General features: G+C 66.8%; 53 protein-coding genes, 1 tRNA gene and 1 pseudogene (1 of these 55 running past the window's edge). 8 read left to right on the plus strand and 47 right to left on the minus strand.

Annotated features, from left to right (window positions below; genetic code table 11):
• Positions 1–504 (plus strand): transposase (locus ACWAUG_RS07955; protein WP_460802100.1); only part of this gene is annotated, 504 nt, incomplete at its 5' end.
• Positions 505–540: 36 nt separating this feature from the next.
• Here the strand turns inward: ACWAUG_RS07955 and ACWAUG_RS07960 are convergent.
• The 4 genes from ACWAUG_RS07960 to ACWAUG_RS07975 all read right to left on the minus strand — a co-directional run bounded on the left by ACWAUG_RS07960 (position 541) and on the right by ACWAUG_RS07975 (position 3455).
• Positions 541–996, minus strand: a complete 456-nt coding sequence (locus ACWAUG_RS07960; protein ID WP_460802101.1) for an NUDIX hydrolase — start codon at positions 994–996, stop codon at positions 541–543.
• A gap of 96 nt (positions 997–1092) precedes the next feature.
• Positions 1093–1542: an NUDIX domain-containing protein gene (locus tag ACWAUG_RS07965; RefSeq protein ID WP_460802102.1), complete on the minus strand. Its 450-nt coding sequence runs from the start codon at positions 1540–1542 to the stop codon at positions 1093–1095.
• 231 nt (positions 1543–1773) lie between these two features.
• Entirely contained in the window at positions 1774–3111 is a 1338-nt protein-coding gene (locus tag ACWAUG_RS07970) for a hypothetical protein (protein ID WP_460802103.1), read from the minus strand.
• Positions 3108–3455 (minus strand): PadR family transcriptional regulator, encoded by a 348-nt coding sequence (locus ACWAUG_RS07975; protein WP_460802104.1) that lies wholly within the window; start codon positions 3453–3455, stop codon positions 3108–3110. Before ACWAUG_RS07975 ends, ACWAUG_RS07970 begins: the two co-directional genes overlap by 4 nt.
• A gap of 260 nt (positions 3456–3715) precedes the next feature.
• On the opposite strand from ACWAUG_RS07975, the gene ACWAUG_RS07980 reads away from it, so the two are divergent.
• A complete protein-coding gene (locus ACWAUG_RS07980; protein ID WP_460802105.1) occupies positions 3716–4306 on the plus strand; it encodes an HAD-IA family hydrolase in 591 nt (196 codons plus the stop codon).
• Positions 4307–4369: 63 nt separating this feature from the next.
• On the opposite strand, the gene ACWAUG_RS07985 is transcribed toward ACWAUG_RS07980, so the two are convergent.
• Positions 4370–4966, minus strand: a complete 597-nt coding sequence (locus tag ACWAUG_RS07985; protein WP_460802106.1) for a TetR family transcriptional regulator — start codon at positions 4964–4966, stop codon at positions 4370–4372.
• Between the two features lie 79 nt (positions 4967–5045).
• On the opposite strand from ACWAUG_RS07985, the gene ACWAUG_RS07990 reads away from it, so the two are divergent.
• Both ACWAUG_RS07990 and ACWAUG_RS07995 read left to right on the plus strand, forming a co-directional pair.
• Positions 5046–5984 carry an aldo/keto reductase gene (locus ACWAUG_RS07990; protein ID WP_460802107.1) on the plus strand — a complete coding sequence of 313 codons (939 nt, stop codon included), beginning with the start codon at positions 5046–5048 and terminating at the stop codon, positions 5982–5984.
• A complete protein-coding gene (locus tag ACWAUG_RS07995; protein ID WP_460802108.1) occupies positions 5981–6274 on the plus strand; it encodes a putative quinol monooxygenase in 294 nt (97 codons plus the stop codon). Before ACWAUG_RS07990 ends, ACWAUG_RS07995 begins: the two co-directional genes overlap by 4 nt.
• A 334-nt stretch (positions 6275–6608) precedes the next feature.
• On the opposite strand, the gene ACWAUG_RS08000 is transcribed toward ACWAUG_RS07995, so the two are convergent.
• The gene (locus tag ACWAUG_RS08000) at positions 6609–7685 is read right to left on the minus strand and encodes a hypothetical protein (protein WP_460802109.1); all 1077 of its coding nucleotides are present in this window, start codon (positions 7683–7685) and stop codon (positions 6609–6611) included.
• 250 nt (positions 7686–7935) lie between these two features.
• Here ACWAUG_RS08000 and ACWAUG_RS08005 point away from each other — a divergent pair, with 250 nt between their 5' ends.
• Both ACWAUG_RS08005 and ACWAUG_RS08010 read left to right on the plus strand, forming a co-directional pair.
• Positions 7936–8451, plus strand: a complete 516-nt coding sequence (locus ACWAUG_RS08005; protein ID WP_298036163.1) for a DUF2127 domain-containing protein — start codon at positions 7936–7938, stop codon at positions 8449–8451.
• A 91-nt stretch (positions 8452–8542) separates the two neighbouring features.
• On the plus strand, positions 8543–9769 hold the full coding sequence (locus ACWAUG_RS08010; RefSeq protein ID WP_298036704.1) for an MFS transporter: 1227 nt from the start codon (positions 8543–8545) through the stop codon (positions 9767–9769).
• Positions 9770–9776: 7 nt separating this feature from the next.
• Here the strand turns inward: ACWAUG_RS08010 and ACWAUG_RS08015 are convergent, their stop codons facing one another.
• From ACWAUG_RS08015 to polA, 7 genes are all read right to left on the minus strand, one after another.
• Positions 9777–10523 (minus strand): formylglycine-generating enzyme family protein, encoded by a 747-nt coding sequence (locus ACWAUG_RS08015; protein WP_298036166.1) that lies wholly within the window; start codon positions 10521–10523, stop codon positions 9777–9779.
• A complete protein-coding gene (yczE, locus tag ACWAUG_RS08020; protein WP_298036169.1) occupies positions 10520–11146 on the minus strand; it encodes a membrane protein YczE in 627 nt (208 codons plus the stop codon). The genes ACWAUG_RS08015 and yczE overlap by 4 nt, the downstream gene beginning before the upstream one ends.
• Positions 11143–11898 (minus strand): SGNH/GDSL hydrolase family protein, encoded by a 756-nt coding sequence (locus tag ACWAUG_RS08025; RefSeq protein ID WP_460802110.1) that lies wholly within the window; start codon positions 11896–11898, stop codon positions 11143–11145. Before ACWAUG_RS08025 ends, yczE begins: the two co-directional genes overlap by 4 nt.
• 34 nt (positions 11899–11932) lie before the next feature.
• A complete protein-coding gene (locus ACWAUG_RS08030) occupies positions 11933–13279 on the minus strand; it encodes an MFS transporter (protein ID WP_298036174.1) in 1347 nt (448 codons plus the stop codon).
• A 40-nt stretch (positions 13280–13319) separates the two neighbouring features.
• On the minus strand, positions 13320–14354 hold the full coding sequence (locus ACWAUG_RS08035; protein WP_298036176.1) for an LLM class flavin-dependent oxidoreductase: 1035 nt from the start codon (positions 14352–14354) through the stop codon (positions 13320–13322).
• A 75-nt stretch (positions 14355–14429) separates the two neighbouring features.
• Positions 14430–16103 carry a DUF885 domain-containing protein gene (locus ACWAUG_RS08040; RefSeq protein ID WP_460802111.1) on the minus strand — a complete coding sequence of 558 codons (1674 nt, stop codon included), beginning with the start codon at positions 16101–16103 and terminating at the stop codon, positions 14430–14432.
• Between the two features lie 42 nt (positions 16104–16145).
• Positions 16146–18752 (minus strand): DNA polymerase I, encoded by a 2607-nt coding sequence (gene polA, locus ACWAUG_RS08045; RefSeq protein WP_460802138.1) that lies wholly within the window; start codon positions 18750–18752, stop codon positions 16146–16148.
• A 90-nt stretch (positions 18753–18842) separates the two neighbouring features.
• On the opposite strand from polA, the gene ACWAUG_RS08050 reads away from it, so the two are divergent.
• Positions 18843–19247: a hotdog fold thioesterase gene (locus tag ACWAUG_RS08050; protein ID WP_298036707.1), complete on the plus strand. Its 405-nt coding sequence runs from the start codon at positions 18843–18845 to the stop codon at positions 19245–19247.
• Positions 19248–19288: 41 nt separating this feature from the next.
• Here ACWAUG_RS08050 and ACWAUG_RS08055 read toward each other — a convergent pair whose 3' ends face one another.
• Positions 19289–19909: an ANTAR domain-containing response regulator gene (locus ACWAUG_RS08055; RefSeq protein WP_298036184.1), complete on the minus strand. Its 621-nt coding sequence runs from the start codon at positions 19907–19909 to the stop codon at positions 19289–19291.
• Between the two features lie 102 nt (positions 19910–20011).
• Between ACWAUG_RS08055 and ACWAUG_RS08060 the strand changes: the two genes are divergently transcribed.
• A tRNA-Leu gene (locus ACWAUG_RS08060) sits at positions 20012–20094 on the plus strand.
• Between the two features lie 154 nt (positions 20095–20248).
• On the opposite strand, the gene pyk is transcribed toward ACWAUG_RS08060, so the two are convergent.
• The 33 genes and pseudogenes from pyk to aroB form a co-directional block, all read right to left on the minus strand.
• Positions 20249–21697, minus strand: a complete 1449-nt coding sequence (pyk, locus tag ACWAUG_RS08065) for a pyruvate kinase (protein ID WP_298036187.1) — start codon at positions 21695–21697, stop codon at positions 20249–20251.
• 54 nt (positions 21698–21751) lie between these two features.
• Positions 21752–23218, minus strand: coding sequence for a glutamate synthase subunit beta (locus ACWAUG_RS08070; protein WP_298036189.1), 1467 nt, complete (start codon positions 23216–23218; stop codon positions 21752–21754).
• Positions 23211–27782 carry a glutamate synthase large subunit gene (gene gltB, locus ACWAUG_RS08075; RefSeq protein WP_460802112.1) on the minus strand — a complete coding sequence of 1524 codons (4572 nt, stop codon included), beginning with the start codon at positions 27780–27782 and terminating at the stop codon, positions 23211–23213. Before gltB ends, ACWAUG_RS08070 begins: the two co-directional genes overlap by 8 nt.
• 142 nt (positions 27783–27924) lie before the next feature.
• On the minus strand, positions 27925–28899 hold the full coding sequence (gene lgt / locus ACWAUG_RS08080; RefSeq protein WP_460802113.1) for a prolipoprotein diacylglyceryl transferase: 975 nt from the start codon (positions 28897–28899) through the stop codon (positions 27925–27927).
• 10 nt (positions 28900–28909) lie between these two features.
• The gene (trpA, locus tag ACWAUG_RS08085) at positions 28910–29713 is read right to left on the minus strand and encodes a tryptophan synthase subunit alpha (RefSeq protein WP_298036196.1); all 804 of its coding nucleotides are present in this window, start codon (positions 29711–29713) and stop codon (positions 28910–28912) included.
• On the minus strand, positions 29710–30930 hold the full coding sequence (trpB, locus tag ACWAUG_RS08090) for a tryptophan synthase subunit beta (RefSeq protein ID WP_298036198.1): 1221 nt from the start codon (positions 30928–30930) through the stop codon (positions 29710–29712). Before trpB ends, trpA begins: the two co-directional genes overlap by 4 nt.
• On the minus strand, positions 30930–31733 hold the full coding sequence (gene trpC, locus ACWAUG_RS08095; protein ID WP_298036201.1) for an indole-3-glycerol phosphate synthase TrpC: 804 nt from the start codon (positions 31731–31733) through the stop codon (positions 30930–30932). Before trpC ends, trpB begins: the two co-directional genes overlap by 1 nt.
• A complete protein-coding gene (locus ACWAUG_RS08100; RefSeq protein ID WP_298036204.1) occupies positions 31733–31963 on the minus strand; it encodes an HGxxPAAW family protein in 231 nt (76 codons plus the stop codon). The genes trpC and ACWAUG_RS08100 overlap by 1 nt, the downstream gene beginning before the upstream one ends.
• A 47-nt stretch (positions 31964–32010) precedes the next feature.
• Positions 32011–32601 carry a Trp biosynthesis-associated membrane protein gene (locus tag ACWAUG_RS08105; RefSeq protein ID WP_298036207.1) on the minus strand — a complete coding sequence of 197 codons (591 nt, stop codon included), beginning with the start codon at positions 32599–32601 and terminating at the stop codon, positions 32011–32013.
• Positions 32598–32984, minus strand: coding sequence for a phosphoribosyl-AMP cyclohydrolase (hisI, locus tag ACWAUG_RS08110; protein WP_460802114.1), 387 nt, complete (start codon positions 32982–32984; stop codon positions 32598–32600). The genes ACWAUG_RS08105 and hisI overlap by 4 nt, the downstream gene beginning before the upstream one ends.
• The gene (gene hisF, locus ACWAUG_RS08115) at positions 32981–33742 is read right to left on the minus strand and encodes an imidazole glycerol phosphate synthase subunit HisF (protein ID WP_460802115.1); all 762 of its coding nucleotides are present in this window, start codon (positions 33740–33742) and stop codon (positions 32981–32983) included. Before hisF ends, hisI begins: the two co-directional genes overlap by 4 nt.
• Positions 33742–34581, minus strand: coding sequence for an ATP phosphoribosyltransferase (gene hisG / locus ACWAUG_RS08120; RefSeq protein WP_298036214.1), 840 nt, complete (start codon positions 34579–34581; stop codon positions 33742–33744). The genes hisF and hisG overlap by 1 nt, the downstream gene beginning before the upstream one ends.
• Positions 34582–34618: 37 nt before the next feature.
• The gene (locus tag ACWAUG_RS08125; protein ID WP_298036216.1) at positions 34619–34882 is read right to left on the minus strand and encodes a phosphoribosyl-ATP diphosphatase; all 264 of its coding nucleotides are present in this window, start codon (positions 34880–34882) and stop codon (positions 34619–34621) included.
• Positions 34879–35559: a ribulose-phosphate 3-epimerase gene (gene rpe, locus ACWAUG_RS08130; RefSeq protein WP_298036218.1), complete on the minus strand. Its 681-nt coding sequence runs from the start codon at positions 35557–35559 to the stop codon at positions 34879–34881. Before rpe ends, ACWAUG_RS08125 begins: the two co-directional genes overlap by 4 nt.
• Positions 35560–35563: 4 nt before the next feature.
• A complete protein-coding gene (locus tag ACWAUG_RS08135; protein WP_298036220.1) occupies positions 35564–37036 on the minus strand; it encodes an RsmB/NOP family class I SAM-dependent RNA methyltransferase in 1473 nt (490 codons plus the stop codon).
• The gene (locus ACWAUG_RS08140; protein ID WP_298036222.1) at positions 37033–37953 is read right to left on the minus strand and encodes a methionyl-tRNA formyltransferase; all 921 of its coding nucleotides are present in this window, start codon (positions 37951–37953) and stop codon (positions 37033–37035) included. Before ACWAUG_RS08140 ends, ACWAUG_RS08135 begins: the two co-directional genes overlap by 4 nt.
• Before the next feature lie 22 nt (positions 37954–37975).
• Entirely contained in the window at positions 37976–39913 is a 1938-nt protein-coding gene (locus ACWAUG_RS08145) for a primosomal protein N' family DNA-binding protein (RefSeq protein ID WP_460802116.1), read from the minus strand.
• Between the two features lie 22 nt (positions 39914–39935).
• Positions 39936–41132: a methionine adenosyltransferase gene (metK, locus tag ACWAUG_RS08150; RefSeq protein ID WP_298036225.1), complete on the minus strand. Its 1197-nt coding sequence runs from the start codon at positions 41130–41132 to the stop codon at positions 39936–39938.
• A 14-nt stretch (positions 41133–41146) separates the two neighbouring features.
• Positions 41147–41404 carry a DNA-directed RNA polymerase subunit omega gene (rpoZ, locus tag ACWAUG_RS08155; RefSeq protein ID WP_298036227.1) on the minus strand — a complete coding sequence of 86 codons (258 nt, stop codon included), beginning with the start codon at positions 41402–41404 and terminating at the stop codon, positions 41147–41149.
• Between the two features lie 65 nt (positions 41405–41469).
• Entirely contained in the window at positions 41470–42375 is a 906-nt protein-coding gene (gmk, locus tag ACWAUG_RS08160; protein WP_460802117.1) for a guanylate kinase, read from the minus strand.
• Positions 42368–43213, minus strand: a complete 846-nt coding sequence (gene pyrF / locus ACWAUG_RS08165) for an orotidine-5'-phosphate decarboxylase (protein WP_460802118.1) — start codon at positions 43211–43213, stop codon at positions 42368–42370. Before pyrF ends, gmk begins: the two co-directional genes overlap by 8 nt.
• On the minus strand, positions 43210–46497 hold the full coding sequence (gene carB, locus ACWAUG_RS08170; RefSeq protein ID WP_460802119.1) for a carbamoyl-phosphate synthase large subunit: 3288 nt from the start codon (positions 46495–46497) through the stop codon (positions 43210–43212). Before carB ends, pyrF begins: the two co-directional genes overlap by 4 nt.
• Positions 46497–47654 carry a glutamine-hydrolyzing carbamoyl-phosphate synthase small subunit gene (gene carA, locus ACWAUG_RS08175; protein WP_460802120.1) on the minus strand — a complete coding sequence of 386 codons (1158 nt, stop codon included), beginning with the start codon at positions 47652–47654 and terminating at the stop codon, positions 46497–46499. The genes carB and carA overlap by 1 nt, the downstream gene beginning before the upstream one ends.
• The gene (locus ACWAUG_RS08180) at positions 47651–48160 is read right to left on the minus strand and encodes a PH-like domain-containing protein (protein WP_460802121.1); all 510 of its coding nucleotides are present in this window, start codon (positions 48158–48160) and stop codon (positions 47651–47653) included. Before ACWAUG_RS08180 ends, carA begins: the two co-directional genes overlap by 4 nt.
• A complete protein-coding gene (locus ACWAUG_RS08185; RefSeq protein WP_460802122.1) occupies positions 48157–49461 on the minus strand; it encodes a dihydroorotase in 1305 nt (434 codons plus the stop codon). Before ACWAUG_RS08185 ends, ACWAUG_RS08180 begins: the two co-directional genes overlap by 4 nt.
• Positions 49458–50423 carry an aspartate carbamoyltransferase catalytic subunit gene (locus tag ACWAUG_RS08190; protein ID WP_460802123.1) on the minus strand — a complete coding sequence of 322 codons (966 nt, stop codon included), beginning with the start codon at positions 50421–50423 and terminating at the stop codon, positions 49458–49460. Before ACWAUG_RS08190 ends, ACWAUG_RS08185 begins: the two co-directional genes overlap by 4 nt.
• Positions 50420–50956 (minus strand): annotated as a pseudogene (gene pyrR, locus ACWAUG_RS08195) (bifunctional pyr operon transcriptional regulator/uracil phosphoribosyltransferase PyrR); the annotation flags it as partial. The pseudogene pyrR and the gene ACWAUG_RS08190, both read right to left, overlap by 4 nt.
• A gap of 92 nt (positions 50957–51048) precedes the next feature.
• Complete coding sequence (locus tag ACWAUG_RS08200; RefSeq protein ID WP_460802124.1) at positions 51049–52623, minus strand: Rieske 2Fe-2S domain-containing protein; 1575 nt, start codon at positions 52621–52623, stop codon at positions 51049–51051.
• An 83-nt stretch (positions 52624–52706) separates the two neighbouring features.
• Positions 52707–55970: a DEAD/DEAH box helicase gene (locus ACWAUG_RS08205; protein ID WP_460802125.1), complete on the minus strand. Its 3264-nt coding sequence runs from the start codon at positions 55968–55970 to the stop codon at positions 52707–52709.
• A 37-nt stretch (positions 55971–56007) separates the two neighbouring features.
• Entirely contained in the window at positions 56008–56418 is a 411-nt protein-coding gene (gene nusB / locus ACWAUG_RS08210; protein ID WP_298036252.1) for a transcription antitermination factor NusB, read from the minus strand.
• Positions 56419–56421: 3 nt separating this feature from the next.
• Complete coding sequence (gene efp, locus ACWAUG_RS08215) at positions 56422–56982, minus strand: elongation factor P (protein ID WP_298036254.1); 561 nt, start codon at positions 56980–56982, stop codon at positions 56422–56424.
• A gap of 74 nt (positions 56983–57056) precedes the next feature.
• Complete coding sequence (locus tag ACWAUG_RS08220; RefSeq protein ID WP_460802126.1) at positions 57057–57500, minus strand: type II 3-dehydroquinate dehydratase; 444 nt, start codon at positions 57498–57500, stop codon at positions 57057–57059.
• A protein-coding gene (aroB, locus tag ACWAUG_RS08225; RefSeq protein WP_460802127.1) for a 3-dehydroquinate synthase crosses the window boundary here: on the minus strand, positions 57497–57671 show its end. 914 nt of this gene lie beyond the right edge of the window; only the last 175 of its 1089 coding nucleotides appear in the window; its start codon lies off the right edge, out of view; the stop codon is at positions 57497–57499. The genes ACWAUG_RS08220 and aroB overlap by 4 nt, the downstream gene beginning before the upstream one ends.

Raw genomic sequence — 57671 nt, forward strand, 5'->3', positions numbered from 1 at the left:
TTCACGTATGTGTGGACGTGGTCCGGGTGGGTCTACGTCGCGTTCGTGTTCGACGCGCACTCCCGCCGCATCATCGGATGGCGCGCCGCGACGAGCATGACCACCCCGCTCGTGCTCGACTGCCTCGATATGGCTCTTTTCACCCGCCGCCGCGAAGGCGTCACAGGGTTCGCCGGGCTCACGCATCACACCGACGCGGGCAGCGTCTACACGTCAATCGCCTTCACCGACCGGCTCGCAGGCGAAGGCATCGACCCCTCGGTCGGATCCGTCGGTGACGCCTACGACAACTCGCTCGCGGAGTCGCAGATCGGGCTCTACAAGTCCGAACTCATCCACCACGAGGGTCCCTGGCGGGACGTCGATCAGGTCGAGGCGGCGACCGCGTCCTGGGTGCTCTGGTTCAACACCGAACGCACCCACGGCTCCATCGACGACCTCACACCCCTCGAGCTCGAGCAACTCGACTACGCTCGCAACGAACCGGTCACGAGAGCCGGCTGACACCAGCAAACAGCTCTCCGGACATGCCGGGGCGAGTCATATCCTCGCCAGCTTCACCTGTTCGGCAGGGTCCGACGTGTCAGCGCATCCGGGCTTGAAATCCCCGGTTGTGATGAAAAGGTGCGTCGGCCACGAGGCGCGGCCGGGGTTCATGAAGAACGTGTGCAGATGTCGCAGATCGTTCGGAACAAGACCCAGCTCCTCTTCAAGCTCGCGTCGTGCCGCTGCGATAGGTTCCTCGTCCTGGCGGCCACCGCCCCCAGGTAGGTCGTAGATCCAACGATCGAGTGGGTACCAATACTGACGCGAGAGAAGAACATCAGATCCATCGACGACGAGCGTCGCGACCGAGAACGGCACACTCTCGTCGACCTCGAATTGCGATCGGGAACCGTCTGGGAGAAGTACCTCGTGATCGACTAACTTCACGCGACCCTGATGCACTACCGCGCGCCCGACTGTTCTCCACCGTGTTTCGAGCTGACCTTCCATCACTCCACCTTAGGCAGAAGGCGTCGAGCTGAACGCTCCTGTCGAGGAAGATCGCCTAAGGCAACTTGGGCACCCGAATGCGCGCTTGCGCACCTGCTACTCGAGCGACGAGCGAATCCAATCATCGACTCCCGCGGGATAGAGCGGCATCGCGAGGCCTGTGTCATCGAACGGGCGCCACACCACAGGCACTATCGAACCGTCCGACTCAGTGAGCGTCCCTCCCTCTTCGGCAGGCACGGGATCGAGCGTGCCGGAGTACAAAGCGACGATCTCGTGGCCGACCTCGCCGTTGAAGCGAAAGATGTTCTCGATCATGCCGAGATGCTTGAGGCCAACAATGCGCGCTCCAAGCTCCTCATCCACCTCGCGGACTATCGCCTCCCTATGCGGCTCACCTAGTTCGACACTCCCTCCAATCAGCCGATGAAATCCAGACGGATTCTCAATGGTCGGCGCGTTGACGCTGACGAGATGGCAAGAGCCGTCGGCGCTGGGAATGACCAGCATGGCCTTCACGCGAATGTAGGAACGATCAACAGACATGTCCTCATCATCTAGGCAAGTCCCCACCTCGCCGGAAACGATCGTTTACGGCTGCGGTCCAGAGGCAGGGATGGAATGCCTGCCGCAAACGGTCGCCATATCCACCGAGCGGCAAGGGTTCTCGGCTGGCCTGCCAACCATCATGCGCGCACGGAACGGCTCAGAAGAACCCGGAGGTCTTCACGCTTGGCGTCATTGGCAGACCCTTCTTACGAACGCAGGGCGTCTCGGTTACGCGACTGCGGGCGTAGGCGCGCCGGCGCGCCGTCTAGGGGTGGCGACAAGCACGAGCCCGAGAAGTGGCGTAACAAAGGTCAGCATGGGTGTGAGTGTGATGCCGATCAGCACGGTGTAGGTTGCCGCCGTCGCCGCCCCGATAGCTACGCGCAGCATGAGGGCAACCGGCGTTGGCGCGGCCACTGCCCATCCCAGGGCGATTCCGATGCAGGCGACAGCTACCACCCAGATGGGGCCGAGATCGCCTGCCCCAGCGGAGATGGCGTAGTCGAGGGCGAGGAGGCAGAATCCGACGCTGGCAGCGCAGACCGGGATCCAAATATCGCGTTGTCTGGATCGGGAGCGCGAGCTTGCAACCAGTCCCACGCCAATGAGGGCAGGGATCGTGCTGATGCTCAAGATGATGATGCCGTGGCGCATCGCGGCTGTTGAGTCCCCACCCAGAGGTGACCAAGCCTCCCCGGTGAAGGCCCACGCCACCCCCAACGACCCGGCCAGCAACGCTGCAAGGCCGGCGACACGGCGGGCAAGCGGACGCGGGCGGCCGGGCTGCCACCGAGATGCAGGCGGAGCAGCAGGTGTAGATGGCGCGCGGCGGGAAAGCGCTGCGATGATCAGTCCGACCAGAGCGATGAGGCCGCTCACGAGTGGGGACATGAACGTCATTAGCCCAAGAATGGGCGCTGCGACAACACCACATGCGGCACTGATGATGATCCGTGCCGCAATCGGCAAGCGCGATCGGGAGAGGATCGCGAACAGCACCAGACCCAACCCGATTGCGGATAGCAGGAGGCCGGAAGCAGCCAGAGGCAGGAATGCAGCTGCGAGCCCTGTCTGGGGCAAGCCCGCGTCGGCGTTATCGAAGCCGCGACTCCACGACACCGCCGCAAGACCCCCGCAGGCACCCGCCAGCACCGCAACGAGCACCGTGAGCAAAGAGCGCATGTCCCCCAAAACACCGGCGGAGCGCAAGAGTGCAACAAGAGCGACCGCTGTGGCGGCAGGTGCAACGCCCGCAGAAAGCGTCAATGCCACCTCGTGCTGCAGCTCTGCACCCGGTTTTACCAGCCAGATCAGACCGATCGACGCGGCGACTGCCGCGAGCATCCCAGCCGTCGCCCAGATCAGCGCAGTGCGGGGGTTCAAGCGCGCCGCGAGCCCGTGGATCATGGCAGCACGGGTGTCAACAGCTGTGGGGCGTTGCCGCCCATGATGGTCGGCGTCTTCCAACAGCATCCCCATCAGCGCCTGCCCGTGCTCGTTCCGCCACGCACGCGGATACCATCGCAGCAACCTGAGAAACGCGCGCTCGCTTTCCGGCGCGTTCATGCCATCGCCGTTCGCGCGGTCACCGGCCGGAACGAACCGAGACGTTCGCGGGCAACTCGCGCTCTTCGCTCCAGCACATCGACCTCGACCTTCAACGCCTCAGCGCCCGAGTCATCCAGAACGAAGTATCGACGAACGCGCCCGCTTACCACTTCTTCACCGTCCGAGCGGATCAACCCGTCCCGCTCAAGTCGCTCGAGCGTGGCGTAGAAGGTTGTCACCTTCAGCGCCTCCCGGCCCTCCGACGCACTCTCCACCTCACGCAAGATGTCGTACCCATGACGACGGGCGGAGGCTAGTGCCGTCAGTATCCAGAAGCTCGCCGAGCTCAATTGAGTAGCCATGATGCGATACTACCGCTACGGGAGTATTCCCACCTGCGAAACTGCTGCAGGCATTGATCGGCGCTGGGACGCTGAGCTTTCGCGAGTGACATACTCGACCCACCGAAAACGATCGTTTCCGGGGGAACCAAGTGCACGACCCGACAGGGGTGCCGTTAACGCTCGTCGCAACCACGAATCGGCAGGCGTTTCTGGCGGAGGTTGGATTGATCGACAGCCGGTCGACGTTCTGGTCTTGCAACCAGTGGGATAATCGCCGCATGATCCGCGTCGTGCTGTTCGACCTCGACGGCGTCATTCGTCACTTCGATCGGGATTACACGACCGGCATAGAGCTCAGACACGGGCTGGCTCCCGGGACGCTCGAAGGCATCGCTTTCGCGAAACCATTGATTGAAGCGGTGACGACTGGTCGGATCTCCAGAGCCGAGTGGATCCGACAGGTCGGTGACCGTGCCGGGAGCGTCCAGGCTGCTGACGAGTGGGGAGTCCAACCTGCAGTCCTAGACGTCGCCGTCTTAGAGTTGGCCGACAATGTGCGCAGCCTTGGCCTTCGAACGGCAGTGCTCACGAACGGTACGGACACCATCCCCGCGGAGGTCGCTGCGATGGGCATTGCGAAGAGGTTTGATGCGATCTTCAACTCGGCGGACATCGGCTTCACGAAGCCAGATGTGCGTGCCTTCCGACACGTCTTGGATGCACTTGACGTGGGACCAGGCGAGATCTTCTTCACAGATGACTCTGCATCGAAACTTTCCGGTGCTGCCAGTCTCTCGATGCGCACCCATTTGTTCGAGGGCGTCGAAGGCCTTCGAGCTCGGCTCATCGCCGAGGGTGTCGCGCTTTGAGCAACACGGCTCACAGCCGTTCGGCGTAGAAGGTGCTGTTTGAGCACCCGCCGGAAACGATCGTTAGTGGCTGGGCTCGAAGGTGTGGAAAGTGGTTTCGAGGAGGGCTAGTGGCGTGCGTTTTTCGTTCTCTTTGGCCCAGGTGGTGAGCGCGATGTCGAAGCAGGTGAGGCTTGCGTGAACGAGGACTTCGGCGTGGATCGCCGTGTCTGGACCGGTGAGTTTCTTCTCAATGAGCGGTGTCAGCATGGTTGCCCAGAGGATGTGCTTTTCAAGATTGCGGGCTCGGAGCGAGGGCGTGCTGCCGAGTACGCGCATCACTCGCTTGCGCCGGTCGTCGTGCGTGTTGGGGCCGAGTAGGAGCGAGGCGTAGGCGGCGCGCAGCGACTCCCAGGCTGGTTCCTCGACTGGTCGAGCAGCCAGCTCGTCGCGGACGATCTCACCCCATCGTGCTCCGTCGCCTAGGACGGCATCTTCCTTGCTGGGGAAGTACCGGTTGAAGCTGCGTGCAGAGATTCCCACGGCGGCCGCGACTTGCTCGACGGTCACGTGATCGAATCCGTGCTCGGCAAACAGATCGACCGCTTGGTCGGCGATTTGTGAGCGCACGGACTCGCGCGTCAGCTCCCGAAGAGTTGGGCGGGTCGTAGTCGTGGGCATGCATGTAGCTTACTACGACGAAACTGTCTGAGTCAGACAGAATAGGCGTATAGTGACGTTTGACACGAAGGGAATCACCATGATGGAACAACGGACTCTCGGTACGCAGGGGCTCTCGGTGGGAGCGCTCGGCTACGGATCGATGGGCACCGCGGTGGGGTACGGCCCCGCTGACGACACCGAATCCATCGCGGCAATCCGCCGCGCTCACGAGCTGGGCGTCACGCACTTCGATACCGCAGAGATGTATGGCTGGGGCGAGGGGGAGAAGCTGCTCGGGCAGGCACTTGCCCCGATCCGCGACGAGGTCACTATCGCTACCAAGTTCGGATTCACACCGAGCTACGCGCCGAACTCGCAGCTCGACCATGTGCGCGAGGTCGTCGACACCAGCCTGCGCAACCTTCAGGTCGACTCGATCGACCTGCTCTATCAGCACGTCAATGACCCGGCCGTGCCGGTCGAAGACGTGGTGGGCGTGATGAAAGAGTTCGTCGACGCGGGCAAGGTCAAGTACATCGGCCTGTCCAACACCACCCCTGAAAACGTGCGGAAGGGGCATGCCGTGCACCCGGTGTCCGCGGTGCAGACCGAGTACTCGATCTTCGCGCGCGAGTCCGAGGCGTTCTTCCCGGTGCTCGAAGAACTCGGCATCGGGCTCGTGGCCTACTCGCCCCTAGCACGCGGGTTCCTTTCCGGGGCCGTCAAGCCTCGCGACGCGTATGGACCCCGTGACTTCCGTCAGAACATCCCCTGGTGGGCACCCGAGAACTACGAAGCGAACGTTCAGATCGTCAATCAGCTCACCGAGCTCGCTGAGAGCAAGGGCGTCACGCTCTCGCAGCTCTCGCTCGCATGGCTGCTCGCCCGGAAGGACTACATCGTCCCGATCCCCGGCTCACGTAACCCCGCGCGCGTCGGAGAGAACATCGCCGCCGCCGATATCCAGCTCACGGCCGACGACCTCTCCCGTATCGACACCATTGCACCCCACGGCGGCATCGGCGGTCGCCAGTGACCAACGAACCCGTCGTTATCTCGATCGAGTTTCACATCAAACCTGGCCACGAGAACACGGTTCGCGACGGGCTGACCCGCGCATTGCAGGCCTCTACCGATCCGGCCCTCCTCACCGGCCAGGTTCTCGTAGACACGGCCGACGAGTCCCATGTGTACGCGATACAGACGTGGGCAAGCGCTGATCTGTTCCACGCTCACATGCACGCTGCCGGAGGCTTCGACAGCCTCAGCTCCGTCCTGAAAACGGAACCACACGTCGTGCTGACGACCGTACACAGCCGACGCTGAGCGATCAGAAGAACGCCGGGGTGGCCGATCCCCCTATCGGCCACCCCGCGGATGGGAATCTCAGGCAGGACGGGACCTAGGCAAAGCTGGGACCCTCTGCGCTCTCGTGCCGTAAACGATCGTTTCTGGCGACCAGGCCGACGAGGACCATCAAGCGCGCGACACGCCGAAGCGTGACCCGCCGAAACCCTCCGCCGAAACCTAACCGCACCGAAACGCGTGTGGTACGTATTCGGCGGAGTGTCGGACGGGCGTTCTCGACAGCGAATACGCCGGTCACGATTACGCCGGGTCACCAGTAGGGTTTCGAAAGCCGTGCGTTCACACTGCCCCGTCAGTCGCTGAGCGTGGAGAACTCCGCAGGAATCGCGTGCAGATCGACGAACTGAACGCCGGGCAGTTCCATGGGTGTGCTCCGCGTCGTCTTCAACGTGGCGGCATCCAGACGGTGCACATCGCCGACGTAGGTTCGACCGCCGCTTCGATCTGCGAATGAGAAGTCCCGGACGTACAGGTCGAGCTGCCCGTCGGGTGACGCCACCAGTCGTTCGGCCTTCGCATCCTCCCCGTCCCCGAACTCGCGTTCGAGGACGACGGAAGCGCCATCGGGCGAGAGCAACGCGACGCCATGCTCCAGCAGCACGTAGATCCGCTCCCCCAGGTTCTCGATTCGGACTCCCGTGTCCGAGAACTCGGTGATGAGCGTTTTATCCCAGGTCACCGTGTCTATCCGAACCAATTTGTTCCAGGCGAAATCCGGGTAGTCATCAATATCGTGGAATGAATCGGACTCGAGGCAATAGAGCGTCTCACCAGTCATCGCACATGACTGGATTCCGCCTGTGCCGGGCCGGTCGTGCTGGGCCAGCACCGTCATCTCGTTGGGATCGACCACGATGATCCGTGATCCATCGCCTTCCGGTTCAGATGCCTCGATCTGGCCGGCCAAGTACAGCTCATCGCCGTGGAGGATCGCACTCTCCAGGTACCCGTGCAGTTCGAGGCTGCGCAGCGTCTTGCCGGTGCGGTCATGGACGACGAGAGGGTTCGAGTAGCCCTGCCCATCCTGGCCGACATTGACGAGCGAAGCGATCTCGTCATCTCCCAACCAGGCTGCGGCCGTGACGCCGGTCCCCTCGGGGTAGTCGAGGTGTCCGGTGTCCACCGATCCGTCGTCGTTCACGAAGGCAAGATCTGCGGAGCGTGCACCGAGCAACCCCACGGTCGTCGGCGCGTCGATGCGGGTGGACAGATTGACCGCGGTGAGTTCTGCGGTCGCGATGACGGCTCCGTCATCGTCGACGGTAGTCGCGTTACCGCGACGCGTATCCATATCGGTGTAATAGACGGAGTACGCGCCCGCTCCCGGCTCGATATCACCGTGGAGCCCCGGTCCCCCGAACCCGAGCATCGAACATCCGGATCCGATGAGGAGGATGCCCGCACAAGAGACGACGGCGAGGGTAGCTCTGAGCGAGCTCTGAGCGAGCTCTGAGCGAGCTCTGACCCGATACATGTCGTCCGCGGTATCGATTCTCTGCTCTAGCCACGCCTTCAGACTATCCGTGTGTGACGCACCGGACTTTCTCTCTCTCCTTACTCGGTACGGGGTGTTGCGCTCGATGCACGACCAGCGATCCCTCAGCCGATAGGCTCGCCGCATGACGGCACCCGGGGGACGAAGCCTGCTCGATCGTGTTTTCGACGCGATGATCGGCCTTAAAGGCCTGAATGGCGTTCTGGAGCTGCTCGGCGGGCTCGCTCTCCTGATCATCGATATCGAACATCTGCGCGGCATGCTGCGCTGGGTCAGCGTCCACGCTTTCGTCTCGCATCCGGATTCGGCGATCGCCCAGTGGATGAACGCCTTCGCCGATAGGCTCGGGGCGGACTCGGCGGATTTCGCGGGCTGGTACCTCATGCTGCACGGGGCGATCAAGATCGCGATGGTGTGGGCACTGCTCAAGCAGAAGCTGTGGGCGTACCCGTGGACGCTCGTCGTGATCGCGGGATTCATCGTCTACCAGTCGTATGAGATCATTTTCCACTTCACCTGGATGATGGTGCTCCTCACTGTTTTCGACCTCGTCGTGATCTGGCTCACCTGGCGAGAGTGGCAGGAGCAGAAGACGCGTCTCGGGGCCCCGTCGCCGGAGTCCTCTCCCGTCGAGGGGTAGCGTAGAGAGCGTGCCGATCGCCTCCCCCGCTCCCCGTCAGACACCCGGGTGGAGAGGCTGGCTGATCTGGGCCGTCGGCGTCGCCGCGTACATGCTCGCGATAGCGAACCGCACATCTCTCGGAGCCGTCGGCGTCGACGCCGCCGAGCGCTTCCACGCGGATGCTGCGACCCTCTCGCTCTTCGCGGTCGTGCAACTCGCGGTCTACGGCGGTATGCAGATCCCGATCGGCGTGCTGCTGGACCGATACGGCGCGCGTCCCATCATCACGGCGGGCATGTTCCTCATGGCGCTGGGGCAGCTGACGATGGCCCTCTCCCCCAGCATCGGCATCGCGATCCTCGCGCGCGTGCTGCTGGGCGCCGGTGATGCCGCGGTGTTCCCGGCGGTCCTGCGGCTGGTCGCCACCTGGTTCCCCTCGCAGCGTGGACCGGTGATGGTGCAGCTCACGGGCGTGATCGGTCAGGCCGGTCAGCTCATCGCCCTCGTCCCGCTCGCAGCGCTGCTTCACTCGACGTCGTGGTCGATCGCCTTCGGCAGCTTCGCCGGACTCGGGGTGCTCTTCGGCATCCTGGTCTTCGCGCTCATCCGCAACCATCCGCCGGAGTCCCCCGCCGACGTCACCGTCGACACCGAGACGGGTGTGGTGCGCATCGTGACCTCATCGGTCGATACGGAGGTCGGTATTCGTGCGGCCTGGCGTCACCCCGGCACGCGCCTCGCGTTCTGGTCGCACTTCACGACGCCCTTCGCGGGTACGGCGTTCGTGCTCCTGTGGGGCATGCCCTTCCTGACCGCCGGCGAGGGTCTCTCCGCTGCACGCGCGGCGGGGCTCATATCGGTATATGTCGTGGCGGGAATGATCCTCGGGCCGGTCATCGGGGATCTCTCCCGTCGGATGCCGAATCAGCGCTCGCTGGCACTCGTACTGCCGGCGACGGCCATTCAGTGCATCGCCTGGCTCGCCGTGATCTTCTACCCCGGTTCGGCTCCCGATTGGCTGCTGTATGTGCTCGCCGTAGCTCTGGCCTTCGGCGGACCCGCATCGATGATCGCATTCGATCATGCCCGCACGCACAACCCCGCTCATCGGTTGAGCACGGCGACCGGACTCACGAATGCGGGCGGCTTCGTGGCTGCTCTCCTCGCAGTGTTCCTCATCGGCGTGACGCTCGACCTGCAGGGCGCCGGTACTCCGGACACCTATTCACTGGATGCTTTCCGCCTGGCGTTCTTCATGCAGGTGCCCCTCTGGGCGCTGGGGGTGACGTTCATCCTCATCGAACGCCGCAAGACCCGCATTCGCATGGGCTTCTGAAAACGGCTCAGCGCCGGCGCGGAGTCCAGCCCGACGGGAGAGCGCCATCGTCGATCGCTCGCTCCCGGTCGGCCTTCGCCGACCATCCCTGAGCCGCGTCGAGCGCGTCGAACCCTCCCCGCGCGATGCGCATGCCGACATCCTCATGGTGCATACGGGGCGCTCCCCCGCGACGCACCGATGCGCGTACATTCCACGCATCGTCGGCATAGCCGCCGCCGCGGAAGACCCGGTATTCGTCGTAGCGGGCCGGATCCAGCAGATCCCAGCACCACTCCCAGACGTTGCCGAGCGTGTCGAACAGGCCGTTCAGGTTAGGCATCCGTCCGCCGACGTCCTGCGGTGCGCGGACGCCGTCCGCGGCGGTCCACGCGATGTCCCCGAGCAGTCCGTACGTCGGCGTCGTCGACCCGGCGCGGCAGGCGTACTCCCACTCCGCCTCCGTCGGCAGGCGGTAGCCGTCGCTGTCGACATGCCAGGTGACGTCCTCGCCGTCGAAGGAGTAGGCAGGGTCGAGGCCCTCCCACTCGGAGGCCGCGTTGCAGAAGCGGACGGCGCGCAACCAGCTGAGATCAGCGGCAGGACGTCGCGGATGCCGAGCCTCGATGCCGAGGACCTCGGCGAACTGCTCCTCGGTCACGGCATACACGCCGATCTCGAAAGCTTCGAGGTGCACCGTGCGATGGATCTTCCTCCGGGCATCGTGCAGGGTCACGGAACCCGCGGGGATGCGAGCCATCTCGATGTCGCTCATACCGGCGCCGCTTTCTCTCCCCCATCCAGCCGCACCGCGAAGATGCGCATGAAATATTGGCACAGCGGACCGACGAGCAGGGCGAAGGCGAGGGTTCCGATGCCGACGTTGCCGCCGAGCGACCAGCCGACCGCGACGACCGTGACCTCGAGGCCGGTGCGCACCACCCAGATGGGCCAACCGGTGCGCGCATGCAATCCCGTCATCAGTCCGTCGCGCGGGCCGGGGCCGAAGTGCGCGCCGATGTAGAGGCCGGTGGCAGCCGAGAGCACGAGCAGTCCGAAGATGAAGAAACCGATGCGCAGCCACAGCGACTGGTTCACGGGTATGAGGAGAAGGCCCACATCGGCCGACGGTCCCACGAGCAGTGCGTTGAGCACCGTGCCGATGCCGAAACGCTGCCGCAGAGGCAGCCACAGCAGCAGCACGACTATGCTGATGAGGATCGTGATCGTGCCGAACGTCAACGGCACATGGCGTGCGACGCCCTGCGAGAGGACATCCCAGGGAGCGGCGCCGATCGCGCCGCGGATCATGAACGCGATGCCGATCCCGTAGAGGAACAGCCCGACGAGGAGTTGTGTGATGCGGCGCGGAAGCCGACGCCCCCGCGACGACGTCACCGGGGAACCCGTTCCACCCAGGAGGGGTACTTCGCGGTACGTCCGTCGCCGGACGAAGTGCGTGTGATGCGGCGCTTCATCCACGGGCCGACATGCTCGCGGTAATAGGCGAATCCGCTGGGACCCGCGGAAGCGGTAGCCGACGGCGCCCACCATTCGGCGGGCGGTTCGTAGCCCAGTGCATGCAGCACGCGCGCTGCCACCCGATGGTGGCCGGCGGCGTTCATGTGCAGACGGTCTTCCGACCAGTAGGCGCCGCGGGCGAGCTCCTGGTCGGGCCAGTTCAGTGCGCGGATGACGTCGTCACGGCCGGCGACGCGGCGCAGCACCGCGGCCGAGAGTTCATCACCCCGACGTTGGATGAGGGAGCCCATGGGCAGCTGCCCTGCGGGGTTCGCCCCGGAGAGGAGAATGAGGGTGACACCCTGCTCATCGCAGCGGCGCAGCACGCGGGAGAACGTGTCGGCGATGTGCTCGAGATCGGCGCGCGGGCGCAGCATGTCGTTTCCGCCGCCGTTGAACGACAGGTGCGTGGGCTTCAGGGCGAGAGCGGGCTCGAGCTGCTGCTCGATGATCGGCCAGGCGAGCTTGCCACGGATGGCGAGATTGGCGTACTGGATGCTGTGCCCCGCAGCATCCGCCCATCCCTGCGCCGCGATGTCCGCCCAGCCGCGCACGCGGCCGTCGGGCAATTCATCACCGACGCCCTCGCTGAATGAATCTCCGATGGCGACGAATCTGACAGCACTCACGCATCCAGCCTATTCCCGCCGAGCCGACCGCGCGTCATCGGTCGTCGAGAGCGAGGCCCCGACGGTCGACGAGACCCCAGGCTGCGATGGCCGCGATGACGAAGAACGCGCTGAACACGACGAACAGCAAGGATGCTCCGCCCTTGACGAGCAGAACGGGAACGGCGAGCGGCGCGATGATCGACGCGATGCGCCCGACTCCCGCGGCCCATCCCGAACCGGTGGCGCGCATCGAAGTGGGATAGATCTCGGGCGTGACGGCGTAGAGCGCACCCCAGGCTCCGAGGTTGAAGAACGACAGTGCCATCCCGGAGGCGATCACGGCCGTATCGCCGCTCGCTGTGCCGAAGGCGATCGCCGATGCGGCGGAGCCGATGAGGAAGACCGACAGCGTCAGTCGGCGTCCCCACACCTCGATCAGCCAGGCGGCGACGGCGTAACCGGGAAGCTGCGCGAGGGTGATGATGAGGGTGAACCCGAAGGAGCGGACCAGGTCGTAACCGGCGTCGACGAGGATGCTGGGGATCCAGATGAAGGCGCCGTAGTAGGAGAAGTTCACGCAGAACCACACGAGCCAGATGCACAGCGTGCGCGTGCGGAACTCCCGGCCCCACAGGCGAGACAGGCGCGATCCGGTGGGCGCGGCGATCGGTTCATCAGCGACAGCGATCGCTTCTGCTGCGGGGGCGATGGTTCCGGCCGAGGCCTCGAACTGCTCGACGATGCGCTCCGCCTCCGCGGTGCGTCCGCGCGAGGCGAGCCAGCGCGGCGACTCCGGCAGGCCCCAGCGCACGATCAACGCGTAGACGGCGGGTATCGCACCGATCGCGAAGGCCCAGCGCCAGCCTGAATCGGATGCCGGCACGATGAAGTATCCGATCAGGGCCGCGGCCGTCCAGCCCACGGCCCAGAACGCCTCGAGGAAGACGATCAACCGGCCGCGGATGCGCGCCGGGGCGAATTCGCTCACATAGGTCGAGGCGACCGGAAGCTCGGCGCCGAGGCCGAGACCCACGAGGAAGCGGAGCACCAGCAGCATGGCGAGCCCGCCGACGAGAGCGCTCGCTCCGGTGGCGATGCCGTAGACGAGCAGGGTGAGGGCGAAGATCTGCCGCCGCCCGAAGCGGTCGGCGAGAAGCCCACCCAGGCTCGCGCCCAGCGCCATGCCGATGAAACCGACCGACGCGATCCAACCGCTCTCCGTCTTCGTCAGGTCCCATTGGACCGTGAGCGCGGCGAGGATGAACGAGATGAGGCCGACATCCATCGCATCCAGCGCCCAGCCCAGGCCGGAACCGGCGAGGAGCCGTCCGTGACGACGGGTGAACGGCAGGCCGTCCAGCCGTGTGGAGAGCGAGGCGCCCGGAGTCTTATCGGTCATACGTTCATCGTAGAGCCGTCCCTCCGGGCGCCGAACGCTCTCAATCGTCGGCGGCGAGGATCTCGCGCACCCGCGGGATGACCTCGGTGCCGTACAGCTCGATGCTCTGCATCATCTGCTCGTGGCCGAGAGTTCCTGTGGAGTACTTCAGATCGAAGCGACCGAGTCCGAGAGTGCGGATCGTTGCGGCGATCTTCTGCGCCACCCGCTCGGGCGACCCGGAATAGATCGCGCCGGCCGGCCCCACATCGTTCTGGAAGCGGGCACGGCTGTAGGCGGGCCAGCCGCGCTCCGCGCCGATCGTGTTGTTCATGGCCTCGAACCCGGCGTATGCCGCGTCCCAGGCTTCTTCGTCCGTGCGCGCGATGTGACCCGGAGAATGAACGGCGATCGGAAGCACCGGTGTGCCCATGGCCGCCGTCGAGCGGTGGTAGAGATCGACGAACTGACGGAAACGCTCCGCCGGGCCGCCGATGATCGCGAGCATGAGGCCCAGCCCGTGCCGCGCGACGCGCAGAACCGATTCGGGGCTTCCGCCGACACCGACCCAGGTGCGCAGGCCGTTCTCCGTCTTCGGGAACACATCCGCGTTCTCGAGGGGCGGACGCATGGTGCCCGACCACGTGACCGGCTTCTCCTCGAGCAGCTGGACGAACAGCTCGAGCTTCTGTTCGAACAGCGCCTCGTAGTCGCGCAGGTCGTATCCGAACAGCGGGAACGACTCGATGAACGATCCACGGCCGAGCACGACCTCCGCGCGGCCGTGGGAGAGAGCATCCAGCGTCGCGAAGCGTTCGAAGACCCGCACGGGATCGTCGGAGGAGAGCACCGTGACGGCGGTGCCCAGGCGGATACGCTCGGTGCGAGAGGCGATCGCGGCCAGCACCATCTCGGGCGCGGAGACGGCGAAGTCGGGGCGGTGGTGTTCCCCCACCCCGAAGAAGTCGATGCCGAAGCGATCGGCGAGCGCCGCCTGATCGACCACGTTCCGAATCGTCTGCGCGGCGGTCAGCAGCTCGCCGTCCGCGCCCCGCGTGATGTCGCCGAAGGTGTCCAGCCCGAACTCGATGGTCATGTCAGCCCTTTCGTATGTGACTGAATGAACCGCAGCGGGGTGCGCGGCATTCCCGCGCACCCCGCCGGGCGATTCTCAGCGCAGCAGCGCGGTGCGCAGAGTGTCGAGCCCGACACCACCCATGTCGAGGGCGCGCTTGTGGAACTGCTTCACGTCGTAGGCATCGCCCTGCTGGGCGCGGTAGTCATCGCGAACCTGTTCCCAGATCCGCTGGCCGACCTTGTATGACGGCGCCTGGCCGGGCCAACCGAGGTACCGGTTGACCTCGAACTGCACGAACTCATCCGACATGTTCACGTTCTGACGCATGAAGTCGAGCGCGTAGTCGGCGTCCCAGATGCCCTGGCCGTCGAGGCGCTCCTTGCCGAGGTGCACGCCGATGTCGAGCACGACGCGTGCTGCGCGCATGCGCTGTCCGTCGAGCATGCCCAGGCGATCGGCCGGGTCATCGAGGTATCCCAGCTGCTGCATGAGGCGCTCGGCATACAGCGCCCAGCCCTCGGCGTGCCCCGAGGTGCCGGCGAGCAGACGACGCCAGGAGTTCAGCTCCGCCCGGTTGTACACCGCTTGCGCGATCTGCAGGTGGTGCCCTGGAACGCCCTCGTGGTACACCGTGGTGAGCTCACGCCACGTGTCGAACTCGGTGACGCCCTCGGGAACCGACCACCACATGCGGCCGGGACGGGAGAAGTCATCCGTCGGGCCCGTGTAGTAGATGCCGCCCTCCTGCGTGGGGGCGATCATGCACTCGAGGCTGCGGATCTCCTCCGGGATTTCGAAGTGCGTGGCGCCGAGCTCGGCGATCGCACGGTCGCTCGTCTCCTGCATCCACCGCTGCAACTCATCGGTGCCGTAGAGCTTGTGAGCGGGGTCGGCCTCCAGATGCGCCACGGCCTCTTCGACGGTCGCCCCGGGCAGGATCTCATTCGCGATTGCGGTCTGCTCGGCGACCATGCGTGCGAGCTCTTCGCGACCCCACTCGTACGTCTCATCGAGGTCGATGACGGCGCCGAGGAAACGGCGCGAGTGCAGGGCGTAGAGGTCGCGTCCGACGGCGTCGATATCGGATGCCGCGGGGGCGAGATCCTCGCTGAGGAAGGTGCGCAGCTCCTCGTAGGCCGCGCGGGCCGCATCGGAACCCTGCGTCAGATCCTTCGCGAGCGACGCCGGCATCTCGCCGTCGGCGAGAGCGGCCGAGCCCGTGAACTCGGCGAAGAAACCATCGGCGGCCGTGTAGCGCGCGATCTGCGCAGCGACCTCGGTCACCTGGCGCCGCGCGGGGACGACGCCCCGGGCGATGCCCTCCTGAAGGGTCTGCGTGTAGCCGCGCAGCGTCTCCGGCACAGCCGACAGCCGCTTCGCAATCGTCTCCCAATCGCCCGCGGTCGCCGTCGGCATGAGGTCGTAGACCTGACGGATGTCCTGCGCCGCGGATGCGATGACGTTGATGTCTCGCAGATGCCACTGCGCGTCATGGAACTCGAGTTCGAGATCCAGCTCGCTCAGCAGATCGGTCTTCGTGACCTCATCGATGGCATCAGTCGGCGTCAACGCGGCAAGGGCCACGCGGGTCTTGCGCACCTCGGCCGCATAATCGTCGTGGCCGGCCGGGCTGAGATCGCCATAGCGGTCATCGGCCTCGTCGCGGCCGATATAGGTGCCCAACGTCGGGTTGAGGATGGAGAGGGTGTCGACCCACTCCTCGGCGACGGCATCGATGGGGGTAGGGGTGCGCGGGGTCAGCGTCATGCTTCTCAGCGTAGCGCCGCCCCGCGCGCGGAGTCGGGCAGGTCAGTGCGCGGCTTCGTCCCAGTTCGCTCCCCAGCCGACGCTGACGTCCAGCGGAACCGTCAGGGATGCGGCATCCGCCATTCGGGTGCGCACGATCTCCTCGACGACATCGCGTTCGCCCGGGGCGACCTCGACCACGAGTTCGTCATGGATCTGCAGCAGCACGCGCGAGCGCAGCTCCTTCTCGCGCAGTTCGGAGTGCACGTGGAACAGGGCGAGCTTCATGATGTCGGCCGCACTCCCCTGGATCGGAGCATTCAGCGCCGCGCGCTCGGCGTTCTCGCGCAGCACCCGGTTCGGGCTCGTGAGGTCGGGGAACGGGCGGCGTCGACCGAAGATCGTTTCGGTATATCCGTCTTCCTTCGCCTGCATGACCGAGGCGCGCAGGTAATCGCGCACCGCGCCGAAGCGGTTGAAGTACTCGAGCATGAGCTTCTTCGCCTCGGACTGCTCGATGCGCAGCTGCTTCGCGAGGCCGAAGGCGCTGAGACCGTAGACCAGGCCATACGACATCGCCTTGACCTTCGTGCGCATCGCGGGCGTCACTTCGGCCGGTTCGACGCCGAAGACCCGGGCGCCGACGAAGCGGTGGAGGTCTTCACCGGTGTTGAACGCCTCGATGAGGCCTTCATCGCCCGACAGGTGCGCCATGATGCGCATCTCGATCTGCGAGTAGTCCGCGGTCAGGAGCGTCTCGTACCCCTCGCCCACATGGAAAGCGCTGCGGATGCGGCGCGATTCCTCCGTGCGAACAGGAATGTTCTGCAAATTCGGATCGGTGCTCGACAAGCGACCCGTCTGGCTGCCGGTCTGCACGTACGTGGTGCGGATGCGCCCGTCGTCCTTGATCGCCGTGTCGAGCGACTCGATGATCTGACGCAGCTTCGTCGCCTCGCGATGCTGGCCGAGCAGCTCGAGGAACGGGTGCGGCGACTTCTCCTGCAGATCGGCGAGGGAAGCAGCATCCGTGGAATAGCCGGTCTTCGTCTTGCGGGTCTTCGGCAGCTGCAGGTCTTCGAAGAGGACTTCCTGGAGCTGCTTGGGAGAGCCCATGTTGAACTCACGGCCGATCGTCGCGAACGACTCCTGGACGATCGCCTCGGCACGGCCGGCGAGTTCGGCGGAGAACGTCGAGAGAAGCTCGTGCGAGACGGCGACGCCCGCGATCTCCATATCGGCCAGGGCGAGCACGCTGGGCAGCTCGATGTCCGTGAGCACGGTTGCCACCGGAGCGGGCAGGTCACCGCGCAGCGCTGCGGCGGCGCGCAGCGTGAACCACGCCTCCTGCGCGGGGGTCGCACCGTCGGTCTCGGGAACGAGCTGCGACGGGTCGGCGACCGGCATCTTCTCGCCCAGATAGCGATCGACCAGGTGCGAGAGCGTCTTGTCGGGGAAGCTCGGCCGCATGAGCCAGCCCGCGAGCAGAGTGTCGTACGAGAGTCCGCCGAGACGGATGCCGGCACGGAGAAGCGCCTTTACCTGCGGCTTGGCATCGTTGAGCACCTTCGGTGCATCGGACTCGAGCCAGGTGCGCAGAGCATCGGCAGCGGCATCCGTCCAGTCCGACTCGCGGAGCTCGGTCGGACTGGCGAATCCGATACGTGTGCCGAGACCGCCGGCGGTGGCGAGCGTCACCGCGACTTCATCCTTTTGGGAGTCGAGCCACGTGACGAGATCGGTGACCGTCGCATCGACCGCGGACGGCATCTCCACGGCAGGCTCTTCCGCCGCGGGATCCTCCCCGGCGCCCACCGCGTCGAAGACGCGGGGCAACAGCGTGCGGAACTCCAGGCGGGCGAAGATATCGCGCACAGCCTGCGCATCGATCGGCGCGACCGCGAGGTCAGCGGGCGCGAGCGGCAGCTCGACATCCGTGAGCAGACGGTTCAGGCGGCGGTTGCGACGGACGTCCTCGAGGTGCTCGCGCAGATTGCCTCCGACGACGCCCTTGATCTCTTCGGCGCGCTCGAGGAGCTCGTCGAGGGTGCCGAACTGGGTCAGCCACTTGACGGCAGTCTTCTCCCCCACCTTCGGCACACCGGGCAGGTTGTCGCTCGTCTCACCCACGAGAGCTGCGATGTCGGGGTACTGCTCAGGCCGCACACCGTAGCGCTCCTGCACCGTGGCGGGGTCGTAGCGCTTCAGCTGCGAAACCCCCTGCACCGACGGGTAGAGCAGGGTCACCTCGTCGTTCACGAGCTGGATCGTGTCGCGATCGCCCGAGACGACGAGCACGTCATAACCGAGCTCCGATCCCTGCTTGGAGAGGGTGGCGAGGATGTCGTCGGCCTCGAAGCCCTCCTTCGTCAGCACCGGGATCGACATCGCTCCGAGCACCTCCTGCAGCAGCGGCACCTGCCCGCGGAACTCCTCGGGCGATGCCGAGCGGGTGGCCTTGTACTCGGGGTACTCATCCGTGCGGAACGAGTGCCGGGAGGTATCGAAGGCGATCGCCAGGTGCGTCGGCTTCTCAGCCTTGATGAGGTTCACCAGCATCGACAGGAACCCGTAGATGGCGTTCGTGTGCTGGTTGTCCTTGGTCGTGAAATTCTCGACCGGGAGCGCGAAGAAGGCGCGGTAGGCGAGCGAATGGCCGTCGACGACCATGAGGGTAGGCTTTGCGGAGTCCGTCACTCCCCCAGCCTAACGAGGACGGCAGACAACCGCTGAGGAGGATCCGTGAGCACGAGTGACGAGATGACCGGTCTGGAGTGGGTTCTCCACCGCGGCATCGGGGCCCTGGCAGAGAAGATGGGCATGCAGTTCACCGAATTCACGGTGGAGCGCGCCGTCGCCACGATGCCCGTCGAGGGCAACACCCAGCCGGTCGGTCTTCTCCACGGCGGCGCCTACGTCGTGCTCGGCGAATCGCTCGGTTCGATGGCCGCAAACCTGCACGCCGGTCCCGGGCGCCTCGCGGTCGGCGTCGACATCAACGCCACGCACACGCGATCGGCGACATCGGGAATCGTCACCGGCGTCTGCACGCCCGTTCATCTCGGCCGCAGCGTGACGGTCCACGAGATCGCTGTGACCGACGATCAGGGGCGACGCTGCTCGACGATCCGGATCACGAACATGATCAAGGACCGTCCGGCCTGAGAAAAAAGAAGTCGGAGCCGGTGAACCGGCTCCGACTCGAATCACGCCTTCTTGGGTGCGAGCTGCTCGATGATCGCCTTGGCGACATCCTGCATCGTCAGACGACGATCCATGGATGCCTTCTGGATCCAGCGGAAAGCCTCGGGCTCGCTCAGGCCCATCTTCTCGTTGAGCAGGCCCTTGGCCCGGTCGACGAGCTTGCGGGTCTCGAAGCGCTCGACCATGTCGGCGACCTCGGCCTCGAGCGTGATGATCTGCTCGTGGCGGGCCAGCGCGATCTCGATCGCAGGAAGAAGGTCGTTGGGCGTGAAGGGCTTCACGACGTAGGCCAGAGCGCCGGCCTCGCTCGCACGCTCGACGAGCTCCTTCTGGCTGAAGGCGGTCAGCAGCACGACAGGAGCGATGTTCGCCTTGTGCAGGCGCTCCGCGGCGCTGATGCCGTCGAGCTGCGGCATCTTCACGTCCATGATGACGAGGTCGGGGCGCAGTTCGGTGGCCAGAGCAACGGCGGTCTCGCCATCGCCCGCCTCACCGACGACATCGAAGCCGTTGTCGCGGAGGATCTCGACGATGTCGAGTCGGATCAGCGATTCGTCTTCGGCGACGACGACGCGTCGAGGGGCGGATGCCGTGGGCTGCTCAGACAATTCTTGCTCGGTCACAGCATCCATTCTAGGGGACGCACCCTGGGAGTCGCCGCACCCGGGCGGGTGTTGGCGGGAACGGGGCCCGCTCTGCGCTAAAGTCGATACGGCGATATTCCAGCCGGCGTGGCGGAATGGTAGACGCGGAGCACTCAAAATGCTTTGTCCGAAAGGACGTGTGGGTTCGAGTCCCACCGCCGGCACATAAAAACAGTGAAACCCACCGGATGGCGATCATCCGGTGGGTTTCGCTGTTTCAGCCCAAAGCTCAGTCCCTGAGAGAACAGTTCATTCCTGTTCCGCGCACGACGAGGGGGACGGAGCAGTTCGCTCCGTCCCCCTCGTCTGCAACAGGTGTCAGAGACCTGCCTTGTAGATCGGTGCGGCTCCGTTGACAGCATCCCCGACCTTGTGGACGCGGATGTCGTTCGTGGAACCCACGATTCCGGGAGGGGAACCGGAGATCACGACGACCTTGTCCCCCTCGACGGCCAGACCGTTCTTCAGCAGGTAGTCATCCACCTGCAGGAACATCAGGTCGGTGTGCTCGACCGGCTCGACCAGGGTCGAGCGCATGCCCCACGAGAGAGCCATGCGACGGCGGATGCCGGGCTCCGGCGTGAACGCGAGCATCGGGATGCGCGAGCGCAGACGCGACAGACGACGTGCCGAGTCTCCCGACTGCGTGAACACGCAGAGGAACTTCGCCTCGACGAAGTCGGCGACCTCGAGGGCCGCGAGCGTGATCGCCCCGCCCTGGGTGCGCGGCTTCGTGGTCAGCGGCGCGATGCGCTCCAGGCCGTGCTCCTCGGTCGACTCGATGATGCGAGCCATCGTCTCGACGACGACCACGGGGTACTCGCCCACGCTCGTCTCGCCCGAGAGCATGACCGCGTCGGCACCGTCGAGGACGGCGTTGGCGACATCGGAGGTCTCGGCGCGGGTCGGAACCGGGCTGGAGATCATCGACTCGAGCATCTGCGTGGCGACGATGACCGGCTTCGCGTTGCGACGAGCCAGCTCGACGGCGCGCTTCTGGACGATCGGCACGGCCTCGAGCGGAAGCTCGACGCCCAGGTCGCCGCGGGCGACCATGATGCCGTCGAAGGCCGCGACGATCTCTTCGAGCGCGTCGACGGCCTGCGGCTTCTCGATCTTGGCGATGACGGGGACCTTGACGCCTTCTTCCGCCATGATCTCGTGCACGCGGGTGACGTCTTCGGCGTTACGCACGAACGACAGCGCGATGACGTCGGCGCCGATGCGCAGACCCCAGCGGAGGTCGGCCTCGTCCTTCTCGCTCAGAGCGGGCACGTTCACGGCAACGCCGGGCAGGTTGATGCCCTTGTTGTTCGAGACAGCGCCGGCGACGATGACCTTGGTGGTCACCACCACGCCGTCGGTGGAGACGACCTCGACGCGGACCTTGCCATCGTCGATCAGCAGGAAGTCTCCGGGCTTGACGTCCTGGGGCAGGCCCTTGAACGTCGTGCCGCAGATCTCGCGGTTGCCGATGATGTCTTCTGTGGTGATCTTGAAGATGTCACCGGCGGCGAGCTCGTAGGGGCCGCCCTCGAACTTGCCGAGACGGATCTTCGGGCCCTGCAGGTCGACGAGAACGGCGACCGCCTTGCCCGCGTCATCCGCCGCACGACGAACATTCGCGTAGTTGGCGTCATGGACGGAGTAGTCGCCGTGGCTGAGGTTCAGCCGGGCGACGTCCACACCTGCTTCGATGATGGCTCGGACGTTCTCATAACTCGAGGTTGCCGGCCCCAGGGTGGCGACGATTTTCGCGCGTCTCAACTAATTCTCCAGAGTGAGAGAGGGAACAAAACTGGCGACAGTGCCGAGCCCAGCCTACGCGGACGACAGGCCCAGCGCGACATCGGAAGGCGTAACAGGCGCCGGCAGCACCGTCTCCCCCATGAGGAAACGGTCGACGTTCGCGGCAGCCGCGCGGCCTTCGGCGATGGCCCAGACGATCAACGACTGGCCGCGACCCGCATCGCCGGCGACGAAGACGCCGGATTCGCTGGTCTGATAGGCGCTATCGCGTTGGAAGGCGCCGCGATCGGTCAGGGCAGGGCGGAGAGCATCCGTGAATCTGACCTGCTCCGGCCCGGTGAATCCCATGGCGATCAGAACGATGTCGGCCGGGATCTCCCGTTCCGAGCCCGCTTTCGGCACGCGGCGTCCCTCGAAGTACTCGGTCTCGGCGACGCGCAGGGCGCGCACCTGTCCGTCATCGTTCGAGAGGAACTCGACAGTCGATGCCAGGAACATGCGCTCGCCGCCTTCCTCGTGCGCGGACTGCACTTCGAAGACGGTCGGCATCATCGGCCAGGGCTGGTGGTCCGGACGCGTCTCGGACGGCTGCTTGCCGATCGCGAGGTTCGTGACGCTGAGCGCGCCCTGACGGTGCGCGGTTCCGATGCAGTCGGCGCCGGTATCGCCGCCGCCGATGACGACGACGTGCTTGCCCGCCGCGGTGATCTGGTCGGGCACCGTATCTCCGGCGACGACGAGGTTCGACTCGACGAGATACTCCATCGCGAAATGGACGCCCTTGAGGTCGCGGCCCGGGATCGGCAGATCTCGCGGAACCGTTGCACCGGTCGCGATCACGACGGCGTCGTAACGGGCGCGCAGATCCTCCCAGCTGATGTCGCGGCCGATCTCGACACCGGCACGGAATCGGGTGCCCTCCTCCTGCATCTGACGCAGGCGCGCGTCGATGTGCGACTTCTCCATTTTGAAGTCCGGGATGCCGTAGCGCAGCAGTCCGCCGATGCGGTCGTCGCGTTCGAACACCGCGACCGTGTGACCGGCGCGGGTCAGCTGCTGGGCTGCGGCGAGACCGGCCGGTCCCGACCCGACCACGGCGACCGTCTTGCCGGTGAGGCGCTCGGGTGGTTGGGGGCGAACCCACCCGTTCTCGAAGGCCTCATCGATGATCGAGACCTCGACCTGCTTGATCGTCACCGCGGGCTGGTTGATCCCCAGCACGCAGGCGCTCTCGCAGGGCGCCGGGCACAGGCGTCCCGTGAACTCCGGGAAGTTGTTGGTCGCGTGCAGACGCTCGATGGCACTGCGATCCTCGCCGCGCCAGGTCAGATCGTTCCATTCCGGGATGAGGTTGCCCAGCGGGCAGGCAGCATGGCAGAACGGAACACCGCAGTCCATGCAGCGGCTCGCCTGGCGACGCAGCACGGTCTTGTCGCCGGGCTCGTAGACCTCTTTCCAGTCCATGATGCGCACGGGGACGGGACGGCGAGCGGGCAGCTCGCGATTCGTCACAGTCAGAAAACCCTTGGGATCAGCCACCGGTCACCTCCAGGATCCGGTTCCAGAGGACGTCGCCGTCGGGGTCGATCCCGGACTGCTCGGCCTCCAGTCTCATGCTCTGCACGGCCGCGTAGTCACGCGGCAGCACCTTCACGAACTCGTTCGCGGTGTTGTCGAAATCGGCGAGCATCTCGCTCGCCCGGGGGGATCCGGTGCGCTCTGCGTGCTCGACGAGCAGTCCGCGCAGCACCTCGAGGTCTGCGCGGTCCAGCGCCTCCAGCCGCAGTTCTCCGCTGTCGCGGGACTGCTGGTTGACCTTGTCGCTCGACAGCGCGTGCACATAGGCGACGCCGCCGGACATTCCGGCTCCGAGGTTGCGTCCGGTCGCGCCGATGATCACGGCGAGTCCTCCGGTCATGTATTCCAGAGCGTGGTCGCCCACACCCTCCACGACGGCGGTCGCACCGGAGTTGCGAACGAGGAATCGCTCGCCCACGACGCCCGAGACATATATCGAGCCCGAGGTGGCGCCGTAGCCGATCACGTTTCCGGCGATGACGTTCTCATGCGGGGCGATGTGCGACTCGCGTGCGGGACGCACGACGATGTCGCCGCCGGAGAGGCCCTTGCCGACGTAGTCGTTGGCATCTCCCTCCAGACGCAGCAGAATGCCGGGCGGTAGGAACGCGCCGAGCGATTGCCCCGCGGTGCCCCGCAGCGTGATGTCGATCGTCTCCGGAGCGAGGCCCTCGGCACCGAAGCGCGCGGTGACCTCGTGGCCGAGCATGGTCCCGACGGCGCGCTCCGTGTTGCGGATCGGCAGGTCGATGATGGTCGGATTGCCGTTGTCGAGGGAATCGCGCGCCATCTCGATCAGCTGCACATCGAAGTGCTCATCGAGCTCGTGGTCCTGGTCGCGACCGTGACGGCGCGGTTCGGATGCCGGGAACTCGGGCCCTTCGAGGATCGGCGACAGGTCGAGGCCCGCCGACTTCCAGTGCGCGATCGCCGCATCCGTCTCGAGGAGATCCGCACGACCGACGATCTCGTCCACGGAGCGGAAGCCGAGCTCGGCGAGCAGCTCCCGCACCTCCTCGGCGATGAACTCCATGAAGTTCACGACGAACTCCGGCTTGCCGGTGAAGCGCTCCCGAAGCACCGGGTTCTGCGTCGCGACGCCCACCGGGCAGGTGTCGAGATGGCAGACGCGCATCATGATGCATCCGCTCACCACGAGCGGAGCCGTGGCGAAACCGAATTCTTCCGCACCGAGCAGCGCTCCGATGATGACATCGCGCCCGGTCTTCAGCTGGCCGTCCACCTGCACCACGACACGGTCGCGCATGCTGTTGAGCATCAGCGTCTGCTGGGTCTCGGCGAGGCCCAGCTCCCACGGGGTTCCGGCGTGCTTGAGCGAGTTCATCGGACTGGCGCCGGTTCCACCATCGTGCCCGGAGACGAGGATGACGTCGCTGAGCGCCTTGGCGACACCCGCCGAGACCGCGCCGATTCCCGACTGGCTGACGAGCTTCGTGTGGATGCGCGCCTTCGGGTTCGCCCGCTTCAGATCGAAGATGAGCTGTTTGAGGTCTTCGATCGAATAGATGTCGTGGTGCGGCGGCGGGGAGATGAGGCCCACACCCGCCGTCGCGTGACGCGTGCGCGCCACCCACGGGTAGACCTTGCCCGGGGGCAGCTGGCCGCCCTCGCCGGGCTTGGCGCCCTGCGCGAGCTTGATCTGGATGTCATCCGCCTCGGTGAGGTAAAGGCTGGTGACGCCGAAGCGTCCCGAAGCGACCTGCTTGATGGCGCTCCGGCGCTCCGGGTCCAGAAGACGGTCGACGTCCTCTCCGCCCTCGCCGGTGTTCGACTTGCCGCCGATCCGGTTCATCGCGATCGCGAGCGTCTCGTGCGCTTCGCGGGAGATCGAGCCGTAGCTCATCGCTCCGGTCGAGAACCGCTTCACGATGGCGCTGACCGGCTCGACCTCATCGAGCGGCACGGCCGGGCGCTCCCCCGTCTTCAGGCGGAACATGCCGCGCAGCGTCTTCAACTCGGCCGCCTGATCGTCGACGAGTCTCGTGTACTCGCGGAAGATGTCGTATCGCCGGTTACGGGTCGAATGCTGCAGGCGGAACACCGTCTCGGGGCTGAACAGGTGCGGTGAGCCGTCCCGCCGCCACTGGTATTCCCCGCCGGTCCACAGCCGCTCATGGGCGCGGGCCGCAGCATCCTCGGGGTAAGCGTGATCGTGACGGGCCTGATTCTCGGCGAAGACGTCATCGAGTCCGATGCCGCCGAGCTTCGTCTCGGTGCCGGTGAAGTACGCGTCGACGAGCTCCTGGCTGAGGCCCACGGCCTCGAAGACCTGCGCTCCCGCATAGGACGAGACGGTCGAGATGCCCATCTTCGACATGATCTTCAGCACGCCCTTGCCGAGCGCGTAGATGAGATTGCGCACGGCCTTCTCCGGGCTGATGCCCGTGATGAATCCGGTGCGCACGAGGTGCTCGACCGATTCCATGGCGAGGTACGGGTTCACGGCGGATGCGCCGTAACCGATCAACGTCGCGACATGGTGGACCTCGCGGACATCGCCTGCTTCCACGATCAGTCCGACCTTCATGCGGTTCTCGCGGCGGATCAGATGGTGGTGGACGGCCGAGACCATGAGCAGCGACGGGATCGGGACGAGATCCTTGTTCGAGTCGCGGTCCGACAGGATGATGAACTCGGCGCCGTCGGCGATCGCCGCATCGACCTCGGCGCACATCTCGTCGAGGCGCTCCTGCATCGTGTGGCTGCCCGCGTCGAAGTGGTACAGGCCGCTGATCGTCGCGGACTTCCGGCCCGGCAGGGCCCTGTCGATGTGCCGGATCTTCGCGAGCTCGTCGTTGTCGATGACCGGGAAGTCCAGCGTGACCAGGCGGGCGTGATCGGGGCCCCACGTGAGCAGGTTGCCCTGTGGTCCCAGCCCCAGACGCAGGCTCGTCACGACCTCTTCGCGAATCGAGTCCAGCGGCGGGTTCGTGACCTGCGCGAATTGCTGGGTGAAGTAGTCGAAGATCAGGCGCGGCCGCTCGCTGAGCACGGCGATCGGGGTATCAGATCCCATCGCGCCGAGCGGCTCGACGCCGTTCTGCCCCATCGGAGTCAGCAGCAGGCGCACCTCTTCCTCGGTGTAGCCGAAGGTACGCTGACGGCGGGTGATGGATGCCGGCGGATGCACGATGTGCTCGCGCTCGGGCAGATCCGCCAGGCGTACGGCTCCGGCGTCGAGCCACTCCTGCCACGGGTGCAGTGAGGCGAGGTCGCTCTTGATCTCCTCGTCCTCGACGATGCGGCCCGAGGCCGTGTCGACGAGGAACATCTTGCCCGGCTGCAGGCGTCCGCGGCGCTTGATGCGTTCCGGTTCGAACTCGAGCACACCGGTCTCGGAACCGATCACGACGAGTCCGTCGGTCGTCTCGGTCCAGCGCCCGGGGCGCAGACCATTGCGGTCGAGGGTTGCGCCGACGACCGTGCCATCGGTGAAGATGAGGGCGGCCGGGCCGTCCCAGGGCTCCATCTGCGCGGCGTGGTACTCGTAGAAGGCGCGCAGGTCCGGTGCGATGTCGGCCTGCTTCTCATAGGCCTCCGGCACCATCATCATGACGGCGTGCGGCAGGCTGCGGCCGGTGAGCGTGAGCAGCTCGAGGACCTCGTCGAAGGAAGCGGAGTCGCTCGCGCCGGGCGTGCAGATCGGCAGGAGTGGCTGCACATCGCCGAGCAGCTCGGACTCGAGCTGCGACTGGCGCGCGCGCATCCAGTTGCGGTTGCCGCCCACCGTGTTGATCTCGCCGTTGTGGGCGAGCATGCGCAGCGGCTGCGCGAGCGGCCAGGACGGGAATGTGTTGGTCGAGTAGCGAGAGTGCACGACTGCGAGTTCCGAGGCGAAGCGCTCATCCTGCAGGTCGGGGTAGAACGGCTCGAGCTGGAGCGTCGTCACCATGCCCTTGTAGCCGAGCGTGCGGCTGGAGAGGGAGACGAAATAGGCGCCGAGTTCGTGGCCGGCGCGTTTGCGCAGCCGGTAGGCGATGCGGTCGAGAGCGATTCCGGACGGACGGATGGGCTCGACCGCGGGAGCAGCGATGAAGAGCTGCTCGAACGCGGGGCGGGCTTCATCGGCGAGCTTGCCGAGATGCTGGTTCGCCGTGGGAACCGTGCGCCATCCGAGGACCTCCAGGCCCTCTTCGCGGGCGATCTTCTCGATCCCCGCCTTCTGAGCGCGGCGCTCCCCCGCCTGCAGCGGGAGGAAGGCGAGCCCGGCGGCGTATTCGCCGGCATCGGGCAGTTCGAAGTCCGTGACTTCACGCAAGAATGCGTCTGGCATCTGGGTGAGGATGCCTGCACCATCTCCGGTGCCGGCGTCAGAGCCGATGGCACCTCGGTGCTCGAGGTTGCGCAGCGCTTCAAGCGCCAGCGCGATGATGTCGTGTCCTGCGGTTCCCCGCAGAGTCGTGACCATGGCCAGGCCACAGGCATCCTTTTCGAATGCCGGGTCGTACAGGCCCTGCTTCGGGGGGTAAGCGCCGGAGGCGCCATAGGGAGGCTGGAAGTACATCGATACCGTCCTCAGGTACTCAATGCGACACTGGGGACGTCGTCGGCCCGCTCGTTCATCTACAGGGGGGGGTAACGCACTCGGCGAGGACGACTCGAAAGAGTCGTCCTCGCCCGCGAGATCCAGGCTTGTGGCAGTGGATTCAGTCGGTCGTGTTGACGGGAGGCTCACTCACGTCAACGAACTCGTCGAGGGCGTTCTGCGATTGTACACCCGCGTCAGCATCCGGCCGCGTGCGCCCGTCGACGTAGGCCGACGGCTCCGCGCCGGTGTGGCGGCGGCTCTGGACGGTGAGGATGATGATGCCGAGCAGCACACCGATGATCGCGGTCCATACGTTGCTGCGCAGACCCAGGATGATCTCGCTCGGGTCGATGCGGATCGACTCCCACACGACGCGCCCCGCGCCGTACCAGATCAGGTAGATCGCGAGCTGCTTGCCCCACTGCAACTGCAGACGGCGCCCGATCCACAGGATGAAGAACACGCCGAGCAGATTCCAGATGACCTCGTAGAGGAACGTCGGGTGGAAGAGCGTTCCTTCAGCGAGTCCGGGAGGGAAAGCCGAGTTGTCGGAGGAGATCTCCAGGCCCCAGGGCAGGTCCGTCGGCTGGCCGAAGAGCTCGTGGTTGAACCAGTTGCCGAAGCGCCCCATCGCCTGGGCGAGGAGGAGGCCCGGCGCGAGGGCATCGGCGAAGGTCCAGAACCGGATGCCCGTCCACTTGCAGCCGAGCCAGACGCCGACAGCACCGCCGATGAGCGCGCCGAAGATCGCGATGCCGCCCTCCCAGATGGCCCAGACCGATCCGTACTCGAAGGGGTTCCACGTGTTCTTGCCCTCGCCGAAGTAGAACGACGGGTGCGTGAGGACATGGTAGGCGCGCGCGCCCACGAAGGCGAGCAGCACCGTCGGGATCGCGATGTCGACCACGACCCACGGCTCCGCACCACGCTGTGTGAGGCGGCGGTTCGTCAGGAGACCGGCGACGATGATTCCCGCGATGATGCACAGCGCGTAGATGTGGATCTGCAGGGGCCCGATGTGGAAGGACTGGATATCCGGGCTCGGGATGCTGGTGAGCACGCCGCTGAGGGCCGTGGGAAGCGCGAGGGACATGAGTGCGATTCTAGTTCTCGTGTGAGGTCGGAGCCGACGGGGTGCCCGCGGCGAGGGATCGGGTGACATCGGCGAGGGCCGGCAGTCCGCCGTCGCGCAGCGCGCGGACGAGGGCCGTTCCGACGATCGCCCCATCGGCGTAGTCGACGACGCCCGCGATCTGATCGGCGGTCGAGATGCCGATTCCGACGCAGGCGCGGTCGGCGCCGCGCTCCCGCAGACGGGTGACGAGGGTGCGTGCGGCCTTGTCGAGCTCGGTCCGCTCCCCCGTGATGCCCATGGTCGATACGGTGTAGATGAATCCGGTGGACGCCGCGATGATGCGGTCGAGGCGCTCGTCGCTGGAGGTGGGGGCCGCGAGGAAGATACGATCGAGCCCCGTCCGCTCGCTCGCGGCGATCCACTCCTCCGCGGACTCGGGCGTGATGTCAGGGGTGATGAGCCCCGCACCGCCGGCCGCGAGCAGGTCATCGGCGAAGCGGTCGACGCCGTACTGCACGACGGGGTTCCAGTAGGTCATCACGACGACCGGTACATCGGTCGCCTCGGTGATCGCGCGCACGGCCGTGAACAGGTCGCGCATCTTGAAGCCGGCGGCCAGCGCCGCCTGGGTCGCCTCCTGGATGACCAGTCCGTCCATCACCGGATCGCTGTAGGGCGGACCCAGCTCGATGATGTCGGCGCCGTTCTCGGCGAGCGTGATCGCTGCCTGGATGCTCGTCTGAAGGTCGGGGAATCCAACCGGCAGGTAGCCGATGAGGGCGCCGCGACCAGCGTCCTCGGCCTTCTTGATGGCGGCTTCGACGCGGCTCATCGCGCGCCCTCCTCGTCTGCGTCGGCATCGTACAGGTCGAAGTAGCGCGCGGCTGTGTCCATGTCCTTGTCTCCGCGGCCGGACAGGCACACGGCGATCACGGCATCCGGTCCCATCTCGTTGCCCAGGCGGAGCGCACCGGCCAGCGCGTGCGCCGACTCGATCGCCGGGATGATGCCCTCGGTGCGGCTGAGCAGGCGCAGCGCCTGCATGGCCTCGTCGTCGGTCGCGGGGATGTACTCCGCGCGGCCGATGTCGGCGAGCCAGGAGTGCTCGGGGCCGACGCCCGGATAGTCGAGACCCGCCGAGATCGAGTGCGACTCGATCGTCTGCCCGTCGTCGTCCTGCAGAAGATAGGTGCGGGCGCCGTGCAGCACTCCCGGGCGACCGCGTTCGATCGATGCGGCGTGCCGCTCGGTGTCGACGCCATCACCGGCCGCCTCGACGCCGTAGAGCTTCACGTCCGCATCATCGAGGAACGCGTCGAACATGCCGATCGCGTTGGAACCGCCGCCGACGCAGGCCACGACGGCATCGGGCAGGCGTCCTACCTCGTCGAGAAGCTGCTGGCGTGCCTCTTCGCTGATGATCTTCTGGAAGTCGCGGACCATCGCCGGGAACGGGTGAGGACCCGCGGCCGTTCCGAAGATGTAGTTGGTCGTCTCGACCGTGGCCACCCAGTCGCGGTAGGCATCGTTGATCGCGTCTTTCAGCGTGCGCGAGCCGGTCGTCACGGGGACGACCTCCGCACCCAGGAGACGCATGCGGGCGACGTTGAGCGCCTGCCGCTCGGTATCGACCTCACCCATGTAGATCGTGCAATCCAGACCGAACAGGGCTGCCGCCGTCGCGGTCGCGACCCCGTGCTGGCCGGCGCCCGTTTCGGCGATGACCCGTGTCTTGCCCAGGCGCTTGGTCAGCAGCGCCTGCCCGAGCACGTTGTTGATCTTGTGGCTGCCGGTGTGGTTGAGATCTTCGCGCTTGAGGAAGATCCGTGCTCCCCCGGCGTTTTCGGCGAAGCGGGCGGCCTCGGTCAGTGCCGAGGGGCGGCCCGCGTAGGAGCTGAGCAATGACGCGAGCTCGGCGCGGAACTCCGGGTCGGCGATCGCGTCGTGATAGGCGTCGGTCAGCTCGTCGATCGCTGCGATGAGCGACTCGGGCATGTAGCGTCCGCCGAATTCTCCGAAGAACGGTCCGGGCTGCTCGCGCAGGCTCATCAACGAGCTCCTTCACGGTCGGCGGCGTCTCCTGCCGCGAGGAAGCTCTGCAGCGTCGAGACCGGGTCGCCGGTAACGAGGGCTTCGCCGATCAGCACGACATCGGCACCGGCCGAGCGGTAGCGGGCGACGTCCTCGGGCGCGAGCACCGCCGACTCGGCGATCTTGACCGCATCCGCGGGGATGCGGTCGGCCAACGTGCTGAAGAGGTTCTTATCGAGTTCGAGGGTCTTGAGGTTGCGGGCGTTGACGCCGATGAGGTGCGCTCCGAGGTCGATCGCGACCTCGAGCTCCTCAGCGGAATGCGTCTCGACGAGCGGCATCATGCCCAGCTCCAGGATGAGCGCATGCAGCTCGTGGAGCACCGGGATCTCGAGTCCGGCCACGATCAACAGTGCGAGGTCGGCGCCTGCGGCGCGAGCCTCGAACACCTGATAGGGCGTCGCGATGAAATCCTTGCGGAGCACGGGCAGCGAGACCGTGGAGGTCACGGCTTCGAGATCGGCCAGGCTCCCGCCGAATCGGCGCTCCTCGGTCAGCACGCTGATCGCAGAGGCGCCGCCCGTCTCATAGAGGGATGCCTGGTGAGCCGGGTCGGGGATCTCGGCGAGGGCACCGCGCGAAGGACTTGCGCGCTTGACCTCGGCGATGATCTTGACCCGGTCCGCCGGAGCCAGCGCCGCACGCGCGTCGCGAGCAGCGGGGCGAGCCAGAGCGGCCCGTTCGACCTCGGCGAGGGGACGCGTGAGCGCGCGGCGCTCGGCGTCCTCGACTGCGCCGGCCGTCAGGTCGGCGAGGACCATTAGTGGCCCTTCGGCGAGTACTTGGGTCCGTTGACGCCGTAGCCGGCCTTGGCCATGATCCAGCCGATGATCAGGCCCACGGCCATGACGCCCACGGAAGCCCAGACGAGGGTCGGCATGCCTGCGCAGAAGAAGACGGTTCCTGCGGTGAAGCCGAGGAGCATGATCACGACAGCGGTCCATGCCGCAGGCGAGTGTCCGTGGCCGGGGTCAGCGATCGGGTTGGTCATGTTCTCCTCCGGAGCGGTCGTGGGGTGTTGTGTTCAGTCTATCCGGGTCACCGAGTGGGGTCGGTTCCTCGGGTCAGGTCGTCCCAGGAGTCGACGGCGTCGACCGGGCCGGTGGTGGTCGCGGGGGGCGCGGCATCCGTGCGGAATCGGCGTCCTCCCCGCTTCCAGTGCGCCCCCGTGATGAGAGCGAACAACGCGGCGATGATGAGCACGATCCAGCCGGCGAGAGCGATCATCGGCCACGCGGATGCGGTGATCTCGGCGATCATCATCTCGAGGGCCGTGGTTCCGGCGAGCCCCGTGGTCTCGGTGACGACGGAGGCCACCGCGCTCAACGGGACGTCAATGAGTAACTGGACCGTCCACACGCCCAGGAGTCCGCCGGTTGCCAGGGCGAGGGCCGCGAAGATCAAACGGAGCACGGTCCCCACGAGCGACATCGCGGCGCCGAGCGCGAGGACGGCGAGGCTCAGCGGCGCCAGGAGTACGATCGCATCCGCTCCGGGCACGAGGATCGCCTCGCCCGCGTCTGCACGGACAACGGTCAGCCAGGTCTGGGTGGAGGAGATGATCCCGATGCCGCCGGCGAGGAGGAACCCCGCGACGGTGATGCTGCGTGCGCGTCGAAGGATGCTCACGCCCCGTCGCCGGCCTTCGTCTCAGCGGGTGCCAGAGCGTCCACCGCATGCAGATCCTCGGTGTCGAAGCAGGAACGGGTCCCCGTGTGGCACGCGGCACTGGTCTGTTCGACGAGGAGGAGGATCGCGTCGCCATCGCAGTCGAGGCGCGCTTCGCGGACCTGCTGGATGTGGCCGGATGTGTCGCCCTTGCGCCAGTACTCCGAGCGGGAGCGCGACCAGTATGTGACTCGACCGCTGGTGAGGGTTCGGCGCAGCGCCTCGGCGTCGAGCCACGCGAGCATCAGCACCTCGTGGGTATCCCACTGCTGAACGATGGCGGGAACGAGCCCCACGTCGTTGAAGGCGACGCGGGCGATGCGGGCCTCGATATCATCGGTCATCGAACCAGCACTCCTTCGGCGCGCATCGCATCCTTGACGTCGCTGATGCTGAGTAGCGCCGAGTGGAAGACACTGGCCGCTAGCACAGCATCCGCACCCGCGTGGATGGCCGGTGCGAAGTGGGACGCCGCGCCGGCACCGCCGGAGGCGATGACGGGAACCGAGGAGACCTCGCGCATCAGGCCGACGAGCTCAAGGTCGAAGCCGTCACGGGTGCCATCCGCATCGATCGAGTTGACGAGCAGCTCACCGGCGCCGCGCTCGATCGCCTCGCGCGCCCAGACGAGCGCATCGAGAGTCGTCTCCGTCCGACCGCCGTGGGTCGTGACGACGAAACCGGAAGACGTGCCAGGAGCGCGCTTGACGTCGAGCGAGAGGACGAGCACCTGAGCACCGAAGCGATCCGCGATCTCGCCGATCAGATCGGGACGGGCGATCGCTGCCGAGTTCACGCCGATCTTGTCGGCGCCGACTCCCTGGAGCCGGGCGACGTCCTCGACGCTGCGAATGCCGCCGCCGACCGTCAGAGGCACGAAGACCTGTTCGGCTGTGCGCTGGACGACGTCGTACGTCGTGGCGCGCTCATCGACCGTGGCGGTCACATCGAGGAAAGTGATCTCATCGGCTCCCTGAGCGGCGTAATGCGCGGCGAGCTCGACCGGATCGCCCATATCGCGCAGGTTCTCGAAGTTCACACCCTTGACGACGCGGCCTGCGGCCACATCGAGGCACGGGATGACGCGACTCGTGACGGCCATTACAGGCGCGCGGCTTCGATCGCGGTGACCAGGAGCGCACGTGCGCCCAGGGCGTAGAGGTCGTCCATCACCTTGTTGATGCCCTTGCGGGGCAGCATCACACGGACGGCGACCCACTCCGGGTCCTGCAGCGGGGAGATGGTCGGCGACTCGCGTCCGGAGGCGATCGCCGCCGCCGCCTCGATCTTCGCCGCGGGCAGGTCGTAATCGAGCAGCACGTACTGACGGGCGACGATCACGCCCCGCAGACGGCGCAGCAGCTTCTCGGTGCCCTCGGCATCACCCGGGCGGCTGATGAGGACCGCTTCGGACTCGATGATGACGGGACCGAAGATCTCCAGGCCCGCCTGACGAAGCGTCGTGCCGGTCTCGACGACGTCGGCGATCGCATCGGCGACGCCCAGCTGGACGGCCGATTCCACGGCGCCATCCAGAGGCACGAGAGTCGCCTCGATGCCGTGCTCGCGCAGGAACGCATCGACGAGCCCCGGGTAGGCGGAGGCCACACGCAGCCCCGAGAGGTCATCCAGCGATGAGAACTTGCCGACAGGGCCGGCGAACCGGAACGTCGAACGGGCGAAACCGAGAGCCTGGATCTCGCGAGCCGGCTGAGGCACGTCGCGCAGCAGGTCGCGTCCCGTGATGCCGACATCCAGAGCACCGGAGGCGACGTAGGTGGCGATGTCACGAGGACGGAGGAAGAAGAACTCGACATCGTTCTGAGCGTCGATGACGTGGAGCGTCTTGGAATCGCGGCGACCGGTGTAACCGGCCTCCGCGAGCATCTCAGCGGCGGTCTCGGCGAGCGAGCCCTTGTTGGGAACAGCAATGCGCAGCATGGGGAACCTTCAGATCAGAGAGAAAGGGCGGAGCGCATCAGAGATGTCGGTACACGTCCTCGAGGCTGAGCCCCTTCGCGATCATCATGACCTGCAGGTGGTAGAGCAGCTGGGAGATCTCCTCAGCGGCCTCGGCATCCGATTCGTACTCGGCGGCCATCCACACTTCGGCGGCCTCCTCGACGATCTTCTTCCCGATCGTGTGCACGCCGGCGTCGAGCTCGGCGACGGTGCCGGAACCCGCGGGGCGGGTCTCGGCCTTGGCACGGAGCTCAGCGAACAGCTCGTCGAAAGTCTTCACGAGTCCAGGCTACCGGCTCGAGCACGCTCCCGAAGTCCACGGATCGCCGCTTCGACGTTATCGGAGCCGTAGACGGCGGAACCGGCGACGAACGTATCGGCGCCCGCCTCGGCGGCCTGCGCGATCGTGGCATCGGAGACGCCGCCGTCGACCTGGAACCACACGGTGGACCCGCGACGACGGGCCTCGCGGACGAGAGATCGGAGCTTCGGCATGGTCGCCGGCATGAAGCCCTGCCCGCCGAAGCCCGGCTCGACGGTCATGACGAGGATCTGATCGAACTCGTCGAGGATGTCGTACAGGCTCTCCCCCGGTGTTCCCGGTTTGATCGCGACGCCGGCGCGAGCGCCGATGCCGCGCAGTCTGCGCGCGAGCGCAACAGGATCTGCGGCTGCTTCCAGGTGGAAGGTCACGCTCGCAGCGCCGATCTCGGCATACCCCGGTGCCCAGCGATCGGGATCCTCGATCATCAGATGCACATCGAGCGGGACGGGGCTCGTCTGCTGAATGCGCTCGACCATCTGCGGTCCGAAGGTCAGATTCGGGACGAAGTGGTTGTCCATGACGTCGACATGGGCGAAGTCTGCGGTCGCGATTCGGGCGAGATCGGCCTGCATGTTGACGAAGTCGGCCGACAGGATGCTGGGATTGATGCGCGGCGCCGCGGGCAGGCTCATGGGATCATTCTCCGGTTTCAGGGCTCGTGCGCTGCAGCAGCGCGAGGAACATCGCATCCGTGCCGTGCCGATGGGGCCATAGCTGCACGTGCCCGGAACCATCGTCGCCCAGATCGATCGGCGAGTTCGTGACCGAGGAGAGGACGGCCGCGGCATCCAGCTCGACCACATCGTCGCGAGTGCGCAGCACCTCGGCGACCACGCCCGATGTCTCCGCCAGGTGCGGCGAGCACGTCACGTAGGCGACGATGCCGCCCGGCACGAGTGCATCGATCGCGCCGCCGAGCAACTCGGTCTGCAACGGCGTGAGATCCGCGACATCAGCGGGCGACTTGCGCCAGCGCGCTTCGGGACGACGGCGCAGGGCGCCGAGACCCGTGCACGGCGCATCTACGAGGATCCGGTCGAAGCGGTCGGGATGTGCGGAGGTGAGCGCCCGCCCATCCGACTCGTGCACCGTGACGTCGCCGGGGACCGCCTCGAGGGCCTTGCGAACGAGGCCCGCACGGGCGGGGACGACCTCGTTGGCCTCGAGGGCGATGTCGTGCTGGTGTGCGATGGCCGCGAGCAGCGCCGTCTTGCCGCCGGGACCGGCGCACAGATCGAGCCATCGCTCGCCGGCGGCGATCGGACGCGCTGCGGACAGGGCCAGGGCGACCAGCTGCGAGCCCTCGTCCTGAACACGGATCGTTCCGCCGGCCGCTTCGATCACGGCCTGCGGGTTACCGCCCGGAGATCCGAACGCGGTTGGCGCGTAGGGGCGTGCGGGCTGGCCGGGATCTGCGAGCCCCGGCAGGGCGACGAGCGTCACTTCGGGCGAGATGTTGTCGGCTTCGAGAAGCTCTTCCAGCTCATCGACGCGGCCCTCGGCGGCCAGAGCCCGCCGTAGCGCGCGGATGATCCAGACAGGATGCGCAGTGCGCAGCCCGAGACGCTCGTCATCCGATCGCGCCTCGGCCTCGATGCGCTCCTGCCATTGCCCTGGCGTATCGCGCGAGATGCGGCGCAGCACGGCGTTCGTGAAGCTGGCCGCACCGCGCCCGGCCTCTGTGGCGACGATGTTGACGGCCTCGTTCACCGCGGCGTGCGAGGCGACGCGGGTCGAGAGGATCTGGTGGGTCGCGAGTCGGAGCGCATCGAGGACGGGCGGGTCGATGTCTTCGGCCGCACGGCCGGCGGCCGACGAGATGATCGCGTCGTACGTGCCGCACCGGCGGAGCGTGCCATAGGTGAGCTCGGTCGCGAGAGCGGCGTCCTGCGTGCTGAGCTGCGCCTGGGCGATCGCGGACGGGAGCAGAAGATTCGCATAGGCGTCGGACTCCCCCACCGCGCGGATCACGTCATAGGCCACGCGGCGGGCGGGCTGCACGGTGCGGGGCTGCGGGCCTCGCCCGACCTGCGCGCGGACCGGACGTCGAGTCCGTTCGGAAGAGCGCCCTCGTCCGCCGGAGCGGTCGCGTCGCTGCTCGCCGGTCATGCGCCGGCCTGCTTCGTGTCGTCATCGCGGCGGCCGCGCCACCAGTCGACGGCGTTCATCGCGCCCTTGCCCGCAGGCTGCACGCGCGTGATGGCGAGAGGACGGCTGCCCGTGCCGATGTGAAGCGCGGTGCGGGTCGCGGCGACCTCACCCGGCTCGAGCGGGTCGGCGTCGGTGGCCTCGGAGAGCGCGAGGACCTTGACCCGCAGATCGCCGAACATCGTGTGGGCTCCGGGCTCCGGCGTCACGCCCCGGTAGCGGGCGATGATGCTTACCGCCGGCTCCGTCCAGTCGAGAGCGCCGTCGTCGAGGGCGAGTTTCGGAGCGAGCGTGACCTCGCCCTGCTGCGGGACGCCGACGGCCGTGCCGGCAGCGATCTCCGTGACGACCTGCAACGTCAGGCCGGCGCCGTCCTCGGCGAGGATCTCCAGGGCGGCATCGGCCGTGGCATCCGCCGGAATATCGACCGTGCGCGTCGCGTAGACGTCTCCGGCGTCCAGCGCTGCAACGAGCTGGAAGACGCTCGCGCCGAGGCTCGTCTCCCCCGCGATCAGCGCGCGCTGAACCGGGGCCGCGCCGCGCCACGCCGGAAGAGTGGAGAAGTGGAGGTTGATCCACCCCGCATCGGGAGTGGACAGCAGCGGCTCCCGCACGAGACCGCCGTAGGCGACGATGACGCCCAGCTGGGGTCGCAACGCCGCGATCTTCCCCGTCGCCTCCTCATCGAGCCGCGCAGCCTTGATCACGGGCAGACCGAGCTCTTCGGCGGCCTGCGCGACGGCGGACGGCGTCAGGACGCGCTTACGCCCGAGCGGGGCATCCGGCCGGGTGACGACGCCGACGATCTCATGCTCGGCGGCGAGCAGACGCAGGGTGGGGATGGCTGCCGCCGGCGTGCCGGCGAAGACGATTCTCATGAAGGTACTCCGGAAGGAAGGGTTACAGCTCTGGATCGAGGATATCGAGTCGAACGGACAACGGGATGCGCACCTGGCCGCGGCCGCGACGTCGCTTGACGGCTTCAGCGACGACCGCTGCGCGCAGAGTGGTGGCGACGACGGAACCCGCTCCGTATTCGAAGCGCACGAGCGCACGCACCCGCTCGTCATCGCCGTCGATCGGCACCGGTCCGAGAACCGCATCGGGGGGCAGCGGAATCTCGCGCAGTGAGGCCAGCCCGCGCTCGACGGAGGCGGGGAGCCCTTCGACGAGGGCCACCCGATTGACGGGCGGCAAATGCAGAGGTGCGCGGTCGGACAACTCATCGCGCGCGAACCCGGAATGGTTCCACGTCGCGAGCGCGCGTCCCACTCGACCCTCGACGCCCACGAGGTGGATCGGTGCGCCGGGCGCCGCGAGGGCCGCGGCGTTCGACCACCAGCGCAGGCACGACTCCCCGATCCGCAGATCGGGTGCCTGCAGCATGCGCGAGCCATCGAGCAGGATCACGGCGCTGTATCCGTTCTCCGCGAGCGGCTCAGCGCCCCGCGTCGCGATGACGAGGGCGGGCTTGTCGGAGACGGACTCCACCGGATGCGTGCCATCGGCGATGATCACGCGCACGCCCGGAAAAGCTCGTCCGAGCTCATCCGCGGTGCGCTCGCTGCCCGATGCCGCCAGGCGCAGTTGTGCCGATGAGCAGGAGGGGCAGTGCCATGCACGAGCCGAGCGGCCGCACCATCCGCAGATCGGCACCGCCCCGCGATGCCGGGCACCGAGAGGCCCCCCGCAGGGGAGGCACCGCGCGGGGGCGCGACAATCCGCGCACACCAGCGTCGGCGAGAACCCGGGGCGGGCGACTTGGACGAGCACCGGCCCCTCTTCCACAGCACGCCGTGCAGCGGCGAAGGCACTCGAGTGCACGCGCTGCGTCGGCTGCTCCAGCTCCTGCTGGGTGCTCAAGAGTACTTTTGGAAGCACGCGCCGGGCGGCGCGTACATCGTCCAACCAGCCGTGCGCGACGAGGCGCTCCGCATCCGTCGTGCGGGTGTGCCCCACCAGCAGCAGGGCGGAATCCTCCTGCTCCTGGCGAAGCAGCGCCGCATCGCGCGCATGCACGTAGGGGGCGAGGGGCTCGCCGAGAAGAGGATCGCCGTCATCCCAGATCGCGATGAGACCGGCGCGGACGGGGGCATAAACAGCCGAACGATTGCCGACGACGATGCACGGTGCGTCTTCGAGACTGCGCAGGAAAGCCCGATAGCGATCGGGGTTTGTCTGGCGCGAGTCGAAGCGGACGATCGCTTCATCGGGGACGAACTCGGCCAGGGTTGCGAGCAGACGGTCGAGATCCCGATGGTCGGGGACCACCAGGATTCCGGACGCCCCGGAATGCAGCACCTGTGCTGCTGACGCGGCGAGCACATCGCTCCAGCGCACTCGGCCCTCGCTCATGCCCGGAATGGCCTCCACAGCAGCGCGTCCGGAGCCGTCGAGAATCTCGTTCAACCGGGTGTACTCCCCCAGCACACGTTCGGAGCGCGTGAGCATCTCCGGCGTCGGCACCGGGGTCGCGGCATCCGCCTTCCAGGCCTTCTCGACGCGCACCTGCCGCTTGGGGATGACGAGCCGAAGGATGTCGGAGGCGGAGCCTGCCGCCCGCTCCGCTGCCCGGCGGGCGAGTCTGTACAGCGCGTCGGGCAGCACCGGGACCGTCGAGACGACCGTCTCGACCGAAGATAGTGGGCGCTCGGCGTCATCCTCCTCGGCGATCTCGACGACGTACGCGTCGACGAGACGGCCGGCGGTGCGCAACGGAACACGCACGCGCACTCCCCGAGGAACTTCACCGAGTTCCTCGGGGAGCGCGTAATCGAAGAGGCGATCGAGCTGCGGGAGCGGGGACTCCAGAAGCACTCGCGCGATGCGCCGGCTCATCGCCGCGCCCCGCGCCCGCGCGTCACAGCCCTGCGGCGCGGCGCAGTTCGTCGGCGCGGTCCGTGCGCTCCCACGTGAAGTCGGGCAGTTCGCGGCCGAAGTGCCCGTAGGCAGCGGTCTGGCGGTAGATCGGACGCAGCAGCTCGAGCTCCTCGATGATCGCCTGCGGTCGCAGGTCGAAGACCTGACGGATCGCATCGGTGATGATCTCATCGGAGACCTTGCCGGTGCCGAACGTCTCGACGTAGAGCCCCACGGGACGTGCGACGCCGATGGCATACGCAACCTGCACCTCGAGCCGGTCGGCGAGACCTGCGGCGACGGCGTTCTTCGCGACCCAGCGCATGGCGTACGCGCCGGAGCGGTCGACCTTGGAGGGGTCCTTGCCGCTGAAAGCGCCACCGCCATGGCGGGCGGCGCCGCCGTAGGTGTCGATGATGATCTTGCGACCGGTCAGACCCGCATCGCCCTTCGGGCCGCCCGTGACGAACGGACCTGCGGGGTTGATGAAATAGCGCTCGTCAGAGGGCATCTCGAGTCCGGTCTGCTCGAGCACCGGGTCGATCACCAGACGGCGCACCTCGTGACGGATCTCCTCCTGGGAGATGTCGGGGTGGTGCTGGGTGGAGAGGACGACCGCATCGATGGTCTTCGGGATGAAGCCCTCATAACCGAGGGTGACCTGGGTCTTGCCGTCGGGGCGCAGGAACGCCAGCTCACCGGAGCGGCGCACCTCGGTCAGACGCTCGGCGATGCGGTGGGCCGTGTGGCCGGCCATCGGCATGAGCTCGGGGGTCTCGACGGTCGCGAAACCGAACATGATGCCCTGGTCGCCCGCGCCGAGGCCGTCGAGCGCATCGCTGGAGCTACCGTCGCGGTGCTCCTGGGCGAGATCGACGCCGTGGGCGATGTCGCTGGACTGCTCGCCCACCGAGACGCTCACGCCGCAGGACGAGCCGTCGAAGCCCGTCTCGCTGGAGGTGTAGCCGATCGAGTTCACGACATCGCGGACGATCGTCGGGATGTCGACGTACGCCTCGGTGCGGATCTCTCCGGCGACATGGACGAGCCCCGTCGTCACGAGGGTCTCGACCGCGACCCGAGAAGCCGGGTCCTTGGCGATCAGACCGTCGAGGATGCTGTCCGAGATCTGGTCGCAGATCTTGTCGGGGTGCCCCTCGGTGACGGACTCAGAGGTGAAAAGGCGCAGTGCGCTCATCGAGGACTCAGCCCTCACTCGGCGTGACGAAGGCGGAGCTTGTCCTCGTTGATCTCGTGGAGCGCGATGGTCAGCGGCTTGTCCTCGACGGACGAGTCGACCAGCGGTCCGACGTTGTCGAAGAGGTTGCCCTCGTGCAGGTCGGCGTAGTAGTCGTTGATCTGGCGGGCGCGCTTGGACGCGTAGATGACCAGTTCATACTTCGACTCGACACGGTCGAGCAGGTTGTCGATGGGGGGATCGATGATGCCCTTGTTGTGGTGACCGGCCATGATGGGACCTCCAGATCTGGCGACGGGTTCGTCGCTAAGTCGATGCGGCACGCGCGCGAAAGCGTTCAGCGCGCAGTGGCCTCAGACAATTCTACGACCTCGCGCGCAGCTGCGGCGACGTCCTCGTTGACAATATGGAAATCGAACTCGTTCTGCGCGGCGAGTTCGACCTTCGCGGTGCGCAGACGACGGGCGCGTTCCTCGGCATCCTCCGTGCCCCGGCCCACCAGCCGATCGACCAACTCATCCCAGGACGGCGGAAGCAGGAAGATGAGCGTGGCGGACGGCTCGGAGGCGCGGACCTGGCGGGAACCCTGCAGGTCGATCTCCAGCAGCACCGTCTTGCCCTCTGCGAGAGCGGCATCGATGGGTGCTCTCGGTGTGCCGTAGCGCGCCCGGTTGTGGACGACCGCGTACTCCAGCAGCTCGCCGTCGGCGATGAGCCTATCGAATTCCGCATCGTCGACGAAGTAGTAGTGCACACCATCGATCTCGCCCGGGCGAGCCGCGCGGGTCGTCGCCGACACCGAGAGGTGGATCTCGGGGTGGGTCGCGCGGATGTGCGCCGCCACGCTGCCCTTGCCGACGGCCGTGGGGCCGGCGAGGACGAGCAGGCGGCTGCGGCCGGCGCGGGCTTCGTTGAGCGGGAAGCGGGCATCCAGCCACTGGCTGAGGCTCGCACGCTGCCGCACGCCGAGCCCGCCGAGCCGCTTGACCGGGGAGATGTCCAGCTCCTGCAGGATCCGGTCGCGCTTGCCGATGCCGATGGCCGGAAGCGCGAGGAGGAAATCGGTGATCCGCATGGAACCGGCCACTGAATCCGCATCCGCGAAGGCCTTCTCCGCTACGGACTGCGGTGACACGACGCGCATCGTCAAGTCGCGCTTCAGCGACGCGCGGGCGCGCCGCCGTTCGACGGCACGACGAGCGGCCGCGGCGCGGTCGACGTCGGGAACACTGCGGTCAGGCATCGAGGATCTCCCGGTAGGTACGGATTCGGGTGTCGATCGCGACGGCGAGGCCGTCGGGACCGGCGGACAGGATGCTGCGGCTCTCCGAAGCGATGACGGTGGGTGCGGTCGTACCGAAGCGGGCGACGAGATCTGCGGGTCCGGCACCCTGCGCGCCGAAGCCGGGAGCGAGGATCGGCGCCGGCGGATTCGCGGACGTTATGCCCGCAGCATCCGCATCGACCGTCGCACCGATCACGAAACCGAGGCTGCCCCACTCCCCTGCGGGCGTGTGCGAAGCGTTGAACGCGGACACCGTCGTCATGACGGATGCCGAGACGGTCTCACCGGTGGCGGTCTTCGCCATCTGCAGCGTCGGCGCCTCGGGGTTGCTCGTCGCCGCGAGCACGAAGACTCCCTTGCCGTGAGCCTCGGCCGCTGCGAAGGCTCCGGTGAGAGCACCGACGCCGAGATACGGGTTCACCGTCAGAGCATCAGCCTCGAACGGCGAACCTGGGGCGAGCCAGGCCTCGGCATAAGCGTCCATCGTCGTGCCGATGTCGCCGCGCTTGGCATCCGCGATGACGATGAGACCGGCCTCGCGCCCGGCGCGCATCACGTCTTCCAGAGATGCCATGCCGGCCGAGCCGAAGCACTCGAAGAACGACACCTGCGGCTTGATGACGCCGACGCGGCCTGCGGCCGCATCCACGGTCCGCAGACCGAACTCCCGAACACCCGCCGCGCTGCGCGGAAGATTCCACGCATCCAGCAGCGCGCCATGCGGGTCGACGCCGACGCACAGGGGACCCTGTGCGCCGAGCGCCGACCGAACCCGCTCGCCGAAACGAACCGTCACAGGGCCGACTGACGGTCGAGGGCATACTCCTGCAGGCTCTTGACCGAGAAGCCCTGATCCGCGGCATCCATACCGCTCACGGCAGCGCCGAGAACGGCGATCGTCGTGAACAGGGCCTTGTCGGCGGCCACGGCCGCCGCGCGGATCTCATAGCCATCGGCACGCGCAGCGCCACCGGAGGGAGTGTTGACGATGATGTCGATCTCTCCCGCGTTGATGAGGTCGACGATGTTGCGCTCGTTGCTGTCCTGCGTCTCGCTGAACTTCGCGACTGTCGTCACGGCGATGCCGTTGCGCGAAAGGATCTCCGCCGTGCCCTCAGTGGCCACGAGTGCGAATCCGTGCTGCTGCAGACGGTGCGCGGGCAGGATCACAGCGCGCTTGTCGGCATCGGCGACCGAGATGAACACGGTCCCCGACGTGGGCATCCCGCCATAGGCTGCGGCCTGGCTCTTCGCGAACGCCGTCGGGAAGTCCTTGTCGATGCCCATGACCTCACCGGTCGAGCGCATCTCCGGGCCGAGCACGGAGTCGACGGTCTTGCCATCCGCGGTGCGGAAGCGCTTGAACGGGAGCACGGCCTCCTTGACGGCGACGGGCGCGTTCAGAGGAACGCGGGAGCCATCGGATGCCGGAAGCATGCCCTCGGCCTTGAGCTCGGCGATCGTGCTGCCGGCCATGATGCGGCTGGCGGCCTTGGCCATCGGAATGCCGAGGGCCTTGGAGACGAACGGAACCGTGCGGCTCGCGCGCGGGTTTGCCTCGATGACGTAGAGGACGCCCGCGCTGACCGCGAACTGCACGTTCAGCAGACCCCGAACGCCCACGCCCTCGGCGATCGCCAGCGTCGCCTCGCGGACGCGGTCGACGTCGCTGCGGCCGAGGGAGACCGGAGGCAGGGTGCAGCTCGAGTCGCCGGAGTGGATGCCGGCCTCCTCGAGGTGCTCCATCACGCCGCCGATATAGAGCTCCTCGCCGTCGTACAGCGCGTCGACGTCCAGTTCGATCGCGTCATCGAGGAAGCGGTCGACGAGCAGCGGGGTGCCCTCGCCGACGATAACCTCGCCCGCCGTGCGCACGAAGTAGTCGCGCAGGCTCGGGGTGTCGTACACGATCTCCATGCCGCGTCCGCCGAGGACGAAGCTCGGGCGCACGAGAACCGGGTACCCGATGTCTTCGGCGATCGCGACCGCGCCATCCGCGTCGATCGCGGTGCCGTGGCGCGGGGCCACGAGGCCCGCCTTGTTGAGCAGCTGCGAGAAGAGCTCTCGCTCCTCGGCGATGTCGATCGCCTCGGGGCTCGTGCCGAGCACCGTGTAACCGGCAGTCTGGATGCCCTTGGCCAGGCCCAGCGGCGTCTGGCCGCCCAGCTGGCAGACGACACCGAGGATCGTGCCGCTCGCGGCTTCCGCGTCGAGGACCTCGAGGACGTCCTCGAGCGTCAGCGGCTCGAAGTACAGGCGGTCGCTGGTGTCGTAGTCGGTCGAGACCGTCTCCGGGTTGCAGTTGACCATGACGGTCTCGTACCCGGCATCCGACAGCGCGAACGACGCGTGCACGCAGGAGTAGTCGAACTCGACGCCTTGACCGATGCGGTTCGGACCGGATCCGATGATGACCACCTTCGTGCGGTCGGAGGGGGCGACCTCGCTCTCGAAATCGTAGCTCGAGTAGTGGTACGGCGTCAGAGCGGGGAACTCGCCGGCGCAGGTGTCGACGGTCTTGTAGACGGGGCGCAGGCCCAGACCGTGACGGATGCCGCGCACCTCGGGCTCGGTGATGCCGCGGAGCTGGGCGATCTGCGCGTCTGAGAAGCCGTGCTCCTTGGCGTGACGGATCGTGTCGGCATCGAGCTCGGCCGCGGTGCGGACGGTCTCTGCGACCTCGTTGATCAGCACGATCTGGTCGAGGAACCAGGGGTCCATCGCCGTGGCCTCGAAAGCCTGCTCGACCGTCGCGCCCTTGCGCAGCGCCTGCTGCAGGGTGACGATGCGACCGTCGGTCGGAGTCTTCGAGATCTCGAGCAGCTCCTCGACCGAACGCGTCTCCTCTCCCCAGTGGAAGCTGGAACCGCGCTTCTCGAGCGAGCGGAGGGCCTTCTGCAGCGCGGTGGCGTAGTTGCGGCCGATGGCCATGGCCTCGCCCACTGACTTCATGGTCGTGGTCAGCGTGGCGTCGGCGGCCGGGAACTTCTCGAAGGCGAAGCGGGGCACCTTGACGACGACGTAGTCGAGCGTCGGTTCGAAGCTCGCGGGCGTCACACCCGTGATGTCGTTGGGGATCTCGTCGAGGCGGTAGCCGAGGGCGAGCTTGGCCGCGAGCTTGGCGATCGGGAAGCCGGTGGCCTTCGAAGCCAGGGCGCTCGAGCGCGAGACGCGCGGGTTCATCTCGATGACGATGATGCGGCCGTTGCTCGGGTCGACGGCGAACTGGATGTTGCATCCACCGGTGTCCACGCCCACGGCGCGGATGATGTCGATGCCGATGTCGCGCATCTTCTGGTACTCGCGGTCGGTCAGCGTCAGAGCCGGTGCGACCGTGATCGAGTCGCCGGTGTGCACGCCGACGGGGTCGACGTTCTCGATCGAGCAGACGACGACCGTGTTGTCGGCGGTGTCGCGCATCAGCTCGAGCTCGTACTCCTTCCAACCGAGGATGGACTCCTCCAGGAGCACCTCGTTGGTGGGCGAGTCGTGGAGTCCTGCGCCGCCGATTCGGCGGAGGTCCTGCTCGTTGTACGCGAAGCCCGAGCCCAGGCCGCCCATCGTGAACGAGGGACGCACGACGAGCGGGTAGCCGAGCTTCTCGGCACCGGCGATCAGGTCGTCCATCGAGTGGCAGATGACGGATGCCGCGACGTCGGCGCCGGCCTCGATGACCAGCTCCTTGAAGATCTGGCGGTCCTCGCCCTTCTTGATGGCGTCGACCTTGGCGCCGATGAGCTCCACGTCGTACTTGGCGAGGATGCCCTGCTCGTCCAGCGCCATCGCGGCGTTGAGAGCGGTCTGTCCGCCGAGGGTCGGCAGGATGGCATCCGGCTTCTCCTTGGCGATGATCGTCTCGATGACCTCGGGGGTGATCGGCTCGATGTAGGTCGCATCGGCGAAGTCCGGGTCGGTCATGATCGTCGCCGGGTTCGAGTTGACGAGGATGACGCGCACGCCCTCCTCGCGCAGAACGCGGCACGCCTGCGTTCCGGAGTAGTCGAACTCGCAGGCCTGACCGATGACGATCGGGCCGGAGCCGATGACGAGGACGGACTTGATGTCGTCGCGCTTGGGCATCAGTTCTTGTCTCCCTGGGTGGCGATGACGAGATCGCGGAAGCGGTCGAAGAGGTAGTTGGCGTCGTGCGGGCCGGCAGCGGCCTCGGGGTGGTACTGCACGGAGAACGCCGGGATGTCGAGGGCGCGAAGGCCCTCGACCACGTTGTCGTTGAGCCCGATGTGGCTGACCTCGACCTTGCCGTAGCCGTTGGGGCTGTCGAAGATTCCCTCCAGGGGCGCCTCGACGGCGAAGCCGTGGTTGTGCGCGGTGATCTCGACCTTGCCCGTGGATTTGTCGAGAACCGGCTGGTTGATGCCGCGGTGGCCGAAGGGCAGCTTGTAGGTGCCCAATCCGAGAGCACGGCCGAGCAGCTGGTTGCCGAAGCAGATCCCGAAGAACGGCAGGCCGTCGTCGAGCACCTCGCGCAGCAGAGCGACATGATCGCCGGACGCCGCGGGGTCGCCGGGGCCGTTCGAGTAGAAGACCGCGACAGGGTCGATCGCACGGATGTCGTCGATCGTCGAGGACTGCGGCAGCACGTGCACCTCGAAGCCGCGTGCGGCGAGGTTGTCGAGCGTCGCCTGCTTGACGCCGAGGTCGAGCACGGCGAGGTTGCCGAGGCGTTCGCCGATCGCGGTGATCACGGTGGCGACGTCGGCCGAGACGGCTGCGGACAGGTTCTGTCCGCTCATCTGCGGAGCCTCCTGCACGAGGCGGAGCTGCTCTTCGGCATCGAGGCCGGCCGCCGCGCCGGAGAAGATGCCCCCGCGCATGGAGCCCTCGGAGCGGATCCGGCGGGTCACGGCACGGGTATCGATCCCGCTGATGCCGACGATGCCGTCGCTGACGAGGACCTCGTCGAGCGAGGACTGCGCGCGCCAGTTCGACACGACGCGCGAAGGGTCGCGCACGATGTAGCCGGCGACCCAGATGCGGTCCGACTCGGTGTCTTCATCGTTGACACCGGTGTTGCCGATGTGGGGTGCGGTCTGCAGGACGATCTGTCCGGCGTAGGAGGGATCCGTGATCGTCTCCTGGTACCCGCTCATACCGGTGGTGAAGACGACCTCGCCGAGCGTGGTGCCCTCAGCGCCGTATGCGCGGCCGCGGTAGCGGGTGCCGTCCTCGAGGACGAGAACGGCGGAGGCGTTCGTCGAGCCTGTCGTAGTGGTCATGACTGTGCTCCTGTGTCTTTCGCGCGGGTGAGCCGCTGCAAATCTGAGATGAGTTCGAGGGGCGTGCCGGATGCGGCGCGCAGGTAGGAATCGACGATCGTGTCGTCGTCGATGTTCCAGGAGAGGCGGACGAGGCCTCCCGGCTCGACCACGCGGTCGATCGTGACCGTCGCCTGCGCGACCTCGGTGATCTTCGCCGTGGCGATGAAAACGGTCGGCGATCCATCGAGGGCGAGAGCCGCTCCGCGATCGGTGACCGCCAGCTCGCCCCGTGCCCGGTAGGCCAAGGGGCGGATGGCCAGGCGCTCGAGCGGCTCGCCGTGACGCGTGGTCGAGACGTACAGCACCTCGTGACGGGAGAGCACCTCGGCATGCTCCGGCACGCCGAGTGGTGCCGTGTGCACCCCGTCGCGTCGGAGTCGTCGTCGCCAGGACAGGAGCATCGTGATGAGGATCACGACGGCTACTGCGATGGTGATGGCAATGGCGATTTCGCGCGTGCTCACGCGTTCAGCTCCTCTACGACGGTGCCGGCTGCGAGGGTGACGCGGCCGTGGTGGATCGTCCATTCGACGCATCCGGGGAGGTCGCGACCCAGATAGGGCGAGTTCTCGCTGCGTCCGCGCAGGTCGGCCGTCGTGAAGGTGCCGGCGACGTTCGGGTCGTAGAGAGTGATCTGTGCGGGCATGCCAGCCTCGAGCGGCGTGCCGTGACCATCGAGCATGCCGATGCGCGCGGGCGCGGCGCTCATGACGCGTGCCACGTCCTGCCACTCGAGCAGGCCGGTCTGCACCATCGACTGGTGCACGACGCGCAGAGCACTCTCGAGGCCGACCATGCCATTGGCGGCGGCCTGCCACTCGCAGGCCTTCGCCTCGCTGGGGTGCGGGGCGTGGTCGGTGGCGACGATGTCGATGGTCCCATCGGCGAGGCCTTCACGAACGGCCAGCACGTCTTCTTCGCGGCGCAGCGGGGGGTTGACCTTGTAACGGGCGTCATAGCCGCGCACGAGCTCATCCGTGAGGAGCAGGTGGTGCGGGGTGACTTCGGCGGTGACGTTGATCCCCCGCTTCTTCGCCCAGCGGATGATGTCGACCGAGCCAGCTGTCGACAGGTGGCACACGTGCAGACGCGAGCCGACGTGCTCGGCGAGCAGCACATCGCGGGCGATGATCGACTCTTCAGCGACCGCGGGCCATCCGGCGAGGCCGAGCTCGGCGGAGACGACGCCCTCGTTCATCTGGGCGCCCTCCGTGAGTCGGGGATCCTGCGCGTGCTGCGCGATGACTCCGCCGAAGGACTTCACGTATTCGAGCGCTCGGCGCATGATCAGCGGATCGAAGACGCAGAAGCCGTCATCGCTGAAGACCCGCACCTTGGCGCGGGAGGTCGCCATCGCACCGAGCTCTGCGAGGCGCTCACCCTTCTGGCCGACCGTGACGGCGCCGATCGGCTGCACGGTGGCGTAGCCGGCGGCTTCGCCGAGGGCGAGCTCCTGCTCGACCACACCGGCCGAATCGGCGACCGGCGACGTGTTGGGCATCGCGAAGACAGCGGTGAAGCCGCCGGCGGCTGCGGCACGAGTGCCGGTGAGGATGGTTTCGGAGGCTTCGTATCCGGGCTCGCGCAGGTGCGTGTGCAGGTCGACCAGACCCGGCAGTGCGACGAGGCCGTCGGCGTCGATGACGCGGGCTCCGGCGCGGCTGAGGCCGTCGCCGATCTCAGCGATGATTCCGTTCTCCACCACGATGTCGGCGCGTTCCGCTCCGAGCATCGCAGCACCGGTGATCACGAGGGTTTCGGTCACTGGTCTTCCCCTCGTTCGTCGTTTCTTTCACCTGCGAGCAGCAGATAGAGCACAGCCATGCGCACGGACACCCCGTTGGTGACCTGCTCCAATACGGTGGAGCGCGGAGAGTCGGCGGCTTCGGAAGAGATTTCCAGGCCACGGTTCATCGGTCCGGGGTGCAAGACAATGCTACCGCTCGGAAGGGACCCTGCGCGTACCGCGTCCAGTCCCCAGCGCCGGGAATACTCCCGCTCACTCGGGAAATACGCGGCGTTCATGCGTTCCAGCTGAATCCGCAGCATCATGACCGCGTCGGGCCGCTGTGAGAGAGCCTCATCGAGGTCGTAGAGCACGCGCACCGGCCAGGTCGAGACGTTTTGCGGAACGAGCGTCGGCGGAGACACGAGCGTGACCTGTGCGCCGAGCGTGTTCAGCAGCCAGACGTTCGAACGGGCGACGCGGGAATGGAGCACGTCTCCGACGATCACGACATGCACATCCGAGAGATCGCGGCCGCGGCTATCGGCGTCGAAGCGACGTTTGCGGATCGTGAAGGCATCCAGCAGCGCCTGCGTGGGGTGCTCGTGCGTGCCGTCGCCGGCGTTGACGACGCCGGCGGAGATCCAACCGCTCGTCGCAAGGGTGCGAGGTGCGCCGGAGGCCGGGTGCCGGATCACGACGGCATCCGCGCCCATCGCCTGCAGAGTCTGCGCCGTGTCCTTCAGACTCTCGCCCTTGGAGACGCTCGACCCCTTCGCCGCGAAGTTGATCACATCGGCCGAGAGCCGCTTCGCGGCGGCCTCGAACGATATGCGTGTGCGGGTGGAGTCCTCGAAGAAGAGGTTGACGACGGTCTTGCCGCGAAGCGTCGGCAGCTTCTTGACCTCGCGCGACTGGGTGTCGGACATGTCTTCTGCGACGTCGAGGATGCGCAGGGCGGTCTCACGATCCAGCGTCTGCGTGTCGAGCAGATTCCTCATACTTCGATCGTCACCTCATCGGCGCCGTCGTTCTCCACGAGACGGACGTTGACGCGCTCGGAGCGGGCGGAGGGGATGTTCTTGCCGACGAAGTCAGGACGGATGGGGAGCTCCCGATGCCCGCGGTCGACGAGGATCGCCAGGCGCACGACGGCGGGGCGTCCGATGGACTGGATCGCATCGAGCGCTGCGCGGATGCTGCGCCCGGAGAACAGGACGTCGTCGACGAGGACGACGGTCTTGCCCTCGATGCCCTCGGCGGGAATGTCGGTGGGTTGCGGCGAACGCGTCGGATGCTGGGCGAGGTCATCGCGGAAGAGCGTGACATCGAGCGATCCCACGGACACGGGGACCTGCGCGATCGCAGAGATCAGCGATGCCAGTCGTTGCGCGAGAGCGACGCCGCGGGTCGGAATGCCGAGGAGGACCAAACCCTCCGCGCCCTTGTTCGATTCGAGGATCTCATGGGCGATACGGGTCAACGCCCGTGAAATGTCGGCTTGCTGCAGCACTGTTCGTGTGCTCATCCGCCGCTCCCTTCTCCGCCTCTCGGACGGTGTTAAAGGTTGCTGATGCGTCTACTCTATCGTCTCAGGCGCACGGCGTCCCCGTGCGCCTCGCCGGATCACCCGAGCTTCAGCGCCTCATCCGTGACGGGGCAGCGCTCGGCGCGGATCTCATGACCGGACGTGCTCAGGCACTTGCCGGTCTTCAGATCCCACTTCCAGTCGTGCATGCTGCAGGTGAGGATGCCGTCCTCGTCGACCTTGCCGGTCTTCGTGAGGTCTGCGCGCAGGTGCGGGCAGCGGCGCTGGACGACCCAGTCGCCGATCTGGGCGTCCTCGGTCTGGTCGGTCTGCTCCGAGTACCAGTTCTCGACGTACTCGATGCGGTCGACCGAGAGGCACTTGAGGAACGTCGTCAGGAATTCGTTGAACTTGCCGCTGCGGCCGACGGAGAACTCCATCGACAGGAAGATCGAGTTCGACCAGTCGATTTCGTGGTCGCGGATATTGGTCGAGACGAGGTCGGCGGGGATCGTGTACCAGTAGATGCACTCCTCCCCCGCGTACTCGCGCACCTTCGCCTTCGGGAAGTCCACGACCATGTCGAGCTCGCCGATGCGGAAGCGTACGCATCCACCGACGCCGAGCCTGATCGTGCGCGACTTCTTCATCAGCGGCTCCCACCACGCCTTGATGGCGGCGAGCATCTCCGCCGGCGGGAGGACCTCGGCGCGCGAGGCCTCCTCATCGCGAATCTCCTGCTGGCGGCTGGCGCGCTGCGATTCGAGGTAGTCCCACTTCTCATCGAAGATGTGGTCGATCTCGGCCTGCGTGTACAGAGTCTGCTCGATCGAGACGATGTCCTTGTCGGCGAGCGTCACGACGGTGCCCGGAATGAACAGCTGCCCGTCGTACTGCGGGGCGAGCTCCTTCATGTGGGCCAGGAACTGCTTCTGATCGGTGAAGATCGAGTCGTTCTCCTGGCCGAGTCCGTTGTAGCGGAACAGCTCGTCGCGCAGGAACATGGGCGGCCCCGCCATGGGGAACACGTGCGGCGCATCGACCTTCTCGATGTAGAACATGGCGCGCTTGTTCTGCGCCTCGCGCTTGAGTCGGGCGAAGTTCTGCTTCGCGTCCTGCGGCAGGTCGTAGACCATCGGCCACCAGATCGCACCGGAGACCTGCGTGAAGTAGGCGTCGGGCTTGCCGAAGCCCAGCAGCGCCTCGAGGTCGAGCGGGTGCGAGTCGTTCTGGTTCAGAACCGAGGCTGTGCCGTCGTCGACGCTGAGCGACGAGTCGCCGATCGGCCCGTCGCTGGGCGCGCGCAGCGGGGTGATCATGATCTTCGTGTCGCCGCGCATGATCACCTCGCCCGCGGGGGCGTAGGTGATGTTCGTGTAGCCGAGCGCACGGATGTCCTGCTCGAGTTCATCCGTCGGGTACTCCGGCAGTAGGACCTCGATGTCCTTGCGGATGTAGCGCTCGAGCAGCTTCGTGTCGAAGTGGTCGCGGTGACGGTGCGAGATGTACAGGAAGTCCGCGTCTCGGCCGAACTTCTCCCAGTCGAGGCCGCGGTTGTCCGGGAACGGGAACCACGAGCCGAAGAAGGAGGGCCCGAGAACCGGGTCGCAGATGATGTTTCCGCCGGTGGTCTCGATGAACATCCCGGCGTGGCCGAGTCCCGTGATCCGCATTGCATTTCCTCCTGGTGTGGGCCTGATGATTCTACCCGTGCGCAGATGAGCGACTGTCGGCGCAGAGCCGGGGATATTCCCGGTCAGTGCGTCAGCAGCCCGCGGATGTTGTCCGCGGTCAGCGTCTGCGCGAAGAGCTCGTCCTCGTCGATGACCGCGGAGAAGAGGCGCGCCTTGCGCTGCTGCAGAGCGAGCACCTTCTCCTCGATCGTGTCGGCTGCGATCATCCGGTAGACGAAGACGCGTTTGTCCTGCCCGATGCGGTGGGTGCGATCGATGGCTTGGGCCTCGGCCGCGGGGTTCCACCACGGATCCAGCATGAAAACGTAGTCCGCCTCGGTCAGGGTGAGTCCGAAACCGCCGGCCTTGAGGCTGATGAGGAACACGGGCTGCTCCCCCGATCGGAACTCCTCGATCACCTTGCGCCGATCGCGGGTCGAACCATCGAGGTAGAGGTACGGGATGCCGGCGGTTTCGAGTCTGTGTGCGGCCATCTGCAGGAACGAGGTGAACTGGCTGAAGACGAGAGCCCGGTGACGCTCCTGATGAAGTTCGTGCACCCGCTCCACGAGCGTCTCGAGCTTGCGGGAGGCGATCGTCGCGTCATCGGGCTCGATGAGTCCTGGAGCGAGAGCGAGCATCCGCAGCATCGTCAGCGAGCGGAACACGATGAAGCGGTTCTTGTCGAGATCCTTCAGGAGCCCGAGCACCTTCTGTCGCTCGCGCTGCAGAACCGTGTCGTAGATCGCACGGTGCGCCGGGGCGAGCTCGACCGTGACGACCTGCTCCTGCTTGGCGGGCAGGTCCGCTGCGACGAGTTCTTTGGTGCGACGCAGAACGAGAGGGCGGATGCGACGGCGCAGTCTTTCCAGCCGTTGACGGCGGTAGGCGCTCCCCTCCGCGTTCTCCGCGACCTTGCCCTGCTCGATCGGTTGGATGTAGTCCTGGCGGAAGCGGCGGGCGGAGGGGAAGAGCCCCGGAGCCGTGAGCTTCAGGAGAGCCCACAGATCGCCGAGGCTGTTCTCCAGCGGCGTGCCGGTTACCGCGAAAACGGCATCCGCGCGCAATGCCGCCACGGAACGGTGCTGCTGCGATTCCGCATTCTTGACGAACTGCGCTTCGTCGAGGATCAGCGCGGCCCATTCCACAGCGCTGAATTCCTGCTCGTCGAGCCGCACGAGCGTATAGGAGGTCACGATGACGTCGGCTTCTTGCCCAGCATCCGCGACCGACTGACCGCGCGTGAGCGCCGTCGTTTCGAGGACCCGCACCCGCAGGGACGGCGCGAAGCGTGCGGCTTCCTGCTGCCACATCGACAGCACCGATGTCGGCGCGACGACGAGGAAGGGACGCGTCTCACCGGTCTCGCGGGCATGCATGATCAGGGTGAGCAGTTGCAGCGTCTTCCCCAGCCCCATGTCGTCGGCGAGGATCCCGCCGAGTCGGTGCCGCCAGAGGAACGCGAGCCAATCGACGCCCTCCTGCTGATACGGGCGGAGCTCGGCCCGGATGCCGCGGGGAACCGGTGTCGCCGGAACTCCGGAGGACTCGCGGAGCGCCTCTGCGGTCTGCCGCCAGCTCGTCGCAGGAAGAGCGATATCAGCGAGGTCTTCGAAGTCCTCCCAGAGTGCCACCTGCGATCGGTTGATCCGGGCGCCCGTCTCCCATTCGGCGAGGTCGGCCGCTTCTTCGATCAGCTCGCGCAGCGCGTCGAGAGCGGGATGCGCGAGCGAGAAGTAGCTGCCGTCGACGAGGAGCAGCTTGGTGCGCCGTTGCGCGAGGGCGGTGAAGAGCGGGGCGAAGGGGATCTTCGTGCCATCGATCGTGACGATGACGCCGAGATCGAACCAATCGCGATCCGTGGTCTCGAGCGTCGAGACCGTGATCTCGGGTGCTCCGCTGAGCTCCCGGTAGCTCTTTGCCCGCCCGCTGACGATGACGGCGATGCCGTGCTCCTCCAAACGCGGTATGAGATGGGTGACGAATTCGGCAGCCGCCACATCGTGATACGCGCCGGACGCGGCGAAAGGCGCACCGACGATGTGCTCCCAGCTCTGCTGGAGCTCGGAAAGCGCGTGCTCCTCTGCGTTCGCATCGCGGATCGGTGCGGGCGTGTCTTCGAAGGGGAACCGGCCGTGACCGTGATAGATCCACTCGAAGCGGTAGCGGACGGTGTCACCGGGATGATGCGTTACGCAGAGGGCGGGCACAGGGACAGGCAGTGCAGGAAGAGTCAGCGCACCGATCGCGCGCACCGTGACGCGCCGGGCGAGCTGCGGGTACAGGCCGGAGAGGAACTCCGCTTCGTCCGCGGCGGGAACCTCGACCTCCTCGCCGGCTGTGAGCAGCGCGTGGGCTGATGATGCGAGCGGGAGCTCTGCGAGCCGAACTTCGACGCGAGCGCCGACCGGAAGCAGGGCGTACACGCCCGTATGGCCGATCGGGCGAGCCTGGGCAGGGGTGAAGGACCGGTCATCGACCGTGATCTCCGGCCGCAGGGCGAGGGAGCCGTCGTCTGCGCGTGCAACCTCGGCGGCGAACGAGGCGGACTCGGCCAGAGAGAAGGAGAAGCCCTTCTGGACCGTAACGACGGGGATGCCGCGGCTCTCGCCGTTCCGGAGGTGAGGCCACAGCAACGGGGACTCGACGTGGTCGAGCAGGAGCCAGTCCCCCGCCGTGCCCGACAGGAGGGAATCTCGGGAGATGCTGAGCAGATCCGTGAACCAGCGGGCGCGCTCCGCACCGAACCGCTGCGGGGATCGCCGCACGGCATCCCAGCCGATGTCGCCCTGCACCCACTTGCCGGTCGATTCGCTTCGGGTCAGCGGCCGCATCCCCAGGAGCAGCTCGCCGCGAGCCGCGGCGACATCGCGGGGCGTCGCCGACCGCACCGGGCGCGGGCCCCAGGGGCGTTCCCGGACGGAATCTCGGTGCCGGATCTCCAACCCGAGCGCGAGAGGAACGGGCGCGGCATCACGGACCGAAGCATCCATCAATGTGCGCCAGTTCGTGGACGGGCGTCCCGGGGCATCCTCGAGTTCGGGCCGGCGGGCCCGCTGACGGTGGTCGTTGCTGTGCAGCACCATCGCGACGATGTGCTCGCACGCGAACTGCGCGGAGCAGGAGCACGACGTTCCGGTCAGAGCATCGCCGTCGCCGTCGACGCGCGCCCAGGTCCGGTAGAGCTCTCCCTGCGCCCCGTTGACCCCGGCGGTCATGACCCGGGTCTCGGCGTCCCACTCCCGCTGGATGACCTTTCCGCCGGAGAACACGGAACGCCCTCGCTCGATGGTTCCTCGATCAACGAGGCGAGCGAGGGCGGAATCCGAGATGAGAGGAGCGACCACGGTCACATCCTCCTACAGGGGTCGGACAGTGCTCCGATCAGTTGGCCCGGGCGACGCGGGCGAGGACACCGTGCACGAAAGCGCCGGAGTCGTCGGTGGAGAACTCCTTCGCGAGTTCCACGGCCTCGTCGATTGCGACGGCCGTGGGGACCTCGCTGTTGTGCAGCAGTTCCCAGACGCCGATGCGCAGCAGGGCGCGGTCGACCGTGGGCATGCGCTCGATGCGCCAGTCGCGACTGTGCGTCACGATCTGCTCATCGATCTCCTCGCCGTGATCGCTGATGCCGTCGACGATCTCGCGGGCGTACATCCAGGATGCCTCGCGGGCCGGCTCGCTCGCCGCACGCTTGGCCTCGGCCGCGACGATCGTCGCGATCGACTCACCACGGACATCCGCCGAGAAGAGGATGTCGAGGGCGCGCTTGCGCGCCTTCGTTCGAGCTCCCACGTCTTACTTCTCGCGACCGAGGTACTCGCCCGTGCGGGTGTCGACCTTGATCTTCGTGCCGGTCTCGACGAACAGCGGAACCTGCATCTCATAACCGGTCTCGACCGTGGCGGGCTTGGTGCCGGCCGAGGAGCGGTCGCCCTGCAGGCCCGGCTCCGAGTAGGTGACCTCGAGGATCACGGATGCCGGCAGGTCGATGTACAGCGGGTTGCCGTTGTTCAGGGCGATGGTCACCTGCTGGTTCTCGAGAAGGAAGTTCTTCGCGTCGCCCACGACGACATCGCTCAGAGTGATCTGGTCGTAGTCGGTGGTGTCCATGAACACGAAGCCGTCGCCATCGGCGTACAGGTAGGTGAAGTCGCGGCGGTCGACGTTCTCGATGTCGACCTTGGCGCCGGCGTTGAAGGTCTTGTCGTTCGTCTTGCCCGAGACGACGTTCTTCAGCTTGGTGCGCACGAATGCGCCGCCCTTGCCCGGCTTGACGTGCTGGAACTCGACGACGGTCCAGAGCTGTCCGTCGAGGTTGAGGACGACGCCGTTCTTGATGTCTGCGGTGGATGCCATGCGTTCTGAGTTCCGTTTCCGTGAGATATGAGGCCGCTCACTGAGCGTGACGATAGTGCGGCCGACTGTTGATTCTACGCGATCAGGGCTGTGAGCTGCCGCACCGCGCTGCGATAGCCCGCGACGCCCTCGCCGATCACGCGAACGGTTGCGACGTCGTGCAGGTAGGAGAAGCGGCGGAACTCCTCGCGCGCGTTGACATCCGAGATGTGGATCTCGGCGAACGGGAGGGCGACTCCGGTGAGGGCGTCCCGCAAGGCGACCGAGGTGTGGGTCAGTCCGCCGGGGTTGATCACGATGCCCGCGCAGTCCATGCGCGCCTCGTGGATCGCGTCGATCAGGACGCCCTCGTGGTTGCTCTGGATGCTGCGAACCTCGAAGTCCGTCTCGGCGGCCGCCTCGCCGGCGATGCGCTCGACGTCCGCGAGCGTCGCGGTTCCGTAGATCTCCGGCTGGCGGGTGCCGAGCAGGTTGAGGTTCGGTCCGTTGACGAGGAGCAGCCGGCGGGGTGCACTCACGCCCCGATCTCCTGGTAGGCGGCGAACAGGAGCGACTCGTCGGGGGCCTGCAGCACGGTCGGCTTCGCGATGTCGTCGAGGACGATGAAGCGGAGCATCCCGCCGCGCGACTTCTTATCGCGCTGCATGGTCGCCAGCAGCTGGGGCCATGCGCCGGCGCGGTAGGTGATC

The organism is Microbacterium sp. GXF6406 (assembly GCF_054798215.1).

What these genes read in the sequence shown, in the direction of transcription:
- rpe (WP_298036218.1), bottom strand. Translation starts at nt 35,559, where the DNA reads ATGAGCCTGCCCGCGGCGCCGCGCATCAATCCCAGCATCCTGTCGGCC.
- ACWAUG_RS08135 (WP_298036220.1), bottom strand. Translation starts at nt 37,036, where the DNA reads ATGACCGGCGAGCAGCGACGCGACCGCTCCGGCGGACGAGGGCGCTCT.
- ACWAUG_RS08010 (WP_298036704.1), top strand. Translation starts at nt 8,543, where the DNA reads ATGCTCGCGATAGCGAACCGCACATCTCTCGGAGCCGTCGGCGTCGAC.
- ACWAUG_RS08140 (WP_298036222.1), bottom strand. Translation starts at nt 37,953, where the DNA reads ATGAGAATCGTCTTCGCCGGCACGCCGGCGGCAGCCATCCCCACCCTG.
- hisF (WP_460802115.1), bottom strand. Translation starts at nt 33,742, where the DNA reads ATGGCCGTCACGAGTCGCGTCATCCCGTGCCTCGATGTGGCCGCAGGC.
- ACWAUG_RS08050 (WP_298036707.1), top strand. Translation starts at nt 18,843, where the DNA reads ATGACCGGTCTGGAGTGGGTTCTCCACCGCGGCATCGGGGCCCTGGCA.
- ACWAUG_RS07960 (WP_460802101.1), bottom strand. Translation starts at nt 996, where the DNA reads ATGGAAGGTCAGCTCGAAACACGGTGGAGAACAGTCGGGCGCGCGGTA.
- polA (WP_460802138.1), bottom strand. Translation starts at nt 18,752, where the DNA reads ATGGTCGTCGACGGCCATTCGCTCGCCTACCGCGCCTTCTTCGCGCTC.
- ACWAUG_RS08145 (WP_460802116.1), bottom strand. Translation starts at nt 39,913, where the DNA reads ATGAGCCGGCGCATCGCGCGAGTGCTTCTGGAGTCCCCGCTCCCGCAG.
- ACWAUG_RS08015 (WP_298036166.1), bottom strand. Translation starts at nt 10,523, where the DNA reads ATGAGCGACATCGAGATGGCTCGCATCCCCGCGGGTTCCGTGACCCTG.
- rpoZ (WP_298036227.1), bottom strand. Translation starts at nt 41,404, where the DNA reads ATGGCCGGTCACCACAACAAGGGCATCATCGATCCCCCCATCGACAAC.
- gmk (WP_460802117.1), bottom strand. Translation starts at nt 42,375, where the DNA reads ATGCCTGACCGCAGTGTTCCCGACGTCGACCGCGCCGCGGCCGCTCGT.
- ACWAUG_RS08035 (WP_298036176.1), bottom strand. Translation starts at nt 14,354, where the DNA reads ATGACCATCGAGTTCGGGCTGGACACCTTCGGCGACATCACGCGGGGC.
- ACWAUG_RS08100 (WP_298036204.1), bottom strand. Translation starts at nt 31,963, where the DNA reads ATGACCAACCCGATCGCTGACCCCGGCCACGGACACTCGCCTGCGGCA.
- carA (WP_460802120.1), bottom strand. Translation starts at nt 47,654, where the DNA reads ATGACCACTACGACAGGCTCGACGAACGCCTCCGCCGTTCTCGTCCTC.
- ACWAUG_RS08040 (WP_460802111.1), bottom strand. Translation starts at nt 16,103, where the DNA reads ATGACGCTGACCCCGCGCACCCCTACCCCCATCGATGCCGTCGCCGAG.
- ACWAUG_RS07985 (WP_460802106.1), bottom strand. Translation starts at nt 4,966, where the DNA reads ATGCCCACGACTACGACCCGCCCAACTCTTCGGGAGCTGACGCGCGAG.
- ACWAUG_RS07980 (WP_460802105.1), top strand. Translation starts at nt 3,716, where the DNA reads ATGATCCGCGTCGTGCTGTTCGACCTCGACGGCGTCATTCGTCACTTC.
- efp (WP_298036254.1), bottom strand. Translation starts at nt 56,982, where the DNA reads ATGGCATCCACCGCAGACATCAAGAACGGCGTCGTCCTCAACCTCGAC.
- ACWAUG_RS08190 (WP_460802123.1), bottom strand. Translation starts at nt 50,423, where the DNA reads ATGAGGAATCTGCTCGACACGCAGACGCTGGATCGTGAGACCGCCCTG.
- gltB (WP_460802112.1), bottom strand. Translation starts at nt 27,782, where the DNA reads ATGTACTTCCAGCCTCCCTATGGCGCCTCCGGCGCTTACCCCCCGAAG.
- trpC (WP_298036201.1), bottom strand. Translation starts at nt 31,733, where the DNA reads ATGGTCCTCGCCGACCTGACGGCCGGCGCAGTCGAGGACGCCGAGCGC.
- hisI (WP_460802114.1), bottom strand. Translation starts at nt 32,984, where the DNA reads ATGACCGATGATATCGAGGCCCGCATCGCCCGCGTCGCCTTCAACGAC.
- ACWAUG_RS08030 (WP_298036174.1), bottom strand. Translation starts at nt 13,279, where the DNA reads ATGACCGATAAGACTCCGGGCGCCTCGCTCTCCACACGGCTGGACGGC.
- hisG (WP_298036214.1), bottom strand. Translation starts at nt 34,581, where the DNA reads ATGCTGCGCATTGCTGTTCCCAACAAGGGCTCGCTCGCCGAGACCGCC.
- ACWAUG_RS07965 (WP_460802102.1), bottom strand. Translation starts at nt 1,542, where the DNA reads ATGTCTGTTGATCGTTCCTACATTCGCGTGAAGGCCATGCTGGTCATT.
- ACWAUG_RS08005 (WP_298036163.1), top strand. Translation starts at nt 7,936, where the DNA reads ATGACGGCACCCGGGGGACGAAGCCTGCTCGATCGTGTTTTCGACGCG.
- trpA (WP_298036196.1), bottom strand. Translation starts at nt 29,713, where the DNA reads ATGAGCCGCGTCGAAGCCGCCATCAAGAAGGCCGAGGACGCTGGTCGC.
- ACWAUG_RS08000 (WP_460802109.1), bottom strand. Translation starts at nt 7,685, where the DNA reads ATGCTCGGGTTCGGGGGACCGGGGCTCCACGGTGATATCGAGCCGGGA.
- ACWAUG_RS07970 (WP_460802103.1), bottom strand. Translation starts at nt 3,111, where the DNA reads ATGAACGCGCCGGAAAGCGAGCGCGCGTTTCTCAGGTTGCTGCGATGG.
- ACWAUG_RS08200 (WP_460802124.1), bottom strand. Translation starts at nt 52,623, where the DNA reads ATGCGGATCACGGGACTCGGCCACGCCGGGATGTTCATCGAGACCACC.
- lgt (WP_460802113.1), bottom strand. Translation starts at nt 28,899, where the DNA reads ATGTCCCTCGCGCTTCCCACGGCCCTCAGCGGCGTGCTCACCAGCATC.
- metK (WP_298036225.1), bottom strand. Translation starts at nt 41,132, where the DNA reads ATGAGCGCACTGCGCCTTTTCACCTCTGAGTCCGTCACCGAGGGGCAC.
- trpB (WP_298036198.1), bottom strand. Translation starts at nt 30,930, where the DNA reads ATGAGCCTGCGCGAGCAGCCCGGACCGTTCTTCGGAGAATTCGGCGGA.
- ACWAUG_RS07990 (WP_460802107.1), top strand. Translation starts at nt 5,046, where the DNA reads ATGATGGAACAACGGACTCTCGGTACGCAGGGGCTCTCGGTGGGAGCG.
- ACWAUG_RS07975 (WP_460802104.1), bottom strand. Translation starts at nt 3,455, where the DNA reads ATGGCTACTCAATTGAGCTCGGCGAGCTTCTGGATACTGACGGCACTA.
- carB (WP_460802119.1), bottom strand. Translation starts at nt 46,497, where the DNA reads ATGCCCAAGCGCGACGACATCAAGTCCGTCCTCGTCATCGGCTCCGGC.